The organism is Pseudomonas sp. R5-89-07 (assembly GCF_003851685.1).
Classification (GTDB): Bacteria; Pseudomonadota; Gammaproteobacteria; order Pseudomonadales; family Pseudomonadaceae; genus Aquipseudomonas.
This window is the reverse complement of sequence record NZ_CP027727.1, coordinates 57,011-113,121: the sequence shown is the minus strand read 5'-3', so window position 1 is coordinate 113,121 and position 56,111 is coordinate 57,011. Positions and strand designations below refer to the sequence as shown.

At 61.1% G+C, this 56,111-nt stretch carries 54 protein-coding genes and 1 pseudogene (1 of these 55 cut by a window edge); 28 read left to right on the top strand and 27 right to left on the bottom strand.

What is annotated here, in order from left to right; genetic code table 11:
• Positions 1-304 precede the first annotated feature (304 nt).
• The 14 genes from C4J94_RS00535 (at position 305) to C4J94_RS00470 (ending at position 14,404) form a co-directional block, all read left to right on the top strand.
• Positions 305-520, top strand: a complete 216-nt coding sequence (locus C4J94_RS00535; protein ID WP_003187413.1) for a DUF1127 domain-containing protein — start codon at positions 305-307, stop codon at positions 518-520.
• 332 nt (positions 521-852) lie between these two features.
• Entirely contained in the window at positions 853-1,173 is a 321-nt protein-coding gene (locus C4J94_RS00530) for a DUF2388 domain-containing protein (RefSeq protein ID WP_124384523.1), read from the top strand.
• Positions 1,174-1,265: 92 nt separating this feature from the next.
• Positions 1,266-1,574 carry a DUF2388 domain-containing protein gene (locus C4J94_RS00525; protein ID WP_124384522.1) on the top strand — a complete coding sequence of 103 codons (309 nt, stop codon included), beginning with the start codon at positions 1,266-1,268 and terminating at the stop codon, positions 1,572-1,574.
• A 38-nt stretch (positions 1,575-1,612) separates the two neighbouring features.
• Positions 1,613-1,933 (top strand): DUF2388 domain-containing protein, encoded by a 321-nt coding sequence (locus C4J94_RS00520; protein WP_057701772.1) that lies wholly within the window; start codon positions 1,613-1,615, stop codon positions 1,931-1,933.
• Entirely contained in the window at positions 1,930-3,891 is a 1,962-nt protein-coding gene (locus C4J94_RS00515; protein WP_124384521.1) for a DUF4105 domain-containing protein, read from the top strand. Before C4J94_RS00520 ends, C4J94_RS00515 begins: the two co-directional genes overlap by 4 nt.
• A 367-nt stretch (positions 3,892-4,258) precedes the next feature.
• Entirely contained in the window at positions 4,259-5,566 is a 1,308-nt protein-coding gene (locus C4J94_RS00510; protein WP_124384520.1) for a CitMHS family transporter, read from the top strand.
• 68 nt (positions 5,567-5,634) lie between these two features.
• Positions 5,635-6,402: a TerC family protein gene (locus C4J94_RS00505; RefSeq protein ID WP_124384519.1), complete on the top strand. Its 768-nt coding sequence runs from the start codon at positions 5,635-5,637 to the stop codon at positions 6,400-6,402.
• A gap of 249 nt (positions 6,403-6,651) precedes the next feature.
• Entirely contained in the window at positions 6,652-8,310 is a 1,659-nt protein-coding gene (locus C4J94_RS00500; protein ID WP_124384518.1) for a Na/Pi cotransporter family protein, read from the top strand.
• Between the two features lie 58 nt (positions 8,311-8,368).
• Positions 8,369-9,751, top strand: a complete 1,383-nt coding sequence (locus C4J94_RS00495; protein WP_124384517.1) for a pitrilysin family protein — start codon at positions 8,369-8,371, stop codon at positions 9,749-9,751.
• Positions 9,752-9,821: 70 nt separating this feature from the next.
• Positions 9,822-10,853, top strand: coding sequence for a DUF5924 family protein (locus tag C4J94_RS00490; protein WP_124384516.1), 1,032 nt, complete (start codon positions 9,822-9,824; stop codon positions 10,851-10,853).
• A 54-nt stretch (positions 10,854-10,907) separates the two neighbouring features.
• Positions 10,908-12,056 carry an ABC transporter permease gene (locus C4J94_RS00485; RefSeq protein WP_124384515.1) on the top strand — a complete coding sequence of 383 codons (1,149 nt, stop codon included), beginning with the start codon at positions 10,908-10,910 and terminating at the stop codon, positions 12,054-12,056.
• The gene (locus C4J94_RS00480) at positions 12,053-12,856 is read left to right on the top strand and encodes an ABC transporter ATP-binding protein (RefSeq protein WP_124384514.1); all 804 of its coding nucleotides are present in this window, start codon (positions 12,053-12,055) and stop codon (positions 12,854-12,856) included. The genes C4J94_RS00485 and C4J94_RS00480 overlap by 4 nt, the downstream gene beginning before the upstream one ends.
• Before the next feature lies 1 nt (position 12,857).
• On the top strand, positions 12,858-13,796 hold the full coding sequence (locus C4J94_RS00475) for an MlaD family protein (RefSeq protein WP_124384513.1): 939 nt from the start codon (positions 12,858-12,860) through the stop codon (positions 13,794-13,796).
• A complete protein-coding gene (locus C4J94_RS00470; protein WP_124384512.1) occupies positions 13,793-14,404 on the top strand; it encodes an ABC-type transport auxiliary lipoprotein family protein in 612 nt (203 codons plus the stop codon). The genes C4J94_RS00475 and C4J94_RS00470 overlap by 4 nt, the downstream gene beginning before the upstream one ends.
• A gap of 40 nt (positions 14,405-14,444) precedes the next feature.
• Here C4J94_RS00470 and C4J94_RS00465 read toward each other — a convergent pair whose 3' ends face one another.
• From C4J94_RS00465 to C4J94_RS00445, 5 genes are all read right to left on the bottom strand, one after another.
• The gene (locus C4J94_RS00465) at positions 14,445-15,674 is read right to left on the bottom strand and encodes a nucleoside recognition domain-containing protein (protein WP_005783476.1); all 1,230 of its coding nucleotides are present in this window, start codon (positions 15,672-15,674) and stop codon (positions 14,445-14,447) included.
• Between the two features lie 98 nt (positions 15,675-15,772).
• Positions 15,773-17,104, bottom strand: coding sequence for a glutamate/aspartate:proton symporter GltP (gltP, locus tag C4J94_RS00460; RefSeq protein ID WP_124384511.1), 1,332 nt, complete (start codon positions 17,102-17,104; stop codon positions 15,773-15,775).
• A 715-nt stretch (positions 17,105-17,819) separates the two neighbouring features.
• Positions 17,820-18,287 carry an inhibitor of vertebrate lysozyme family protein gene (locus tag C4J94_RS00455; protein WP_124384510.1) on the bottom strand — a complete coding sequence of 156 codons (468 nt, stop codon included), beginning with the start codon at positions 18,285-18,287 and terminating at the stop codon, positions 17,820-17,822.
• Positions 18,288-18,289: 2 nt separating this feature from the next.
• Positions 18,290-18,454: a DUF1328 domain-containing protein gene (locus C4J94_RS00450; protein ID WP_003170804.1), complete on the bottom strand. Its 165-nt coding sequence runs from the start codon at positions 18,452-18,454 to the stop codon at positions 18,290-18,292.
• Between the two features lie 78 nt (positions 18,455-18,532).
• Positions 18,533-18,817: a hypothetical protein gene (locus C4J94_RS00445; RefSeq protein ID WP_124384509.1), complete on the bottom strand. Its 285-nt coding sequence runs from the start codon at positions 18,815-18,817 to the stop codon at positions 18,533-18,535.
• Positions 18,818-19,218: 401 nt separating this feature from the next.
• On the opposite strand from C4J94_RS00445, the gene algB reads away from it, so the two are divergent.
• Positions 19,219-20,565 (top strand): sigma-54-dependent response regulator transcription factor AlgB, encoded by a 1,347-nt coding sequence (gene algB, locus C4J94_RS00440; protein ID WP_124384508.1) that lies wholly within the window; start codon positions 19,219-19,221, stop codon positions 20,563-20,565.
• Positions 20,566-20,575: 10 nt separating this feature from the next.
• Complete coding sequence (locus C4J94_RS00435; protein ID WP_124384507.1) at positions 20,576-22,363, top strand: KinB sensor domain-containing domain; 1,788 nt, start codon at positions 20,576-20,578, stop codon at positions 22,361-22,363.
• Positions 22,364-22,480: 117 nt separating this feature from the next.
• Here the strand turns inward: C4J94_RS00435 and C4J94_RS00430 are convergent, their stop codons facing one another.
• From C4J94_RS00430 to C4J94_RS27705, 6 genes and pseudogenes are all read right to left on the bottom strand, one after another.
• Complete coding sequence (locus C4J94_RS00430) at positions 22,481-23,257, bottom strand: N-acetylmuramoyl-L-alanine amidase (RefSeq protein ID WP_124384506.1); 777 nt, start codon at positions 23,255-23,257, stop codon at positions 22,481-22,483.
• Between the two features lie 88 nt (positions 23,258-23,345).
• The gene (locus C4J94_RS00425; RefSeq protein ID WP_124384505.1) at positions 23,346-25,400 is read right to left on the bottom strand and encodes a diguanylate cyclase; all 2,055 of its coding nucleotides are present in this window, start codon (positions 25,398-25,400) and stop codon (positions 23,346-23,348) included.
• Positions 25,397-26,275 carry an endonuclease/exonuclease/phosphatase family protein gene (locus C4J94_RS00420; RefSeq protein WP_124384504.1) on the bottom strand — a complete coding sequence of 293 codons (879 nt, stop codon included), beginning with the start codon at positions 26,273-26,275 and terminating at the stop codon, positions 25,397-25,399. The genes C4J94_RS00425 and C4J94_RS00420 overlap by 4 nt, the downstream gene beginning before the upstream one ends.
• 10 nt (positions 26,276-26,285) lie before the next feature.
• On the bottom strand, positions 26,286-26,921 hold the full coding sequence (gene dsbA / locus C4J94_RS00415) for a thiol:disulfide interchange protein DsbA (RefSeq protein WP_124360647.1): 636 nt from the start codon (positions 26,919-26,921) through the stop codon (positions 26,286-26,288).
• A 168-nt stretch (positions 26,922-27,089) separates the two neighbouring features.
• Complete coding sequence (locus tag C4J94_RS00410; protein WP_124384503.1) at positions 27,090-27,701, bottom strand: cytochrome c4; 612 nt, start codon at positions 27,699-27,701, stop codon at positions 27,090-27,092.
• A gap of 33 nt (positions 27,702-27,734) precedes the next feature.
• Positions 27,735-27,911: pseudogene (locus C4J94_RS27705) on the bottom strand (cytochrome); the annotation flags it as partial.
• 236 nt (positions 27,912-28,147) lie between these two features.
• On the opposite strand from C4J94_RS27705, the gene yihA reads away from it, so the two are divergent.
• Entirely contained in the window at positions 28,148-28,789 is a 642-nt protein-coding gene (gene yihA, locus C4J94_RS00400; RefSeq protein ID WP_124384501.1) for a ribosome biogenesis GTP-binding protein YihA/YsxC, read from the top strand.
• A gap of 269 nt (positions 28,790-29,058) precedes the next feature.
• Here the strand turns inward: yihA and polA are convergent, their stop codons facing one another.
• The gene (gene polA / locus C4J94_RS00395) at positions 29,059-31,854 is read right to left on the bottom strand and encodes a DNA polymerase I (RefSeq protein WP_124384500.1); all 2,796 of its coding nucleotides are present in this window, start codon (positions 31,852-31,854) and stop codon (positions 29,059-29,061) included.
• Positions 31,855-31,928: 74 nt separating this feature from the next.
• On the opposite strand from polA, the gene C4J94_RS00390 reads away from it, so the two are divergent.
• Together C4J94_RS00390 and C4J94_RS00385 are read left to right on the top strand one after the other, a co-directional pair.
• The gene (locus tag C4J94_RS00390; protein ID WP_124360643.1) at positions 31,929-32,219 is read left to right on the top strand and encodes a DUF2782 domain-containing protein; all 291 of its coding nucleotides are present in this window, start codon (positions 31,929-31,931) and stop codon (positions 32,217-32,219) included.
• 56 nt (positions 32,220-32,275) lie between these two features.
• Complete coding sequence (locus C4J94_RS00385; protein ID WP_124384499.1) at positions 32,276-33,229, top strand: homoserine kinase; 954 nt, start codon at positions 32,276-32,278, stop codon at positions 33,227-33,229.
• A 111-nt stretch (positions 33,230-33,340) separates the two neighbouring features.
• Here C4J94_RS00385 and C4J94_RS00380 read toward each other — a convergent pair whose 3' ends face one another.
• A complete protein-coding gene (locus tag C4J94_RS00380; RefSeq protein ID WP_124384498.1) occupies positions 33,341-34,270 on the bottom strand; it encodes a zinc ABC transporter substrate-binding protein in 930 nt (309 codons plus the stop codon).
• 58 nt (positions 34,271-34,328) lie between these two features.
• Here C4J94_RS00380 and zur point away from each other — a divergent pair, with 58 nt between their 5' ends.
• The 4 genes from zur to C4J94_RS00360 are packed head-to-tail and all read left to right on the top strand — an operon-like array spanning position 34,329 to position 37,134.
• Complete coding sequence (gene zur, locus C4J94_RS00375) at positions 34,329-34,811, top strand: zinc uptake transcriptional repressor Zur (protein ID WP_124384497.1); 483 nt, start codon at positions 34,329-34,331, stop codon at positions 34,809-34,811.
• On the top strand, positions 34,811-35,596 hold the full coding sequence (gene znuC, locus C4J94_RS00370) for a zinc ABC transporter ATP-binding protein ZnuC (protein ID WP_124384496.1): 786 nt from the start codon (positions 34,811-34,813) through the stop codon (positions 35,594-35,596). Before zur ends, znuC begins: the two co-directional genes overlap by 1 nt.
• Complete coding sequence (znuB, locus tag C4J94_RS00365) at positions 35,589-36,377, top strand: zinc ABC transporter permease subunit ZnuB (protein WP_124384495.1); 789 nt, start codon at positions 35,589-35,591, stop codon at positions 36,375-36,377. The genes znuC and znuB overlap by 8 nt, the downstream gene beginning before the upstream one ends.
• A gap of 37 nt (positions 36,378-36,414) precedes the next feature.
• Positions 36,415-37,134, top strand: a complete 720-nt coding sequence (locus C4J94_RS00360; RefSeq protein ID WP_124384494.1) for a PA5502 family lipoprotein — start codon at positions 36,415-36,417, stop codon at positions 37,132-37,134.
• Between the two features lie 100 nt (positions 37,135-37,234).
• Here the strand turns inward: C4J94_RS00360 and katE are convergent, their stop codons facing one another.
• Positions 37,235-39,373 (bottom strand): catalase HPII, encoded by a 2,139-nt coding sequence (katE, locus tag C4J94_RS00355; RefSeq protein WP_124384493.1) that lies wholly within the window; start codon positions 39,371-39,373, stop codon positions 37,235-37,237.
• Positions 39,374-39,637: 264 nt separating this feature from the next.
• Here katE and C4J94_RS00350 point away from each other — a divergent pair, with 264 nt between their 5' ends.
• From C4J94_RS00350 to C4J94_RS00340, 3 genes are read left to right on the top strand one after another with little or no spacing between them, the layout of a single operon-like run.
• Positions 39,638-40,645 (top strand): methionine ABC transporter ATP-binding protein, encoded by a 1,008-nt coding sequence (locus C4J94_RS00350; protein WP_124384492.1) that lies wholly within the window; start codon positions 39,638-39,640, stop codon positions 40,643-40,645.
• Positions 40,645-41,319, top strand: a complete 675-nt coding sequence (locus C4J94_RS00345) for a methionine ABC transporter permease (protein WP_124384491.1) — start codon at positions 40,645-40,647, stop codon at positions 41,317-41,319. Before C4J94_RS00350 ends, C4J94_RS00345 begins: the two co-directional genes overlap by 1 nt.
• Positions 41,320-41,370: 51 nt before the next feature.
• Positions 41,371-42,141, top strand: coding sequence for a MetQ/NlpA family ABC transporter substrate-binding protein (locus tag C4J94_RS00340; RefSeq protein ID WP_124384490.1), 771 nt, complete (start codon positions 41,371-41,373; stop codon positions 42,139-42,141).
• Positions 42,142-42,285: 144 nt separating this feature from the next.
• On the opposite strand, the gene C4J94_RS00335 is transcribed toward C4J94_RS00340, so the two are convergent.
• Genes C4J94_RS00335 through C4J94_RS00315 form a run of 5 tightly spaced genes read right to left on the bottom strand, consistent with a single transcriptional unit; the run spans position 42,286 to position 46,209 of the window.
• On the bottom strand, positions 42,286-42,921 hold the full coding sequence (locus C4J94_RS00335; protein WP_124384489.1) for an SCO family protein: 636 nt from the start codon (positions 42,919-42,921) through the stop codon (positions 42,286-42,288).
• Positions 42,918-43,817: a heme o synthase gene (gene cyoE / locus C4J94_RS00330; RefSeq protein ID WP_124384488.1), complete on the bottom strand. Its 900-nt coding sequence runs from the start codon at positions 43,815-43,817 to the stop codon at positions 42,918-42,920. Before cyoE ends, C4J94_RS00335 begins: the two co-directional genes overlap by 4 nt.
• Positions 43,805-44,884, bottom strand: coding sequence for a heme A synthase (locus C4J94_RS00325; protein WP_124384487.1), 1,080 nt, complete (start codon positions 44,882-44,884; stop codon positions 43,805-43,807). Before C4J94_RS00325 ends, cyoE begins: the two co-directional genes overlap by 13 nt.
• A gap of 10 nt (positions 44,885-44,894) precedes the next feature.
• Complete coding sequence (locus tag C4J94_RS00320) at positions 44,895-45,479, bottom strand: hypothetical protein (RefSeq protein WP_124384486.1); 585 nt, start codon at positions 45,477-45,479, stop codon at positions 44,895-44,897.
• On the bottom strand, positions 45,445-46,209 hold the full coding sequence (locus tag C4J94_RS00315) for an SURF1 family protein (RefSeq protein WP_124384485.1): 765 nt from the start codon (positions 46,207-46,209) through the stop codon (positions 45,445-45,447). Before C4J94_RS00315 ends, C4J94_RS00320 begins: the two co-directional genes overlap by 35 nt.
• A 32-nt stretch (positions 46,210-46,241) precedes the next feature.
• Between C4J94_RS00315 and C4J94_RS00310 the strand changes: the two genes are divergently transcribed.
• Positions 46,242-46,445, top strand: coding sequence for a twin transmembrane helix small protein (locus tag C4J94_RS00310; protein ID WP_124384484.1), 204 nt, complete (start codon positions 46,242-46,244; stop codon positions 46,443-46,445).
• A gap of 6 nt (positions 46,446-46,451) precedes the next feature.
• Here C4J94_RS00310 and C4J94_RS00305 read toward each other — a convergent pair whose 3' ends face one another.
• The 4 genes from C4J94_RS00305 to coxB form a co-directional block, all read right to left on the bottom strand.
• A complete protein-coding gene (locus tag C4J94_RS00305) occupies positions 46,452-47,339 on the bottom strand; it encodes a cytochrome c oxidase subunit 3 (protein ID WP_124384483.1) in 888 nt (295 codons plus the stop codon).
• Between the two features lie 35 nt (positions 47,340-47,374).
• The gene (locus C4J94_RS00300) at positions 47,375-47,926 is read right to left on the bottom strand and encodes a cytochrome c oxidase assembly protein (RefSeq protein ID WP_124384482.1); all 552 of its coding nucleotides are present in this window, start codon (positions 47,924-47,926) and stop codon (positions 47,375-47,377) included.
• Between the two features lie 138 nt (positions 47,927-48,064).
• The gene (gene ctaD / locus C4J94_RS00295) at positions 48,065-49,651 is read right to left on the bottom strand and encodes a cytochrome c oxidase subunit I (RefSeq protein ID WP_124384481.1); all 1,587 of its coding nucleotides are present in this window, start codon (positions 49,649-49,651) and stop codon (positions 48,065-48,067) included.
• 58 nt (positions 49,652-49,709) lie between these two features.
• A complete protein-coding gene (gene coxB / locus C4J94_RS00290) occupies positions 49,710-50,837 on the bottom strand; it encodes a cytochrome c oxidase subunit II (RefSeq protein WP_124384480.1) in 1,128 nt (375 codons plus the stop codon).
• Positions 50,838-51,206: 369 nt separating this feature from the next.
• Between coxB and C4J94_RS00285 the strand changes: the two genes are divergently transcribed.
• Positions 51,207-51,854 (top strand): hypothetical protein, encoded by a 648-nt coding sequence (locus tag C4J94_RS00285; RefSeq protein ID WP_124384479.1) that lies wholly within the window; start codon positions 51,207-51,209, stop codon positions 51,852-51,854.
• A 68-nt stretch (positions 51,855-51,922) separates the two neighbouring features.
• Here the strand turns inward: C4J94_RS00285 and C4J94_RS00280 are convergent, their stop codons facing one another.
• The 4 genes from C4J94_RS00280 to C4J94_RS00265 all read right to left on the bottom strand — a co-directional run.
• Positions 51,923-53,470 (bottom strand): SulP family inorganic anion transporter, encoded by a 1,548-nt coding sequence (locus C4J94_RS00280; RefSeq protein WP_124384478.1) that lies wholly within the window; start codon positions 53,468-53,470, stop codon positions 51,923-51,925.
• An 86-nt stretch (positions 53,471-53,556) separates the two neighbouring features.
• Entirely contained in the window at positions 53,557-54,288 is a 732-nt protein-coding gene (locus tag C4J94_RS00275; RefSeq protein ID WP_124384477.1) for a carbonic anhydrase, read from the bottom strand.
• A gap of 228 nt (positions 54,289-54,516) precedes the next feature.
• Positions 54,517-55,575 (bottom strand): PA0069 family radical SAM protein, encoded by a 1,059-nt coding sequence (locus C4J94_RS00270; RefSeq protein ID WP_124384476.1) that lies wholly within the window; start codon positions 55,573-55,575, stop codon positions 54,517-54,519.
• Positions 55,576-55,645: 70 nt separating this feature from the next.
• Positions 55,646-56,111, bottom strand: partial view of a cytochrome c gene (locus tag C4J94_RS00265; protein ID WP_124384475.1) — the 3' end only. It continues 833 nt past the right edge of the window; 466 of the gene's 1,299 nt are visible here — the last part of the coding sequence; its start codon lies off the right edge, out of view; its stop codon occupies positions 55,646-55,648.

Below are 56,111 nucleotides of genomic sequence, written 5' to 3'. Positions count from 1 at the left end.
GGCTGAGGCAAATACAGTTTTATCAGCCCGGCTGTCTCACCGGCATCTTTAGCAAAAACTGTACTGCTGTACCGGTAATTTCCTACCGAAATATCCCACTGCTCGCCTCAAAATCCCCAATTTCGCACTATTTAAGTGCAGACAGGTACAGTTGCACCAATTCCGTACCGTACAGCCTCTATAAACAGTTAACTGGCCCCTCACAATACAGGTGAACTGTATCTAGAGAGTCTTGCGTGGGAGGAGGATCATTGGCATCAGTTAAACCACTACCTAATCCCGCCACAAGCGGAAGGATGTCATCATGGAACGTACACTCAGTTCCGAACTGTTCTTCGAAGAAAAAGCTGTCAACACCCAGGCTTCCCTGCCTCTGCGCGTTCTTGCCAACCTGATGTTGTGGCAGCGCCGCATCTCCAGCCGCCACCAATTGGCTCGCCTGGATTCGCGTCTGCTGGCTGACGCCGGTATCAGCGAAGCTCAACGCTACGAAGAGCTGAGCAAGCCGTTCTGGCGCTGATTGGCGCTCGCTGGCCCTGACCCGTCGGGTCCACTGCCAGCACTCTGTTTTGTCAAAGCAAAGCCCGCCCCGAGTAACCGGAGGCGGGCTTTGCTGTTTCTGGAGAACCGCAACTACAAGAACGTCGCGCTATTGGACTGGTACAGTTTAAGTATTATTGAATTTGACCATTACAGTTGTACGCCAGGCTTCCGAATGGACAAGCAGTGGCCTAATATCCCGTCACCACGTGGCGAACCTTGTAGATCGGGCGTCAGATGCCCAGTTGCCCAACGTCCGTTTCACTGTGGCCGTTCTGTGCCACCTTATTGCCCATCTACAGGAGTTACCCCATGTCCCGTCTTCGCCTGCTGTGCACTGCCGCCCTGTTGGCCGTTGCTGCCAACGCCAACGCGAGCAGCCTGATCGTGACCACCGACTCGATCGTTGGCGCACTGAAAGCCACTTCCGATGCCACTTCCGATGCCACGTCGTCCTTGCGCGACAACAAAGTGGTGCAAGCTGCCCGTGACGACGCGGCCAGCTTTGTAGCCAGCGAAGGCGCCATCCGCGGCGTGAAGCTGGAAAGCGCCCTGGCACAGATCCGTCAACAAGCGCCGCAATTGAACACCGCCACCGACGCTCAATTGGCCCAGGCCATCCTGGCGATCTAACACCAGGCGCAAGCAGGGAGAGCCAGTCACTGCACTGGCTCTCGCCCGGCCATTGCGCTAGCCTTGGCGCTCGTTTTCAGTTGTCGAGTCCCATGGCTTTTTCAAACCGTCTGTTGATCGTTCCTGTGATGTTCTGCGCCTGCTCGGCACCATTGGCTTGGGCCTTTGATGTTTCAGTTCAGAGCACCGTTGTCAGCGTGTACGCCACCAGCAAGGTGACCTCTGCGCCGTTCGACAACAAGATGGTACGGCTCGCCAAGGATGATGCTGCCGCTTTCATTGCCACTGACGGCCAATGGCGGGGCGCACGCTTGGAGTCCGCGCTGGATTACCTGCGCCACACCCAGCCAAAACTTCATGCAAGCGACCTTGAACTGGCGCAGGCAATTCTCGTCCAATAATCATCTTTGTATGTCCCTCTTTGTATTGGAGTCACCCCATGCGTAGCCCGTTGATCGTCGCCGCCCTCGGCCTGCTGTTTTTGGCTGATGTGGCACAGGCGCAAACCCTGAAGGCCACCAGTAACATCATCGTGCGTGCTTCGGCGCGCACCATTGATTTCACCTCGGACACCACCACCTCCATCCGCGACTCCAAGATCGTGCGTGAAGCCCACGATGATGCCGCCAGCTTCGTCGCCACCAACGGCGAGATCCGTGGTGCGCAGCTCGAAGCGGCCTTCGACACTTTGCGCACCCGCGTCCCAGAAGCCCGTGATGCCAGTGACCAGACGCTCGCCGAAGCTATTCTCGCTCTGTGAGGCGCATCAACGCCTGGCTCCTGGCCGGAGCGGTGCTACTGTGCGCCGATGCCGCCCAGGCCAGCCTGCAACTGAGGCTCAACACCGATGGCTTGAGCCCGGCCGAACAGCAGGCCAGCCAGGCATTGCTCGATGAAGCGATGAGCGCCTTGCCGCCGCGCTTCATCGAGCAACTGGACCGCCGCATTGACGTCGGCTGGACCGACAAGATGCCTGAAAACGCTTATGGCCAGGCCTCCCTGGTGTCCGAACTGGACCTCAACCGAAACCTGCTCGTCAGCCTGACCGACGGCAGCGCCGCCACGCAGAAAACCAATCGCCCCCACGGCACCGTGCGCCGCGAAATGCTCGCCACCGTGCTGCATGAACTGACCCACATCTATGACCGTGCGCGCCTGTGGTCCAAGGACGAGCGGGCGCTGATCCAGCGCTGCAGCCGCCAGAACAACATCACCGGTTTGATTGGCTTGCCCGATCAGTGTCGCGGCCAGAATGACCGTCGCTTCACGCTCAGTGACGATCCACGCCTGCTGGACCTCGCCGGCTGGCCGCAATACGTCGGCCGTCGCGGCGAACGTGAACAGCACAACAACCAGGTGGTTCGCAGCCCGGACATCTACGAAACCACCAGCCCGCTGGAATTCGTCGCGGTCAACATGGAGTACTTCCTCCTCGACCCCAGCTACGCCTGCCGCCGTCCCGCGCTGGCGCGCTATTACAAGGAACACTTCGGCTGGGCGCCGCCTGGGCAGGATACATGTGGCAATACCTACGCTTTCTTGAACGCCGGCAATGATTTTGCCAAGACACCGCTGGGCCAGATCGACCCGGAACGCGTATACGAAATCGACTATCTGCTCGCCGAAGCCAATCAGAATCTGGTGAGTCGCTGGGGCCATAGCATGCTGCGTCTGGTGATCTGTGCCCCCGGCCGCCCTCGCGGGCCGGACTGCCGGCTGGACCTGGATCAGCACCTGGTCTTGTCCTACCGCGCCTTCGTCGGCGACGTACAGCTGTCGAGCTGGGACGGCCTGGTGGGCAAATACCCGTCACGGCTGTTCGTATTGCCGCTGGCCCAAGTCATCGACGAATACACCAAGACCGAACTGCGTGGCCTGGCGTCAGTGCCTCTGAAGCTCAACCGCCAGGAAATCAACGACACCGTCGAACATGCCGCTGAGATGCACTGGAGCTACGACGGCAACTACTTCTTTATTTCCAACAACTGCGCGGTAGAAAGCTTGAAGCTGTTGCGCAGTGGCAGCGCCAACCCGCAACTGACCGGCCTGGACAACATTACCCCCAACGGCTTGCTGGAAGTGCTCAGCGCACGTGGGCTGGCCGACACCAGCGTACTCGATGACAAGCGCGAGGCGCTGCGCCTGGGTTATCACTTCGACTCGTTCCGCGAGCGCTACCAGGCGATGTTCGATGTACTGCGCAAGCGGCTGCCGATCAAGCAGACCCAGGTCGAAGACTGGCTGTCGCTGAACGCACAGGAACGCCGCCAATGGTTCGGCCAGGCCGATTTGCGTACCAGCGCCGCGTTGCTGTTGCTGGAGCAAGCCAGCTACCGCAAACAGTTGATGCTCGCCCAGGACGAAGTCAAACAGCGTTACCTCAATGCCCGGGAGCTGAAAAACGGCGGCATGGAGAAGGCCAACAACACCTTGCAGCAAATCCTCGCCAACAGCGGCTTCCTCAGCCGCCCGGCCGAGCTGCTCGACAGTGGCGGCTACGGCTTGCCGCAACCGTCAGAGGCCAAGCGGTTGGAATCGGAAAGTGCCGAGCGCCAGAAGCAACTGCAATCGCTGACCGGCGACCTGGATAAAGAGGTGAGGGCGCTGCTCGATCCTTCCCGCGCGGCCGAGATTGCCGCTTGCGAAGGCAACCTCAAGCAAATGGGTGAACACCTGCGGGCGCTGCACAAAGCGGCCGGCGGCCTCGAACTGCCCTGAAAATTCGGTGATACGCATAACAAAGTGTGGGAGGGGGCTTGCCCCCGATAGCGGTGGGTCAGCCAGCACATATATCAGCTGACCCAATGCCATCGGGAGCAAGCCCCCTCCCACATGTGTATCGGCATCAGCCTAATGACCGAGTGTCACCTGTTTGCTCAGCGAAAGCTGGCTGAAAGCTTACCCGTCTAGGATCACCCCCACTGTCGGCAATAGACCGACTGTTAACAACAACAATGGTGATCCCCGATGTCCGCCCGTACCCGCCTGTTTGCCCCAACTCCACCCGTACGCCTCGTGCCTTTCGTTCTGCGCTGAACCCACCCGGTTCGCCATTCCCTAGCCGCGCTACGCCTGGAGTATTCCTATGTTGACTTTCCTTGGCTTTGCCATGGTCATCACGTTCATGTTCCTGATCATGACCAAGCGCCTGTCTGCGCTGATCGCCTTGATCATTGTGCCTATCCTGTTCGCGCTGTTCGGCGGCTTCGCGCCTAAGATCGGCCCGATGATGCTCGAAGGCATCACCAAGCTCGCGCCGACCGGCGTGATGCTGATGTTCGCCATCCTCTACTTTGCCTTGATGATCGATTCCGGCCTGTTCGACCCGGCCGTGCGCAAGATCCTCAAGATGGTCAAGGGCGACCCGCTGAAAGTCTCGGTCGGCACCGCCGTGCTGGCCTTGGTGGTATCTCTGGACGGTGACGGCGCCACCACCTACATGATCTGCGTCGCCGCCATGCTGCCGCTGTACCAGCGCATCGGCATGAGCCCGCGGATCATGGCCGGCTTGATCATTCTTGCCGGTGGCGTGATGAACATGACGCCGTGGGGTGGCCCGACCGCCCGCGCCGCGAGTGCGCTGCATGTCGACCCATCGGACATTTTCGTACCCATGATCCCGGCGATGGCTGCCGGCGTGGTGGCGATCCTGGCGATTGCCTATATGTACGGCAAGCGCGAGCGTGCACGCCTGGGTGAACTGCACCTGCAGGGCGACGAGATCGACCACAGCGACATCAGCGTGTCGCAATTCCCCGACGCCCGCCGTCCCAAGCTGATCTGGTTCAACGGCGCGCTCACGCTGGCCCTGATGTGCACGCTGATCGCCGGCCTGTTGCCGCTGCCGGTGCTGTTCATGGTGGCGTTCAGTATCGCGATGATCGTCAACTACCCGTGCCTGCAACAACAGAAAGACCGCGTCGCGGCCCACGCCGGCAGCGTGCTGGCGGTCGTCGGGCTGATCTTCGCCGCCGGTATCTTCACCGGCATTCTGTCGGGCACTGGCATGGTCGACGCCATGTCCAAGAGCCTGCTGGCGGTCATCCCGCAAGCCCTGGGCCCGTACCTGGCGGTGATCACGGCGCTGGTGAGCATGCCATTTACCTTCTTCATGTCCAACGATGCGTTCTACTATGGCGTACTGCCGGTGTTGGCCGAAGCGGCCAGCCACTACGGCATCACCGCGGTGGAAATGGCGCGCGCGTCGATCGTCGGCCAGCCGGTGCATCTGCTTAGCCCACTGGTACCCTCGACCTACTTGCTGGTTGCCCTGGCGGGTATCGAGTTTGGCGATCACCAGCGCTTCACCCTCAAGTGGGCAGTGCTGGTATGCCTGTGCATAATGTTCGCCGCGTTGCTGATGGGGATTTTTCCGCTGTTCAGCACTCTATAATCGTACCGACTCACTCACCGCGCGGCGCTACAGCTTGCGCGGTCTAACATTTGCACAAAGGAATACACATGGAATGGCTGACCAATCCGGAAATCTGGATTGCCTTCTTCACCCTGACGGCCCTCGAGATCGTCCTGGGCATCGATAACATCATCATGATTTCGATCCTGGTCAGCCGCATGCCCAAGCATATGCAGGCGCGCACTCGGATCTTCGGCCTCGCCCTGGCGATGGTCACGCGTATCCTGTTGCTGCTGTCGATCACCTGGGTCATGCAACTGACCGCCGACCTGTTCGTGGTCTTCGGCCAGGGCATCTCCGGGCGCGATCTGATCCTGTTCTTCGGTGGCCTGTTCCTGCTGTGGAAAAGCTCCCAGGAGATGTACCACGCCCTGGAAGGTGAAGAAGAAAGCCAGGACGAGCCCAAAGGCGCCGGCGGCAAGTTCATCTACACCATCATCCAGATTGCGATCATCGACATCGTGTTCTCCCTGGACTCGGTGATCACCGCTGTCGGCATGGTTTCCCACGTGCCGGTGATGGTCGCCGCCATCGTGGTCGCCGTACTGGTGATGATGCTGGCCGCTGGCAAGATCAGCGAGTTCATCGACAAGCACCCGTCGCTGAAGATGCTGGCGCTGTCGTTCCTGCTGGTGGTAGGTACCGTGCTGATCGCCGAAGCCTTCGACGTGCACGTGCCAAAAGGCTACGTCTACTTCGCCATGGCGTTCTCGCTGGCGGTGGAAGCGGTGAACATCAAGATGCGCACCGCCATCGCGAAAAAGAAGAAACAGCAGGATCCGGTGAAACTGCGCAAGGACGTTCCGGGTCAATAAACTGTAGGAGCGAGCTTGCTCGCGAAGAACGTCAACGATAACGCGCACTGCCTGGTTTAACGCGTTGTCCTTGGGTTCTTCGCGAGCAAGCTCGCCCCTAAAGATGACAGTTTTGTTTCAATCCCGAGTTTAGCTATGCGATGCTGGCGCGCAGCCCATTCGCCAACTACAGCTTAAGTACAAGACGTAGAGCGGCACGCGGCAACTTTCCTTCGCTCCTTTGGAGCGCACCCACACGGGGGGCCGAGCATGCTGACCTTGCTCAATCTGCTTTCCGCCGTGACCCTGCTTATCTGGGGCACGCACATCGTCCGTACCGGCATCCTGCGGGTCTACGGTTCCAACTTGCGCCAAGTCATCGGGCAGAACATGTCCAAGCGCTGGCTGGCATTTGTCGCCGGTATCCTGGTGACAGCCATGGTGCAGAGCAGCAACGCCACGGCGATGCTGGTGACCTCCTTTGTCGGCCAAGGGCTGATGAGCCTTACCCCTGCCTTGGCCACCATGCTCGGCGCTGACGTCGGCACCGCGTTGATGGCGAGGGTGCTGACCCTTGACTTGTCCTGGCTGTCGCCGCTGCTGATCTTCCTCGGGGTGATTTTTTTCCTGTCGCGCAAACAGACGCGGGCGGGGCAGCTCGGCCGGGTCGGGATCGGCCTCGGGCTGATCATCCTGGCACTGCAACTGATCGTCGAAGCCGCCGGGCCGATTACCCATGCCCAAGGCGTCAAAGTCATCTTCGCTTCGCTGACCGGCGACATTTTGCTCGACGCCCTGGTCGGCGCGCTGTTCGCGATGATTTCCTACTCCAGCCTCGCCGCCGTGCTGCTGACGGCCACCCTGGCCGGTGCCGGCGTGATCGGTTTGCACGTGGCCATCGGCCTGGTAATCGGCGCCAACATCGGCAGCGGCATCCTGGCCTTTCTCAGCACCAGCATGCAGAACACGGCCGGGCGGCAGGTCGCCTTGGGCAGCCTGTTGTACAAATTGATCGGCCTGCTGTTGATCATTCCGGTACTCGACCCACTCGTACGCTGGATGGACGGCCTGGACTACAGCACTCAAGGCATGGTCATCAGCTTTCACCTGCTCTACAACGTCAGCCGTTGCCTGATCCTGCTACCCACCATTGGCCCGATGGCGCGGCTGTGCGAATGGCTGCTGCCGGAGCACCCGGAGACCAATGGCAAAGCCAAGCCGCGCCATCTGGACCTGGCCGCGCTGGATACGCCAAGCCTGGCGCTGGCCAACGCCGCCCGTGAAACCCTGCGGCTCGGCGATCTGATCGACAACATGCTCACCTCGATGCAGGAAGTGCTGCGTGGCAAACAAACCGCCATCACCCAGGAAATGCGCAGCCTCAGCGATGACGTCGAGGCGCTCTATAGCGCGATCAAACTTTACCTGGCGCAAATGCCCCGCGAAGACCTGAGCGAACAGGACAATCGACGCTGGGCAGAGATCATTGAGCTGTCGATCAACCTGAAGCTGGCGGGCGACTTGATCGAGCGCATGCTACGCAAAGTCCAGCAGCAGAAGACCTCGCAACGTCGGCAATTTTCCGAAGTCGGCCTGGAAGAACTCAGCGACCTGCACAGCCAGTTGATCTCCAACTTGCGCCTGGGCCTGTCGGTATTTCTCAGCGGCGATCCGGAAAGCGCCCGCCAGTTACTGCGCGAGAAACGCCGCTTTCGCGCTCAGGAACGTCGCCTGGCCCACGCCCACGTCAGCCGCTTGCAGCGTAAAATCGTGCAGAGCCTGGAAACCAGCTCCCTGCACCTGGAGCTGATCGCCGACATGAAGCGCTTGAACTCGCTGTTTTGCAGCAGCGCCTATGTGGTGTTGGAAACGTCCGACACCGGCGCACTGTCTGCTGAAGATATCGCCGACATCACCCATTCGCCCTGAACGTAAGCCAGCCAGCGAAGTCAGTTAGCAATGGACCTCGTTCGCCAGGAAGCTTGTTATGCGTCGCCTGATACTCGCCTGCCTGCTGATGGGCTCGGCACACACCTTTGCCTTTGACCGCCTGCAAGTCGAAGGCTACACCTTACCCAACGGCCTGCAACTGCTGCTCAAACCGGGCACAGAGCGCGGGCACGTGGCCATCCGGCTGGTGGTTGGCGTGGGCCTGGACGATTTCGGCTGCGACCAGAAGGAACTGCCGCACTTGTTCGAGCACCTGCTGTTCAGCGGAATAGACGGCGGTGGCGAAGGCGAGCTCGAAGACCGTATGCAAGCGTTGGGCGGCGAATGGAACGCCTACACCAGCAACGCCGACACCACATTCGTGATCGAGGCGCCTGCGCAAAACCAGCGCAAGGTGTTGGACCTGTTGCTGGCAATCATCACCCGCACGCAACTGACCGATGCCAATATCAACGCCGCCAAGCAGGTGGTCGAGCGCGAGGACGGCGGCCATTACTCACACTTGCAACGCCTGCTGGACCGCCAGGACCTCGGCCACAATGCCAGTAACCAGCTAGCTGTCGAATTGGGCCTCAAGTGCGCCGAACGCGCCGAGGTCAACCACCTGACCCGCGAGCAGTTGGAGGCGCTGCGCAAAAATTGGTACGCGCCGAACAATATGACCCTGATCGTCGTCGGCGATCTGGACAAACTGCTGCCGGCCTACCTGGAGCGCACCTATGGCCAACTCGACCCGGTAGAGCCGAGCGAACACCGGCCATTGCCGCAAATCCAGAATGCCGCGGATAGCCATCGCGACCTGATCCACGGTTGGGTCGGCAACAATGCCAAGCTGCATTGGCTGCTCCCGGAGCCCGTGCTGGACGACCAGCATGACGAAACCTACGACCTGCTCAAGGATTACCTCGACTGGGCGTTATACCGCCAACTGCGCCTCAAGCACGGCTTGTCCTACGGCCCGTGGAGCGAGCGCGAAGTGCTTGGCGGCGTCGGGTTCCTGAGCTTGAACGCTGACCTCGAGCGGGACAACCTCGAGCAAGCCGAACACGTACTCAAAGATCTCAAGGCACAGTTGCTCAAGGATGGCCTCGACCCGGCGGTATTCGCTCGGCTGCAGCAAGCCGCCATCGCACGTCAGGCCTGGGCGGTACAGGGCAACAGCGCGTTGGCCGACTATTACTGGAGCGCTGCCGGCGAATATGCCGATGGCCGCTTCGGCGACCCGGCCAAACGCATCAAGGCCGGGAGCCTGGCGCAGACCAATCAAGCCATGCGCCAGGTGCTGGCGCAGCCGGGCTACTGGCGCATCGAAAAACCGCTGTTGAGCTATAACGCGCTGAGCGGGTTGGGTGCGGGTGTGCTGGGGCTGATCGTCTTTGTATTGGTGGCCCTGCGGTTTTATCGCAAACGCAACGCGTAATGAGGCACCGAACAGCGACCTAAGACGCTATCCTGTCTAGGATTTTTCCCACAGCCAGTGTGAACCGCCCATGCCGAACTTGCCGCCCCTTATCCTGCGCGTTATAGAACTGATCAAGCGCTACCCAGGGGTGATCGCACTCGGCGGTTTCATATCGGGCGTGGGCAGTTTCATCCTGGTGGATCGCCAGCAGGGCATGGCCAGCTGGATCGCCGTGATCATGCTGGTGAGCTGGTTGTGGCTGATGCTGGAAAACAGCTTCACGCAGCTGTTTACCAAGCTCTTCAATCGCGAAATACCGGAACCGCTACTGCGCTATGCCACGCAGATGATTCACCAGGAAAGCCTGTTTTTCGTGCTGCCGTTCTTTTTCGTCACCACGGCCTGGAACAGCGGCCAATCGGTGTTCACCGGCCTGCTCGGTGCGGCGGCGCTGGTCTCGATCATCGACCCGCTGTACTACAAATGGCTGGCGCCCAAGCGGTCACTGTTCCTCGCCCTGCACACGCTGACGTTATTCGCCGCATTGCTGACCGCACTGCCGATCATCCTGCACCTGACCACCGCCGAGAGTTACAAGCTGGCCCTGGGCGTCGCCATGGCCCTGTCGATTCCGAGCCTGGCCGTCAGCCTCCCGCTGCGCAGCGTCAAAGGCTGGGCGATGCTGCTGGGGGTCACCGCCGCGATTGGCTGCGCCGGCTGGCTGCTGCGCAGCTGGGTGCCACCTGCCACCCTGTGGATGACCGAAGTGGCCATCAGCACCCAGCTACAAGACCGCACGCCGGGCGACGACCTCAAGCAGGTCAGCGCCGCCCAACTGCGCAGCGGCGGGCTGTACGCCTACACCGCCATCAACGCCCCGCGCGGCCTGGATGAGCGGATTTACCATGTGTGGAAATTCAACGGCCAGGAAGTCGACCGCATTGCCCTGGATATCCATGGCGGCCGCAAGGAAGGTTACCGCGCCTGGACCCACAAGCAGAACTTCCCGCCGGATTCGGTAGGGCGCTGGCAGGTGCGGGTGCTGACCGAAGACGGGCAAGTTATCGGCGTGCTGCGCTTTAACGTCACCGACTCAGCACAAACGGACAACCCCAAGTAAGCCCGATCGTGCTATTACGTAGCAATTGTGGATAGCCAAACAAGCTCGGAGCTTATGACCACTCGCACGACAGCCGGCGCAGCCCAACTCGATACGTCCAGCACACCGCCGTTGCTCCGGATCACCGGTGACTGGACGCTTGCCCACTACGCCAACCTGAAGAAGCTGTCGAATACCCTCGACGGCCAGTACGACGCCGGTGCGCGCATCGACCTCAACGGCCTTGGCGCTTTGGATACCGCCGGCGCTTCACTGCTGGTGGAGCTACTGGGGCCCGAACGTATAGAACACTCCGCCGAGCAGACCGATTGCAGCCTGTCCGCCGCCGACCGGGCATTGCTCAAGACGGTCTACCGCTCGCTCAATGATTTTTGCGTACCGCTCAAAGAAGCGGAAGAAGGCGCGGGCATCCAACTGTTGGCGCGCATCGGCCGTGCCGTGGACACCGTCTGGCAAGACGGGATGAAGCTGCTGGGCTTCATCGGCCTGATCCTTGAAACCTTCGCGCGCGGCATCTTTCGGCCCAAGCGCTGGCGCCTCACGCCAATGGTTGCGCATATCGAACAGACCGGCCTCGACGCCGCGCCTATCGTTGCGCTGCTGACCTTTCTGGTGGGCGCCGTGGTGGCCTTCCTTGGCGCCACGGTGCTCAAGAGCTTCGGCGCGACGATATTCACCGTGGACCTGGTGGCGTTCTCATTCCTGCGCGAATTTGGCGTGTTGCTTACCGCCATCCTGATCGCCGGTCGCACGGCCAGTGCGTTTACCGCACAAATCGGCTCGATGAAGGCCAATGAGGAAATCGACGCGATCCGCACGCTGGGCCTGGACCCGATGGAGCTGCTGGTGCTGCCGCGGGTCTTGGCGCTGCTGGTGGCCCTGCCGATGCTGACGTTCCTGGCGATGCTCTCGGGGATTATTGGCGGCGGCGTGGTGTGTGCGGTGGCCCTGGATATTTCGCCGGCGATGTTCCTGTCGCTGCTGCAATCGGACATTGGCGTGCAGCATTTCCTGGTGGGCATGGTGAAAGCGCCGATCTTCGCGTTTCTGATCGCCGCGATTGGCTGCCTGGAAGGGTTCAAGGTCAGCGGCAGTGCCGAGTCAGTCGGCGCACACACCACCTCCAGCGTGGTGCAATCGATTTTCGTGGTGATCGTGCTGGACGCGGTCGCGGCCATGTTTTTCATGGAGATGGGCTGGTGAGTCGTCTACATCGAGCGCCCACTGAGGCGGTGATCGAGGTGCGCGGCCTGTGCAACCGCTTTGGCAGCCAGAGCGTGCACGAAAACCTCGACCTGGATTTGTACAAGGGCGAAATCCTCGCGGTGGTCGGGGGCTCCGGCAGCGGCAAATCGGTGTTGCTGCGCAGCATCGTCGGCCTGCGCCGCCCCAGCGAGGGGGAAGTGCGGGTGTTCGGCAAGAACCTGCCGAGTTTGGCCGAGCATGAACGTTCGCTGGTGGAACGCCGCTTCGGCGTACTGTTCCAGAAGGGCGCGCTGTTTTCCTCGCTGACCGTCACCGAGAACGTCGCGTTGCCGTTGATCGAGCACGCCGGGCTCAGCCGCGCCGATGCCGAGCATTTGGCGGCAGTCAAACTGGCCCTGGCCGGGCTGCCGCTGTCGGCGGCCGACAAGTACCCGGCGTCGCTGTCCGGCGGCATGATCAAGCGCGCCGCCCTGGCCCGCGCGCTGGCCCTGGACCCGGACATCCTGTTTCTCGACGAACCCACCGCCGGCCTCGACCCGATTGGCGCGGCGCAATTCGACCAACTGATCCTGACCCTGCGCGACGCGCTGGGCTTGAGCGTGTTTCTGGTCACCCACGACCTCGACACGCTGTACACCATCACCGACCGCGTGGCGGTGCTGGCGCAAAAGAAAGTGCTGGTGGCCGATGCCATTGATGTCGTCTCGGAAACCGACGACGCCTGGATTCACGAATATTTCCACGGCCCCCGAGGCCGCGCGGCATTGGATGCCGCTCAATCGCTCAACGAGGTATGACATGGAAACCCGAGCCCATCATGTGATGATCGGATTGTTCAGCGTAATTGTGGTGGTCGGCGCGATGCTGTTCGGCCTGTGGCTGGCCAAATCCAGCGTCGACAGCGCCTTTCGCGATTACGAGGTGGTGTTCAACGAAGCGGTCAGCGGCCTGTCCCAGGGCAGTTCGGTGCAATACAGCGGGATCAAGGTGGGCGATGTCACCAGCCTGCGCCTGGACCCCAAGGACCCACGCCGCGTGCTGGCGCGCATCCGCCTGGCCGGGCAAACACCGATCAAGGAAGACACCCAGGCCAAGCTGGCACTGACCGGCATCACCGGCACCTCGATCATCCAGCTCAGCGGCGGCACCCCGCAAAGCCCGGAACTCAAGGGCAAGGATGGCAACCTGCCGGAAATCATCGCATCGCCATCGCCCATCGCGCGCCTGCTCAACAACAGCAATGACCTGATGACCAGCATCAACCTGCTGCTGCATAACGCCAACCAGCTGTTCTCCCGGGAAAACGTCGAACGCTTGAGCACCACCCTGGAAAACTTGCAGCAGACTACCGGCGCCATCGCGGAACAGCGCAGCGAAATCAAAGTGGTGATGCAGCAATTGATGCAGGTGAGCAAACAGGCCGGCGGGGCGTTGGAGCAGACCACCGTGCTGATGCGCAACGCCAATGGTTTGCTCAACGATCAGGGAAAGCAGGCATTTGGCAGTGCGGAACAGGCGATGAAATCCCTGGAGCAAAGCACCGCGACCATCAACACCTTGCTGACCAACAACCAGGACTCCGTGAACAGCGGCATGCAGGGCCTCAACGAGCTGGCGCCGGCCGTGCGCGAACTGCGCGAAACCCTCGGTTCGCTGCGCGCCATCTCACGCCGCCTGGAAGCCAACCCCAGCGGTTACCTGCTGGGCAGTGACAAGAACAAGGAGTTCACGCCATGAAGCGTGCTTACCGAATGATCGCCCCCGTGGCCTTGGCACTGCTGAGCGCCTGCTCGATCCTGCCCAAGCCGGACCCGTCCGACGTGTACCGCCTGGGGTCGGCCCAGCCCGTCAGCCAAGGCGCGCCGGTGAGCTGGTCGCTGCGCGTGACCAAGCCACAGACCAGCGAGTTTCTCGACAGCCCACGCATCGCGGTGGTGCCCAATGGCGACTTGATCAGCAGCTATGCGAACTCGCGCTGGAGCGATCCGGCGCCGGTGCTGTTGCGTAACCGTCTGCTGGATGGTTTCCAGCGTGATGGCCGGGTGACGTTGCTGAGTACCGACGAGACCAATCTGCAGGCGGACTATGAGCTGGGCGGGCAGTTGCAGGCGTTTCAGAGCGAGTACCACGGCACGGCAGTGGAGGTGGTGATTCGCCTGGATGCTCGGCTGGTGCGCGGCAGCGATCAGCGCATCATCGCCAGCCGCCGGTTTGAAGTACGCCAGCCGGTGAGCGATACCCAGGTGCCAGGCGTGGTGGCTGGGTTTGGGCAGGCCGGGGATGCGTTGAACAGGCAGGTGGTGGATTGGGTGGTGGCACAAGGCAATGCTGCTGCTAAACACTGATGGCCTCATCGGGGGCAAGCCCCCGATAGCGATCCCAGCTTCAACCAAAGAACCAGTAGCACACCGCAATGGCCGCCACCACACCGGCGAATTCCGCCAGTAACGCACAGCCAACGGCATGCCTTGCGCGCTGGATGCCCACCGAACCAAAGTACACCGCCAACACATAGAAGGTGGTCTCGGTACTGCCCTGGATCGTCGCCGCCACCAACGCCGGGAAACTGTCCACACCCTGGGTCTGCATGGTCTCGATCAGCATTGCCCGCGCTGCACTGCCGGAGAACGGCTTGACCATCGCGGTCGGCAGCGCGTCGACAAAACGCGTGTCCATGCCGGTCCAGGCCACCACATGGCGAATCCCTTCCAGGCCGAAGTCCAGCGCGCCGGAGGCACGCAACACGCCCACCGCACAGAGCATCGCCACCAGATAGGGCAACAGGTTCTTGGCAACGTCAAAGCCTTCCTTGGCGCCTTCGACAAAGGCCTCATACACCTTGACCTTGCGCAACGCGCCGATCACCAGGAACAGCATGATCAAGCCAAACAGCGTGAGATTGCCCAAGATCGAAGACAGCCCGGCCAGCGCCGTGGCGGACAGGGTCGCCAGCAATGCCATGAAGCCACCCAGCACCAACGCACCGGGAATCAGGTAGGCCAGCACCACTGGGTCCCACAAGCGCAGGCGCTGCATGACCGCCACTGACAGCAGGCCCACCAGGGTCGACGCGCTGGTGGCCAGCAGGATCGGCAGGAACACCAGCGTCGGGTCGGCGGCGCCTTGCTGGGCGCGGTACATGAAGATGGTCACGGGCAACAGCGTCAGCGACGAAGCATTGAGCACCAGGAACAGGATCTGTGCGTTGCTGGCGGTGTTAGGAATCGGGTTGAGCTCCTGCAACGCCTTCATGGCTTTCAGGCCGATGGGCGTGGCGGCGTTGTCCAGACCCAGGCCGTTGGCGGCAAAGTTGAGGGTGATCAAACCGATGGCCGGGTGGCCGGCGGGCACTTCCGGCATCAGGCGGCGAAACAGCGGGCCCAGGGCCTTGGCCAGCCAGTCGACGATCCCGGCCTTTTCGGCGATACGCAAAAAGCCCAGCCACAGGGTCAAGGTGCCGAACAGCAGCACCATGACTTCCACCGACAATTTGGCCATGGCGAAAATACTTTCCACCATCGCCGCAAAAATCCCCGCGTTACCGCCCACCAGCCATTGCGCCAGTGCTGACACCATTGCCACGACAAAGAAGCCAAGCCACAGGCCATTGAGCATCAGTTAAATCCCCCGAAAGATGGGGCGAATGATAACGGGGCTGGCAGAAACGACAAACCCCGGAATCATCCGGGGTTTGTGTCAGCGCAATCGAGTGATCAGCCGCGAGTGGTCTCGCCGGCCGGCAGCGCCTCTTTGCTGCGCCAGTGCGGCAGGGAATTCCAGTAGCGCTCGCCCTTGGCGTCGTCGTACATGCCTTCCCAGCGGGAGATGACCAGCACGGCCAAGGCGTTGCCGATTACGTTCAGTGCGGTACGCGCCATGTCCATCACACGGTCGACACCCGCGATGAATGCCAGGCCTTCCAATGGGATGCCGACGCTGCCCAGGGTGGCCAGCAGCACGACGAACGACACACCCGGCACGCCGGCGATGCCTTTGGAGGTCACCATCAGGGTCAGGACCAGCATCAGCTGCTGGCCGATCGACAGGTCGATGCCGTACAGCTGGGCAATGAAGATCGCCGCAATGCTCTGGTACAGGGTCGAACCGTCGAGGTTGAACGAGTAACCCGTCGGCACCACGAAGCTGCAGATCGCCTTCGGTGCGCCGTAGGCTTCCATCTTCTCGATCACGCGCGGCAGCACGGTTTCGGAGCTGGCGGTGGAGTAGGCCAGCACCAGCTCATCCTTGAAGATGCGCATCAGTTTGAGGATCGAGAAACCAAACAGGCGGGCGATCAAGCCCAGCACTGCAAACGCGAAGAACAGGATCGCGACGTAAACCAGGATCACCAGCTTGGCCAACGGCAGCAGCGAGGCGAAGCCGAAGTTGGCGACGGTCACCGCGATCAGGGCAAATACACCGATAGGGGCGTACTTCATGATCATGTGGGTGACTTTGAACATGCTCTCGGACACGCCTTGGAACATGGTCACCAAGGGCTCGCGCAGCTCCGGCTTGAGGCTGGACAAGCCCAGGCCGAACAGTACGGAGAAGAAGATGATCGGCAGCATCTCGCCCCGAGCGACGGCAGCGAAGATGTTCGACGGGATCAGATTGAGGATGGTCTCGATGAACGCATGCTCATGCTGCACTTCGGCGGCGGTCGCCTGGTATTTGGAGATGTCGACCGTACCCAGGGTGCTCATGTCGATGCCCGCGCCTGGATGGAACAGGTTGGCCAGCAACAGGCCGACCACAATGGCGATGGTGGTGACGACTTCGAAGTAGAGGATGGTTTTGACGCCGATGCGACCCAGCTTTTTCGCGTCGCCAACACCGGCAATGCCAACGATCAGCGAGGAAATCACGATTGGGATGACGATCATCTTGATCAGGCGAATAAAGATATCGCCTGCCGGCTGCAGCACGTTGCTGATCCACCAGGCCTTTTCAGCACTGAAATGGTTGAGCACTGCACCGATCGCGATCCCCAGCACCAAACCGATGAGGATCTGCCAGGCGAGGCTTAGCTTTGCCTTCTTCATGTCATTACCCTTACTTCAAGTGAACTCAAGGCAAATGCGCCAGCTGGACCGCTCGAAAGCGAAAAAGTGTGTGCATCTGCCTCCATGAAAGGTCACCGCAGCTTGGCCGAAATGGCTTACTGGTAGGCGAAAAAAGGCGCAACTATTCCCATGCGAGGGAGCGACGTCTAATGCCGTAAACGCCTACCCTATGCCGAATCGGCATGGCTTTTTTTGAAAATAATTGTCTGAACGGTCAGTTCGAATGTGCCATTCAAGGGGGTGAACCTGCCGTGAAGCTGCCAATTCAGGCCTGCTCAGAGCGACTTGATGACTTCATATGTTTGGCAGAAATGCCTGTAAAATCCGCGGTCTGGCGTCGGAAACAGCCTGTAGCGTAAGGAAAATTTTCTCGATGGATGGTCGCGCCGACACACCAAGTAATGGTTAGCGGCAGGCAAAACGAAAAATTCAGGCTATGGGCGGCATGACGCCCGGGCCATGAGAGTCATAAGCCCGCCGCAAGTTCAGCAAGCTTGAGGACTTGTGAACTTGCGTCGCAGCTTTTCACCTGACCCGGCCCTTGCGCAGGCACTCCCTGTACCCGTAGGTCGCGCCGATCCTGATCGATCAGAGCAACCCGGCCCCCTGGTCATGCATCGCGCTTGGCGAGCGATGCAAACAGAAAGAAGCGAACGGGCTTCTTTCTATGGACGCCGGCTCCGTGAGACGGAACCTAGTACCAATTCGGATCTTTCTTGAGCTGCTCCATCAGCAGCTTCTTCATGCCTTCGTCCGGCTTACCGAGAAAACGGTAATCGGCGTGGCGCGTCGGGGACTTGTCCGCTGGCAGACCGGCCGGGACTTCCACCAACATCGCGTAGGCATCTTCCTTGTCGAGGCTGAAAGCAACGATCAGGCGCTTGTTCAGGCAAGTGTCTGCCGTCTCGCACAGCGGCCCTACCAGATACTTGTCGCCATCCTCTTCAACAGCGTTCATCTGCTCAGCCGTACCCGACAGGTTCATCACCCATTCCGGCAGGCGTTCTTCTTTCTTCACCACGCCTTGCCAGGTTTCACGGTACTGCGCATCCGTACTGAGCAATTCGTTGGCGCGGGACTGGCCGTCATTGGCGGCCATCACCAGACCGCTGCCGCCCAGGAGCACGGCGGCGGCAATGGCTTTGAGGGACAGAGTGGTCATATTCAGCCTCGGCCGCGACGACCAAAGAAGAACGAAGCGATGAACATCACCAGGAAAACCACGAACAGGATCTTGGCGATACCCGTGGCAGTACCCGCGATACCACCGAAGCCCAAGACTGCAGCCACAATGGCGATGATCAGAAATGTGATTGCCCAACTCAACATGGTGATTCTCCTTAAGCTTTCATAGGGGTAACAGCGGTGATGCCGTACAGCCGCTCGGCATGAGCGACGTTTTGTTGCCTAGAACACCCAGCGCTCTTGAACCGGCAGTTCGCTCAGGGTGGATTCCTGGTCTGCCACTCTCAGTTGCGGGGTGGTTACATCGGCAGCCGTGCTGGCGACGGAACGGAAATGGGTCTGAGTCATGGCCGGACGTTCGAACTGCGGGGTTTGTTGCTGACTCTGCTGCCAATGCTGCATCTGTTGGCCGGCGATCAGGGTGACCATCAACGCGAGACTGGCAAACAGGCCTTGCTGCAGGTGCAGCGGCGATAGACGCAATTGGCTGAAGCTTTGGCGAGTCATACTGCTTTCTCCCGCATTCTGATTATTCGTTCATGACGCTCTATGCAGTACCTATTGCAGAGCGCATGCCAGGTTTATTACAAAATAAAACCCTTTAAAATCATTCGCTTACAAATGATCCTCACCCTCACGACACAGCATCCTGCACGATGACCTGCCTTGGGCCGTGCGAAATGCACGATGGTCATTGGTCGGGCAGAGGGATCGAAAGCGGCAGTACCTTTGCCGAAGCGGCCAGAAGATATGAAAACGCCACTAGTACGGCGCTTTTACTGGGGCGTGTAGGAAGATGTGCAGATAGCTGCGCGACGTTGCCTTTTATCAATCAGAATGAACCATGCAACTTGCCCGATTATTCTGGGACTAAACACCAACATTCATAGTTAAGGAGCGCGGGACAGATGGAATCAGCCAAGGAACTTCAAGGCCGCATTCTTTTAGTGGATGACGAGTCCGCGATCCTCCGCACCTTCCGGTATTGCCTGGAAGATGAAGGCTACACCGTTGCCACTGCCAACAGCGCGGCCCAAGCCGACGCCTTGATGCAACGCCAAGTGTTCGACTTGTGCTTCCTTGACTTGCGCCTGGGGGAAGATAACGGGCTGGATGTATTGGCCCAGATGCGCATTCAAGCGCCATGGATGCGCGTCGTGATCGTTACAGCCCACTCCGCCGTGGACACCGCCGTGGACGCGATCCAGGCCGGCGCTGCCGATTATCTGGTCAAACCCTGCAGCCCGGATCAGTTGCGCCTGGCCACCGCCAAGCAACTGGAAGTGCGCCAGTTGTCGGCACGACTGGAAGCGTTGGAAGGTGCGGTGCGCCAGCCCAAGGACGGTCTCGACTCCCACAGCCCGGCCATGATGGTGGTGCTGGAAACCGCACGGCAGGTCGCCGGCACCGATGCCAATATTCTGATCCTCGGCGAGTCGGGCACCGGCAAGGGCGAGTTGGCGCGGGCTATTCACGGCTGGAGCAAACGCTCGAAGAAATCCTGCGTGACCATCAACTGCCCATCGTTGACCGCAGAACTGATGGAGAGCGAATTGTTCGGCCACAGCCGCGGCGCCTTTACCGGTGCCAGCGAAAGCACGTTGGGCCGGGTTAACCAGGCGGACGGCGGCACGTTGTTTCTCGACGAGATCGGTGATTTTCCGCTCACGCTGCAGCCAAAGTTGCTGCGATTCATTCAGGACAAGGAATATGAGCGCGTGGGCGACCCGGTTACCCGCCGCGCTGATGTACGCATCCTCGCCGCTACCAACCTGAACCTTGAAGACATGGTGCGCGACGGCCGCTTCCGTGAAGACCTGCTGTATCGCCTCAATGTCATCACCCTGCACCTGCCGCCGCTACGCGAACGCAGTGAAGACATCCTGACCCTGGCCGACCGGTTCCTCGCGCGCTTCGTCAAGGAGTACGCCCGCCCGGCGCGCGGTTTCAGCGATCAGGCGCGCGAAGCGCTGCTCAACTATCGTTGGCCCGGCAATATCCGTGAGCTGCGTAACGTGGTCGAACGCGCCAGCATCATCTGCCCGCAGGAAAAGGTCGAAATCAGCCACCTCGGCATGGCCGAACAACCGACCAACAATGCACCGCGCATCGGTGCGGCACTGAGCCTGGACGAACTGGAAAAAGCGCACATCGGCGCGGTACTTGCCACCAGCGATACGCTGGACCAGGCCGCTCGCACCCTTGGCATCGACGCGTCGACCCTGTATCGCAAACGTAAACAGTACAACCTATGAGCTGTACCTCATGAAGCTCGCGATGAAACTGCGCACCCGGTTATTCCTGAGCATCTCAGCGCTGATCACCGTGGCCCTGCTGGGCTTGATCCTGGGCCTGGTCAGCGTCATGCAGATGGCCAAGACCCAGGAATCGTTGATTCGCAGCAACTTCGTTACCCTGGATCTGGGCCTCAAGTTGCGCCAGAGCCTGGGCGACCAACTGATCATGATGCTCGAAAAGCGCCCGGATCCAGCCGCTTTGCAAGCTTCCAAGCAGCACTACTTCGATCTGCTGGACCAGGGCGTCGCCCATGAACAACGCGATGGGCTTACCCACGGTTTCAGTCAGGCACGCGAGGATTACCAGAATCTGTTGGAGGCTTTTGACCAGTCTCAGCAGGACCCACCTGCGCCGGGCAGCAAGGAGAAACTCACTGAAACCTTCAATACCCTGCGCAATGGGCTGATCGTCCACCACAAGCAGGCGTTGGAAAACATCAGTACGAGCGAGCATCAATCCCGCGAACGTGCGTTGTTGATCGCCGGCTTGCTGGGGTTGGTAGGCCTCGCGGTGCTGATCATCGGCTTCGTGACCGCGCATGGCATCGCCCGGCGCTTCGGCGGGCCAATCGAAGCGCTGGCCAAGGCTGCCGACAAAATCGGGCAAGGCGATTTCGAAGTGACGCTACCGATATCATCGGCGGCGGAAATGAACCAACTGACTCGGCGCTTCGGCATCATGGCCGAGGCGTTGCGCCAACATCAGGCCACCAATGTCGATGAGTTGCTCGCTGGTCAGCAGCGGCTGCAAGCCGTGCTCGACAGCATTGACGACGGCCTGCTGATGATTGACCGCCAAGGTCATCTTGAACACCTTAATCCGGTCGCGCAGCGCCAACTGGGCTGGGACGAAGAACGCCTCGGCCAGGGCCTGGGCGAAGCACTGGGCCGCCCGGAAATGGATGAACAACTGCACCTGGTGTTGCGCGGCGGCAGCCTGGAGCGGGCCCCGGAAGACCTGGAGGTGGAAGTCGAAGGCGAGCTGCGCCTGCTGACGTACAGCCTGACTCCGGTCAGCCATACTGAGGGGCACATTCTGGGCGCGGTGATGGTGTTGCATGACGTCACCGAGCAGCGCGCCTTTGAGCGGGTGCGCAGTGAGTTCGTGTTGCGCGCCTCCCATGAGCTACGAACTCCCGTGACCGGTATGCACATGGCCTTCGGCCTGTTCCGCGAGCGGGCCAAGTTCCCGGCGGAATCACGCGAAGCAGACCTGCTGGACACGGTCAATGAAGAAATGCAGCGGTTAATGCAGCTGATCAACGATTTGCTCAATTTCTCGCGCTATCAGAACGGCCTGCAGAAACTCACCCTCGGGCCGTGCGATGTCACCGACCTGCTGGAGCATGCCCGGGCCCGATTCGCCGAGCCGGCGAACGCACAAAGCATCGAACTGCTGGTGGAGGCCCAATCTGACCTGCCACGCCTGTATGCCGACCGAGCACAACTGGAACGCGTACTCGACAACCTGCTGGGTAACGCCCTGCGACACACCGCCGAGGGCGGGCAGATTCGCTTACAGGCTCGACGTCATGGCGAACGGGTGATCGTCAGCGTCGAGGACAACGGAGAAGGTATTGCGTACGGCCAGCAAGGGCGCATTTTCGAGCCCTTCGTGCAGGTGGGCCGCAAGAAAGGCGGCGCCGGCCTGGGGCTGGCCTTGTGCAAGGAAATCGTGCAATTGCACGGCGGTCGCATGGGTGTGTACTCACGGCCGGGGCAGGGCACCCAGTTCTATATGGCCCTGCCTCTGTAGGCGTGTGCTCTGTGGCGAGGCAGCTTGCTCCCGCTGGGCCGCGCAGCGGCCCCGAAACTCACGGCGCTGCGCACCCGAGCGGGAGCAAGCTGCCTCGCCACAACGACGTGCCGGCATTCAGCGCTGGTTCAAGACGCGCAGGATCGCCGCACTTTGCGCATCCGGCGTTCCATCGAACAGCGATGGACGGAAACGCATCTGGAACGCGGCGATTACATGACGCGTGGCCACATCCAACTCACCGGTTTGCGGCGTCTGGTAGCCCAGACGAGCCAGTTCTTGCTGGAACCAGAGGATGCTCGGCAGTTGCGCGGCGTACTGCACCTGGAATCGAGCGACCGCCTGGGCATCCGGCCAAATCCCGACGCCTTCGTCAGCCAGGCGCTTCCAGGGGAACAGCGGGCCCGGATCCAGCTTGCGCTGCGGTGCGATGTCGCTGTGCCCAATGATGTTCTTGGGGTCGATCCCGTTACGCTTGCTGATGTCCTTGAGCAACACCACCAATGATTTCACCTGAGCTTCGGAATACGGGTACCACACCCGCCCAGTCGGGGTATCGCTGTAGCCTGGGTTGACGATCTCGATACCGATGGAGCTGGAATTGAGCCAGGTGCGCCCCATCCATTCGCTTTCACCTGCATGCCAGGCGCGTTGGCTTTCATCCACCAGCTTGTAAATGGTGCCGGAGGCGTCATCGCCGACCAGGTAATGGCTACTGACCTGCCCCTTGGTCAACAGCGCCAAGGAGCGCTCAAGGTTGGTCGAGGTGTAATGGACCACGACGAACTGCACGCGGTTATCGTGGTTCATCGAAGGGTGACTGGTGTTCAAACACGGGCCGCTGGAGCAACCGGCGAGCAAAAGAGCTGCAAAGGCGATGTATAGGGATTTCATAAGAGAAGGCATTACGCAGAGGACGATAATGCAACAGTGTAACGTAACGTCAAATCCCAGGCTGCCAAATCACAAAATGGAACATCTTTTATGCCGCCTGCACCTGGTTACGCCCGGCGGCCTTAGCTCTGTAAAGCGCTTCGTCAGCGCGCTTGAGCGCAAGGTCACTGCGCTCGCCCGGCTGGAACTGAGCAACGCCCATGGACACTGTGATGGTCACCGGCTCGCCCTTGAAGTGGAACGGGCAGGCCTCGATGGCGGCTCGCAACGCATCACCCACCGCCAAGGCATCGGCCAGGGCTGAGTTGGGCATCAACAACACGAACTCTTCGCCGCCAAAGCGCGCGATGAAGTCGCTCGGCCGCAGGCGCTTGCTTAGCACATTGGCGATGATCTTCAATACTTTGTCGCCGGCCAGGTGGCCGTAGCCATCATTGATCCGCTTGAAATGGTCCAGGTCCAGCATGGCCAGTGACAGGCTGTTGCCACGCTGGTGCCAGGCATTGACCTCATGATCCAGGCGCTCACTCCAGGCTGCACGGTTGGGCAGCCCGGTGAGCGGATCGACCAGCGCTTTCTGGCGCTGTATCTCCAAATGCTCGCGGTAACCTTGAGCTTCCTGCTCCATGTTCGCCACCCGCTCTGCCAAACCCTGGAGGCGCGCGGCCACTTCCTGTTCGCGCTGATCACGTTGCTGCTGGTGCTCGTCCATGGTCCCGAGCAGGCCTTCAAGGTGGCTTTCCAGCACCTGCTTGAGGCTGTCCAGATCCGCAGCTTCCTGCACGCTGCTTTGCAGGCCGTCCACCTGTTCGCGGATCTGCGTGTCCAACTCCCGCGCGGCGGAGCGGCTGTCGGCGTGACCCTCGCTGGCCACCTGCAGATGACCCTGGAATGCCTCAAGGCGCTCGTTGAGCTGCTTGAGGTAAGCCTCGAACTCATGCTGGCCGCTGTCGGTGACGGCCAGCATCAGCACCGCCAAGTCATCGAGGATCGGCAACAGTTCGTACCAGTTCAAGCCATGGGCAAGGCGCTCGCGCATGGCTTCGGCCTGGGGCCGGTGGCGTTCGGGCAGGGACAGGTCTTCCAGCAGGCCGAGCAAGGTGTCTTCAATATGCTGGGCAACCGAGCTGTAGGAAGGCTCGGGCGAATCGGGCAGGGCGTAGAGACCGTCCGACTGCAATGCATCGGGGTCAGGCTCCGCGGCATCCAATACCGGCGGGAGAGAGAGGCTGCCGATGAGCGTTTCTTCAGGCGTGTCGCCTGGATCTAACGGCGCTTCGATAAAGGCAGCAAGCGCGCTTTCGGGAGCAGTTTCCTCGACCGGCGCTTCAGGCGCCGCAGGTTCGGGGGTTGCGTCAGGTTTCGGCGCAGGCGGCCTTTGAGCAGGCGCTTCATACTCAAACGTTGCGCTGGCTGACCCCGGCTCTTCAACAGGCACAACGGGGTCAGGCTCGGAGGCGGCTGCTGTTTGCGGCAACGGTGCAAAAGCCCGCAAGGCTTGCGTCAGCTCCTCGGACTGAGCGGGTTCCAGCGGCTCCGGTGCAGCTCTGGGCGCAACGGGTTTTGCCGCAGGCAGAACGTCGGGCTCAGGCGCGGGGGTTTCGGTGGAGACCTCTTTCGTACCAAACAGGCGTTGCAATAATCCAGGCCCGGAGCGCGGGGTTTCGCCATCTGGCTCCAGGTTATGCAGTGCCTGCTCTTGCAGGCTGCTCAGCTCGCTGAGCAGCAGCGGTATTTCTCGCGCCTGCCCAACCCGACTGTCGAGCTGCTTGGCGAAGGTTTTCAGCGGGCGCGCCACTTCTCGAGGCAGCGGAAGTTTCTGCAACTGCGCGACCAGGGCGGTAAGAGCAGTACTGATCTGGTCAACCCGTGTTTCACGGCGCTGCTCGGAATCCAGCACAGCCTTTTCCAGGCGCGGCAGCAGGGCGGCGAGGGCAGCGTCCATGTCGTCTGTACGCACGACATCGCGCATTTCCTTCATGCATTGATCGACCGCGCGGTCAGTACCTTCAGCCGCCAGCGTGCTGCGCACCAGCCCTCGGCGTAGCAGGTCCAGACGTGCGGCCCAGCGGCGTTCGAGTTTGTCTTGCTGCTCGACGCTTTTAAGGTATTTTTCTTTCCAGCGCTGGGCGTCGTCGCTCATGCAAGAGGTCCGCCGGTGCCTGGACTCAACGCGGGTAATGCATCCGCCGTGAGCGAACCCGGCAGACGAATCTCTACCGCGACCGGCAGGTGATCGGAAATGGGCTGCGCCAGCACCTGCACACTTTCCAGTGTGAGGCTCGGACTGAGCAGGATATGGTCAAGACAGCGCTGCGGACGCCAGCTGGGAAACGTGGCTTCGACTTGCGGCGCCAGTAAGCCGAGGTCGCGCAGTGGGGAATTCTGCAGCAGGTCAGTGGCGTGGGTGTTCATGTCACCCATCAGTACCTGATGCTTGTAGTTGCCAATCAAGTCGCGCACGTAGGCCAACTGGAGGTTGCGCGTACGCCCGCCGAGGGCCAGGTGCATCATCACCACCACCAGCGCTTCCGGACCTTCTCCAAAGCGCACGAGGATAGCGCCACGCCCCTTGGGGCCCGGCAAAGGGTGATCCTCGATGACGGTCGGCTTCAAGCGACTGAGCACACCATTGCTGTGCTGCGCCAGGCGCCCGAGGTTGCGATTGAGTTGCTGGTACCAGTAGGGAAAGGCGCCGAGCTGGGCCAGGTGCTCCACCTGGTTGATGTAGCCCGAGCGCAGGCTGCCGCCGTCGGCCTCCTGCAGAGCGACCAAATCGAAGTCGCTGAGCAGGTCGCCGATTTTCTGCAGGTTCGTGGTGCGCCCTTTGTGCGGCAGCACGTGCTGCCAGCCACGCGTGAGGTAGTGCCGATATTTCTCGGTACTGTTACCCACCTGGATATTGAAGCTGAGCAGGCGCAAGCGGCTGTCCGCCGGCAGGCCTGTGGATTCCAGGTGATGTTCGTTGACCTGCGGGTCATGCAGGCCTACGACGCGTTCGGTACCCCAGCGGCGCATGGCGAGCCCCTTACTTGGCTGCGCGCTCTTTGGCGATCAGCTGGTCGGCAACATTCAGAGTCTCTTCAGGGCCGCCGGTGCTACCCAGGTCGAAACGGTACTTGCCGTTGACAATCAGGGTCGGCACGCCTTGTACGCCATACTTCTGCGCGAGTTCCTTGGCCTGTTTGATCTGGCCCTGGATGGCGAAGGAGTTGAAGGTGGCCAGGAACTTGTCCTTGTCGACGCCTTGGGTGGCAACGAAGTCAGCCATTTCGTCTGGCTTGGTGAGGCGCTTGCCTTCTTTCTGGATCGCGTTGAACACCGCGTTGTGGACCTTATGCTCCACACCCATGGCTTCCAGGGTCAGGAACAGTTGGCCGTGGGCATCCCATGGGCCGCCGAACATGGCTGGAATGCGTTTGAAGTTCACGTCCTTGGGCAGCTTTTCGGCCCAGGGGTTGATGGTCGGCTCAAAGGCGTAGCAATGCGGGCAGCCGTACCAGAACAGCTCCACCACTTCGATCTTGCCGGGTACCGAAACAGGCACCGGGTTAGCCAATTCGACGTAGGTTTTACCGGCTTCAAGCGGCACGTCGGCAGCTTGTGCGGTCATGCCGAAGAGACTGGCAGTGACGAGAGCGGCGCTGAGGATCAGATTACGCATGCTTTACTCCTGGACAAATAAAGTCGCCTCACGCGACCTTTAGTTGTGACAGGTCTACGCGGACATGAGTTCGTTAGTGTAACGGCAGCAGCCACAAAAAAGGGCGGCCTGAGCCACCCTTTTTATGCTTGCATCGATGGATTAATCGAGCGTTAACGTTGCAGGCTGTCAGTGCAAGCCCTGGATGTAACTGGAGATTGCCGCAATGTCCTCGTCGCTCAATTTGCGGGCGATGGTGCGCATGGTCATTGCGTCGCCATCGTTTGCCCGGCCGGCTTCTTCCTTGCGGAAGTCGGTCAGCTGTTTGGCGATGTAGGTAGCGTGCTGGCCGCTTAGGTGCGGGAAGCCTGCCGCGGCGTTGCCTGCGCCATTGGGCGAATGGCAGCCGGTACAGGCGGGCAGGCCCTTGTCGAGGTCGCCACCACGAAACAGCTTCTCGCCACGGGCGACCAGTTTCGGATCGGCAGCTCCCACGCTGCCTTTCTGGCTGGCAAAATACGCCGCAATGTCAGCCATGTCCTGATCGCTGGAATTGGCCAGCAAGCCGGTCATTTCCAGCACCACGCGCTTGCCATCCTTGATGTCGTGCATCTGCTTGGTCAGGTAGCGTTCACCCTGGCCGGCCAGTTTGGGGAAGTTCGGCGCCGGGCTGTTACCGTCCGGTCCATGGCAAGCACCACACACGGCGGCTTTCGCCTGCCCCGCGGTAGCGTCGCCTGCAGCATGGGCAACACCGGTGATGCCCAAGGTCAACAGCAGACTCACGATCAGTTTGTTCATCAGCTAATCCAACTACGGCTAAGGGTTTAAGAGTTATCTACCGGGTTTACTCACCATCAATTCACTGATGGCCTGGTAATCCTCAGTACTGCAGTCCATGCACAAACCACGCGGCGGCATTGCCTTGAAACCCCGGGTCACGCGTTGCGCCAGCGTGACCATGCAAACTCGGTTGTACAGCGCTTCCGGTTCCTGTGTAGCCTTGTCGCCCTAACGTGCGCCCAGGACACCGAAGCGAGTCACCATCCGGCCATACATCGACCTTTTCAGGGTTTGAGAGCGTTTTGCGTTCTAATGCGCAATGAAGGTCTTTCGCTCCCGTGAACTTCATCCTTCGCTGGGACAAAGCACACACAAAATCTGCGGCATTATATACTGGCGCTACTGAAACGGAAACGACACCGCTTGCCGCACCCTTTTTCGGCACCGCCCACATCGGAAATCTCATGCAACTCAAGAATCCCATCCTCGGCCTGTGCCAACAGTCCACCTTCATGCTCAGCGCCGCCAAAGTGGACCAATGCCCCGATGACGAAGGCTTTGAAGTTGCCTTTGCCGGCCGTTCCAACGCCGGCAAGTCCAGCGCACTGAACACCCTGACCCATGCCAGCCTTGCACGCACCTCGAAAACCCCAGGTCGCACGCAACTGCTCAATTTCTTCAAGCTAGACGATGATCGGCGTCTGGTCGACCTGCCGGGCTACGGTTATGCAAAAGTTCCTATCCCGCTGAAGCTGCACTGGCAGCGTCACCTGGAGGCTTACCTGGGTGGCCGGGAGAGTTTGAAGGGCTTGATCCTGATGATGGACATCCGTCATCCAATGACCGATTTCGATCTGTTGATGCTCGATTGGGCAGTCGCCAGCGGCATGCCGATGCATATTCTGCTGACCAAGGCCGACAAGCTCACCTACGGCGCAGCCAAGAACACCCTGCTCAAAGTGCAGTCCGAAATCCGCAAGGGCTGGGGCGATGCAATCACCATCCAACTGTTCTCGGCGCCAAAGCGCCTGGGCCTGGAAGACGCCTACACTGTACTGGCGGGCTGGATGGAATTGGCCGACAAGGGCGCGGAAGTCGCCGAGTAACTTTTGCGCAGGCAAAAAAAACCCCGGACTTCGTATGGGGAGGGGAAGTTCGGGGTCCAAGTTCCGGACCGCTAGGGCGGGGTCCAGATATCTGCCAACACTTAACACAACATAGGAGCATTGAAGGGCTTCACCACCCATTCAGTAACTCTGAGTGGCGGTTCACAGGTTAAGTTCCGAAAGGTTGAAAAAACACTTGGAAATAACTGACAGCGGTTTCCATTCTAAAGCGCTTCGCCATCACCCAAGGTAATGGCGAAGCCGCATAATCAGTGAGCCTCGTCCCAGTTATCGCCAACGCCCACGTCCACCACCAGGGGCACGTCCAACTGCGCCGCGCCGCTCATGTGCTCGCGGATCCTCTCGCTGACCTCTGCGATCAGGTCTTCGCGGACCTCCAGTACCAGTTCATCGTGCACCTGCAGGATCACCCTGGCGTCCAGGCCCGACTCGGTCAGCCAGTTGTCCACCTTCACCATGGCTTTCTTGATGATGTCCGCTGCCGTGCCCTGCATGGGTGCGTTGATCGCGGTGCGTTCGGCCGCCGCGCGGTCCTGAGGCTTGTTGGAGTTGATATCCGGCAAGTACAAGCGGCGCCCGAAGAAGGTTTCCACATAGCCCTGGTCCGCCGCCTGGGCACGGGTGCGCTCCATGTACTCACGCACGCCGGGGTAGCGGGCAAAGTACACATCGATATAGGCCTTGGCGGTCTTGGTGTCGACGCCGATGTCCTTGCCGAGCTTCTGCGCGCCCATGCCGTAGATCAGGCCGAAGTTGATCGCCTTGGCACTGCGGCGCTGGTTGGACGTGACCTCTGTCAATTCAACCTTGAACACCTCGGCAGCCGTGGCGGTGTGCACGTCCAGATCGTTGCGAAAGGCATTCATCAGCCCTTCGTCCTTGGACAGGTGCGCCATGATCCGCAGTTCGATCTGCGAATAGTCCGCGGCCAGTAGCTTATAGCCCTTGGGCGCGACAAACGCCTGGCGAATGCGTCGCCCTTCGGCGGTGCGCACCGGGATGTTCTGCAGGTTCGGATCGCTGGATGACAAACGCCCGGTCGCCGCCACCGCCTGGTGGTAAGAGGTATGAATACGCCCGGTGCGTGGGTTGATCTGTTCCGGCAGGCGGTCGGTGTAGGTGCTTTTCAGCTTGCTCATGCTGCGGTACTGCATCAGTACCTTGGGTAACGGGAAATCATCTTCGGCCAGTTTGGCCAGCACTTCTTCAGCGGTGGAGGCCTGCCCCTTGCCGGTTTTTTTCAACACTGGCATGCCGAGTTTCTCGTAGAGAATCGCCCCAAGCTGCTTGGGCGAACCCAGGTTGAATTCCTCACCCGCGATCTCGAATGCCTGGCGCTCCAGCTCGACCATCTTGTTGCCCAGCTCGATGCTCTGGATGCCAAGCAGGTCCTTGTCGACCAAGGCGCCCTGGCGCTCGATACGCGCCAGCACCGGCACCAGCGGGATTTCGATGTCCGTCAGCACACTGGCCAGGCTCGGGATCGCCGCCAGCTGCGCGTGCAGCTTCTGGTGCAGGCGCAACGTCACATCGGCATCTTCGGCCGCGTAGGGGCCGGCCTGTTCGAGGGCGATCTGGTCGAATGTCAGCTGTTTGGCGCCCTTGCCGGCGATGTCCTGGAAACTCACAGTGTCGTGGTCCAGGTATTTCTTCGCCAGGCTGTCCATGTCATGGCGCGTCGCGGTGGAGTTCAGCACGTAGGATTCGAGCATGGTATCGAACGCGATGCCGCGCACGGTGATGCCCTCTGCAGGGTCGCCACCGATGGCGCAATTGGCCAGGATATTCATGTCGAACTTGGCGTGCTGGCCGACCTTGAGCTTGGTCGGGTCTTCCAGTAATGGCTTCAAGGCCAGCAGCACCGTGTCACGGTCCAATTGCTCCGGCGCGCCGGGATAGGCATGCGCCAGCGGGATATATGCGGCTTCATGCGGCTGCACCGCGAACGAAACCCCTACCAACTGCGCCCGGTGCGCATCAATCCCGGTGGTTTCGGTATCGAAGGCAAACAACGGCGCATCGTGGAGTTTCTTCAGCCAGAGATCGAACGTGGCCTGGTCAAGGATGGTGGTGTAGACCGTCTCCACCGGCACCGATATCACCGCCTCGACGGGCGCCTCGGCAACCGGCGCAACCTCGCTTGCCGCCTTGAGTTCGACCCGCTTGGTATCGCGCTGGATCTCTTCGTACCAGCTCTTGAATTCAAGCAGCGTGTACAACTCAAGCAGCTTTTCGCGATCCGGCTCGATCAGGTGCAAGTCGTCCAGGCCGATATCCAGGGGCACGTCGATCTTGATCGTCGCCAGCCGATAAGACAGGAATGCCATTTCCTTGTGTTCTTCCAACTTGGCCGGCAGCGTCTTGGCACCACGAATCGGCAGGCTCGGCACAATGTCCAGCTGCTCATACAGCTCTTTCAGGCCGCCATTCACACCCACCAGCAAACCGGAGGCGGTCTTCGGGCCGATGCCCGGAACGCCAGGGATGTTGTCGGACGAGTCGCCCATCAACGCCAGATAATCGATGATCTGCTCCGGAGCGACGCCGAATTTCTCCTTTACGCCCTCGATGTCCATCGAACTACCGGTCATGGTGTTGACCAAGGTAATGTGCCCGTCCACCAGTTGCGCCATGTCCTTGTCGCCAGTGGAAATCACCACCGGACGGTCAGCGGCGGCGCTGCTGCGGGCCAGGGTGCCGATCACGTCATCGGCCTCCACGCCTTCGACGCACAGCAACGGGAAGCCCAGGGCGATCACGCTCTGGTGCAGCGGCTCGATCTGCAGGCGCATGTCATCAGGCATGCTTGGGCGATTGGCCTTGTATTCGGCGAACATTTCATCGCGAAAGGTCCCGCCCTTGGCGTCGAACACCACGGCGAACGGGCTGTTTGGATATTGCTTGCGCAGGCTCTTGAGCATGTTCAGCACGCCCTTGACCGCACCGGTCGGCAGGCCTTTGGAGGTGGTCAGCGGTGGCAGCGCGTGAAAGGCGCGGTACAGATAAGAAGAACCGTCCACCAGGACGAGGGGCGCTTGGCTCATGAGCAGGATCAACCTTTTCGGCGGGTCAGGCGCTAGAATAGCCGGACCAATGAAAACAAAGGGACAAGGTTATCATGCGTACATTCAATCGCCTGCTGTTCACTGGCTTGATTGCACTCGCTCCGATGGCTGCCATGGCGGCAGACGATGCCCCCTCGGCCGATCCGGAAGTGACCATTCGCACGGAAGGCGACAAGACGATCCAGGAGTACCGCCAGAACGGCTTCCTGTACGCCATCAAGGTCACGCCCAAAGGTGCACCACCGTATTTCCTGGTGCGTGCGGACGGGACCGACGCGAACTTCATCCGTTCTGACCAGCCCGATATGCTGATCCCGTCATGGAAGATCTTCGAATGGAAATGATTCCCTAACTTCAACCGGCGCCGCCCTGAGCGGCGCCCGTAACGGCAGTTTTAACCATGTCTGTGTTCACCCCCCTGGCTCGGCCCGAGCTGGAAACCTTTCTTGCCCCTTACGGGCTCGGCCGCCTGCTTGATTTCCAGGGGATTGCCGCCGGTAGCGAAAACACCAACTTCTTCATCAGCCTGGAACAGGGCGAGTTCGTCCTGACCCTGGTTGAACGTGGCCCCGTCGCTGAGATGCCGTTCTTCATCGAACTGCTCGACGTGCTCCACGACGCCGACCTGCCCGTGCCCTACGCCCTGCGCACCACCGACGGCGTCGCCCTGCGCACGCTGGCCGGCAAACCGGCGCTGTTGCAGCCACGCCTGGCCGGCAAGCACATCAAGGAGGCCAACGCCCAGCATTGCGCCCAGGTCGGCGACTTGCTCGGTCACCTGCATCTGGCGACTCAGGGCGACAAGGTGCTGGAACGCAAGACCGATCGCGGGCTGGATTGGATGCTCAGCGAAGGCGCGCAGCTGCTTTCACACTTGAACGACGCGCAACAGCGCCTTCTGCAGGATGCCTTGGGCGAGATCGAAGCCCACAAGGCGCAGATCCTTGCCCTGCCACGCGCCAACGTGCACGCCGACCTGTTCCGCGATAACGCGATGTTCGAAGGCACGCACCTGACGGGTCTGATCGATTTCTACAACGCCTGCTCGGGGCCGATGCTGTACGACGTGGCCATCGCTCTGAACGACTGGTGTTCGGATGCCGACGGCGTGATTGACGGTCAGCGCGCCCGTGCGTTGCTGGGCGCTTACGCGGGGCTGCGGCCGTTTACCGCGAAGGAAGCCGAGCTGTGGCCGACCCTGCTGCGAGTGGCCTGTGTGCGGTTCTGGCTGTCGCGCCTGATCGCCGCGCAGGCGTTTGCCGGACAGGATGTGCTGATCCATGACCCGGCAGAGTTCGAGCATCGGCTGATGCAGCGTCAGCAGGTAAGCGTCCACCTGCCGTTCGCGCTCTAAAGATACACGAGGTTAAAAAATGTGGGAGGGGGCTTGCCCCCGATGGCTTTGGATCAGCTGATACATCTGCTGGCTGACCCACCGCTATCGGGGGCAAGCCCCCTCCCACATTTAGAGCGATTCCAGGCAGCCGGCCAGGTCATTGCCCAGCTTTTCCAACACCAGCTCATAACCTTGAGCAGTCGCCGGGGTATAGCCACCCAGCGCGTCCAGTTCCGCCAGCTTCACCGGCAAGCCAGCCACCAGCGTTTCAGCCAAGCGCGGTCGCAACGGCGGCTCGCTGAATACACAGGTCTTGCCCACTTCCTGCAAACGCGTACGCATCGCGGCCACATGCTGCGCGCCCGGCTGCACTTCGGCCGCAACGGCGAACACGCCGGCGTGCTTCAAGCCGTAAGCGTCTTCGAAGTAATCAAAGGCTTCGTGAAATACAAAGTAAGGTTTGTTCTCAACGCCCGCCAGACGTTTCTTCAGGCGCGCATCCAGCGCATCCAGGCGACCCTCGAAGGCCTTCGCGTTGCTCTGATAACGCTCGGCGTTGGCCGGGTCGGCCGCACTGAGGTCAGCGGCCATACGCGCCGCGATCACCCGCGCATTCACCGTCGACAACCACAAGTGAGCGTCCACACTGCCTGGGCGATGATCGTGGTCATGTTCGTCCGCTTCGTCGGCATGCGAGTGGCTATCTTCGCCGAAACGGCGCAGTTTCATGCCTGGCAGGTCCTGCACGGCCACCGTTGTCGTCGTACGACCTTTGAGCACGCGCGGCAGGAATGTTTCCATGTCCGGCCCGATCCAGTAGAGCAGGTCTACCGATTGCACCCGCCGTACGTCGGATGGGCGCAACGCGAAGTTATGCGGCGACGCACCCGGCGGCAGCAACACTTCCGGAACCGCCACACCATCCTGCACAGCAGCGGCAATCAACTGCAGCGGCTTGATGCTGGTCAGCACCTTCACCTCGGCCTGAGCGGCGCCAGCCAAGAACAAACTGGTGACAAATACGACAAAAACGGGAAAAAGTCGGGACACGATGACCACTCAATGGCGTAGGAACGGGTAACATAATAACGTCTCTATCAAATATCTGTCGCCGCTCATGCCTATAACACCGCTTGCCAGTCGTCCCCACGATCACTCTCACTGCGTTCACACCGCGCTGTCGGAGGCCGACACCCTGTGTGCACAGAAGGGTTTGCGCCTGACCGCGCTGCGTCGACGCGTGCTGGAGTTGGTGTGGCAAAGCCACAAGCCGCTGGGCGCGTACGACATCCTCGGCGTACTCAGCGAACAGGACGGCCGCCGCGCCGCGCCGCCCACGGTTTACCGAGCGCTGGACTTCCTGCTGGAAAACGGCCTGGTGCATCGCATCGCATCGCTCAATGCGTTTGTGGGCTGCAACCACCCGGAACATGCGCATCAGGGCCAGTTCCTGATTTGCCGCCAGTGCCACGCCGCCATCGAGCTTGAGCAAAAAAGCATCAGCGACGCGATCATTAAAAGCGCCGTCGAGGTGGGTTTCAGCGTCGAAGGGCAAACGGTCGAAGTGGTCGGCCTGTGCTCGGGCTGTCAGGGGGCTTGATGAGCAACGCGTTAATCCGCCTGGAACAGGTCGGGGTCACGTTCGCCGGGCAAAACGTGCTGGATAACATCGCGTTGAGCGTGGAGCCGGGGCAGATCGTTACCCTGATCGGCCCCAATGGCGCCGGCAAGACCACTCTGGTGCGCGCCGTGCTGGGCCTGCTCAAGCCTGACCGCGGCAGCGTATGGCGCAAGCCCAAACTGCGCGTGGGCTATATGCCGCAGAAGCTGCATGTGGACCCCACTCTTCCGCTTTCAGTCTTGCGCTTCCTGCGCCTGGTGCCTGGGGTCGACCGTGCGCGTGCGCAGGCGGCTCTCAAGGAAGTCGGCGCCGAACAGGTGATCGACAGCCCGGTGCAAAGCATTTCCGGCGGCGAAATGCAGCGCGTGCTGCTGGCCCGCGCCCTGTTGCGCGAACCGGAGCTGCTGGTGCTCGATGAACCCGTGCAAGGCGTCGACGTCGCCGGCCAAGCCGAGCTGTACAGCCTGATCACCCGTCTGCGCGACCGTCACGGTTGCGGTGTGTTGATGGTCTCCCACGACCTGCACCTGGTAATGAGCACCACCGACCAGGTGGTCTGCCTCAACCGTCACGTGTGCTGTTCCGGCCACCCGGAACAGGTCAGCGGCGACCCGGCGTTCGTCGAACTGTTCGGTAAGAACGCGCAAAGCCTGGCGATCTACCATCACCACCACGACCACGCCCATGATCTGCATGGCGCCGTGGTTGACGACCCCGCCGCCCCCCACCCTCATGTTCATGGAGATAGCTGCAAGCATGGCTGATTTTCTGCTCTACGCCCTGCTGGCAGGCTTGGCTCTGGCGTTGGTGGCCGGCCCGTTGGGCTCGTTCGTGGTCTGGCGGCGCATGGCGTACTTTGGCGATACCTTGTCCCATGCCGCGCTGCTCGGCGTGGCCATGGGCTTTCTGCTGGACGTGAGCCCGACCATCGCCGTCACCGTCGGCTGCCTGCTGCTGGCGGTGTTACTGGTAACGCTGCAACAGCGCCAGCCGCTGGCCTCCGACACGCTGCTGGGCATCCTCGCGCCGAGCACCTTGTCCCTGGGCCTGGTGGTGCTGAGTTTCATGCATGAAGTGCGCATCGACCTGATGGCCTACCTGTTTGGCGACCTGCTGGCGATCAGTCCTAGCGATCTGGCCTGGATTCTCGGCGGCAGCGCGGCCGTGCTGGTGCTGCTGGTGAGCCTGTGGCGCCCGCTGCTGGCAATCACCGTGCACGAGGAACTTGCCACGGTGGAAGGGCTGCCCGTGCCAGCCCTGCGCCTGGCGCTGATGTTGTTGATCGCAGTGGTGATCGCTGTTGCGATGAAGATTGTCGGCGTATTGTTGATCACATCGCTGTTAATCATTCCGGCAGCCGCCGCTCAGCGCCATGCTCGTTCGCCGGAACAAATGGCAATCGGCGCCAGCCTGTTGGGCATGCTGGCAGTGTGTGGAGGCCTGGCGTTGTCGTGGTTCAAGGACACGCCGGCCGGGCCGTCGATTGTGGTGTCGGCGGCCGCCCTGTTTCTGCTGAGTTTTGTCCTGCCCCGTCGAGGGGTGTAGACTTGCTCGCTTTTTGCGCAAATAGAGAGTCGCAGGAATGAAGCCGTTCACCTTCCGTTATCTGCTCCTTGCCGCATTTTCCCTGCTGCTGGGCGCTTGTCAAAGCACACCGCCCGCCGCTCCCCAAGCGTCGGACCCGCGCGCTGCGGCCATCGCACAGCTGGAACAAAACCTGGCCAGCAGCGAATTGGCCACGGCCGAAGACCAGCTCGCCTCGCTGCAGGCCCAATCGCCCAACGATCCGGCGCTTGAGGCTTACCAGCGGCAATTGACCGAAGCCTACCTGCAGCGCAGCCAGATCGTGCTGCAAAAGGGTGATGTCAACGCCGCCGCCACAGCCTTGAGCCGTGCCCGCGCCCTGATGCCCAAGGCCCCGGCCCTGACTGGCGGCGTCAACAGCGCCATCAGCCATGCGCGCAAAGCCGAGCTGGATCAGGCCGAAGCCGCCCTGAAAGCTGCCGAAGCCAAGCCGGCAGCCAAAGTCATCGACCCGGCAGCGCCGAGCACCACCGTGGCGTTGAACCTGGCGGATGTCGAAGCCATGCGCCATCAGCTGGACGCCATCGCCACCGACGTGGTGAATTACCAGTGCGACGTGAGCATCCAGGTGCCACGCACCCAGGATTACCCGTGGCTGGCCACGTTGCTGACCAAACGGGTGAAGCGCATCGATGCGGGATATGAACTGAAGATCCACCGGCAGATCTTGAAACACATTCCGGCGCAGGTTGTGCTCATTCCGCGCAAGGCAGACTAAAAGCATCGGGGGCAAGCCCCCTCCCACACTTGAATGCATTCACAATTCAAATGTGGGAGGGGGCTTGCCCCCGATGGCGATCTAACAAACAACCAAAAAACTAAGCCGGAATCGCCTTGGCCTTAGGCTCCCGATCCCAGACCCGATGCTGGGCAATCGCCGCAAAGAACGCCTTGAACGCCTTGGCATCCGCCCCCACGATCAACCCCGCATCCGCCTCCAGCTTCAGCAGATCCAACAAAGGCTTCACGTCACTGGCAACCGCAATCGCCTTGAGGTGCTTGTACGCTTCCAGCACGTAATGCAATGCCACGCCGTCGCCGCTCAGCGCCTTCACCGAGTCCTTGCCGCCCGGGATAAACACCGCGTCAAACGCGATGGACGGCATGCCCTCCATCGACGCATCCACTGGCAGGGTCTTGCCATCGGCCGTGTTCACAGGCGCCGAAGTCGGCCCCAGCAGCTTGGCATGCGCGCCTTCAGCCTCAAGCGCAGCCTTGAGCGCATCGATCGCCGCACCGTCCACGCCGTTAGCCGCCAGAATCGCGACTTTGCGGGTCTTGATATCGCCGGACAGCAGATTCACCTGGCTCAATGCCGGCGACGCCTTCAGCGATGTTTCTCGCGCAGGCACGGTGCCTTTGGTCGGCGCCGGCAGGCCCAGGTTCTGCGCCACGCGCTTGGCCAGTTCGAGGTCGATGTTAGCCAGGATCTCGTTGACCTGGCGCGCACGGATAAACTCACGCTCCACCTTGCCCAGCTCAAAGCTGTAGGCCGCGATGATGTGCTCTTTCTCGTGGTGGCTCATGCTGTTGAAAAACAGCGTGGCCTGGGAAAAATGGTCGCCGAACGATTCACTGCGTTCGCGCACCTTGTTGGCATCGACGCGCTCATAGTAGGTCTCAAAGCCACCATCCGTCGGGCCCGCAGGGGTTTCCTTCGGCCAGCCGCCATCAATGGAGTTGGGCTCGTAGGCCGCGCGCCCCTTGTCGATAATGGTGCGATGCTGCGCGTCGCGCTGGCCGTTGTGGAATGGCACCACCGGACGGTTGATCGGGATTTCATGAAAGTTCGGCCCGCCCAGTCGGCTGATCTGGGTATCCGTGTAGGAAAACAGACGGCCTTGCAGCAGCGGGTCATTGGTGAAGTCGATACCCGGCACAATATGGCCTGGGCAGAACGCGACCTGCTCCACTTCGGCGAAGAAGTTGTCCGGGTTGCGGTTGAGCACCATCTTGCCCAGCGGGGTGATCGGCACCAGCTCTTCGGGGATGATTTTGGTCGGGTCGAGCAGGTCGAAGTCAAACTTGTGTTCGTCTTCTTCGGCGACGATCTGCACGCCCAGCTCCCACTCGGGGTAGTCGCCGCTTTCGATCGATTCCCATAGGTCGCGACGGTGGTAGTCGGTATCTTTACCGGCAAGCTTCTGCGCTTCGTCCCACACCAGGGAGCAAGTGCCGACCTTCGGCCGCCAGTGGAATTTGACGAAGCTCGACTTACCCTCGGTATTGATCAGGCGGAAGGTGTGCACGCCAAAACCCTGCATCGCCCGCAGGCTTTTTGGAATCGCGCGGTCAGACATGGCCCAGATCACCATGTGTGCCGACTCCGGCTGCAACGAAACAAAATCCCAGAACGTATCGTGCGCCGAGCCGCCGGTAGGAATCTCATTGTGTGGCTCAGGTTTTACCGCGTGTACAAAGTCAGGAAACTTGATCGCATCCTGGATGAAGAACACCGGCATGTTGTTGCCCACCAGGTCGAAGTTGCCTTCGTCGGTGAAAAACTTCACGGCAAAGCCGCGCACGTCGCGCACGGTGTCACCGGAACCGCGCGGGCCCTGCACCGTGGAAAAACGCGCGAACACCGGAGTTTTATGCTCCGGCGTACGTAGGAAACCAGCCTTGGTCAGCGCCGAATGGTCGCCGTAGCTCTGGAAATAACCATGGGCGCCGGTACCGCGAGCATGCACGATGCGCTCCGGGATGCGCTCATGGTCAAAGTGCGTGATCTTTTCACGCATGATGAAGTCTTCCAGCAGGGAAGGGCCACGGGCGCCGACTTTCAGGGTGTTCTGGTTGTCAGAGATCTTCACGCCCTGGTTGGTGCGCAGGGCCTGGCCGGTCGCATCGGAACGGAATTCTTCCAACGCCTGCAATTTGACGTTGGTATTGCCTCGGTCCAGGGTATCGGTACCCGCGAGTTCACTCTTCGGGGTGCCTGGCTTCTTGGTACTCATCAGTCAAAACTCCTTAGTCAAAGTGGCCAGGCGGTCCCCGGCTCGTTTGAATGAAGCCCCGGGCACGGCACCCGAGACATCGTATTGCTCAAGTAGTGACTGACAGGGTTATGAGCCGTTCCCTTTTTATGACCTTCGGTCTCGTTATTGCCAAATCGCTGGACGGATACGAAATAAATGCTAAGAAACGTTGGTTGGACAGGCTAAAATGCGCGCCCGGCTAACCGCTGATCCCTTTTCCATGCGCCCCACAAGGTTCGCTACGTGATCGAGTTTCAAAACGTCCATAAAACCTACCGCGTCGCCGGTAAGGATATTCCCGCCCTGCACCCCACCAGCCTGCGCGTCGAGAACGGCCAGGTGTTTGGCCTGATTGGCCACTCGGGTGCGGGAAAAAGTACCCTGCTGCGCCTGATCAATCGCCTTGAAGAGCCGAGCGGCGGGCAGATCAGCGTCGACGGCGAAGAAGTCACCGCGCTGGATGCCAACGGCCTGCGCCGTTTCCGTCAGCAGGTCGGCATGATCTTCCAGCACTTCAACCTGCTGGCGTCCAAGACCGTTGCAGACAACGTGGCGCTGCCGCTGACATTGGCCGGCGAACTGTCACGCAAGGAAATCGACCTGCGTGTGGCCGAGCTGCTCGCCCGCGTCGGCCTGTCGGACCACGCCAGGAAGTACCCGGCGCAATTGTCCGGCGGCCAGAAGCAGCGCGTCGGCATCGCCCGCGCCCTGGCAACCAAACCAAAGATTCTGCTGTGCGACGAGGCCACCAGCGCCCTCGACCCGCAAACCACCGCCTCGGTGCTGCAACTGCTGGCCGAAATCAACCGCGAGCTGAAGCTGACCATCGTGCTGATCACCCACGAGATGGATGTGATTCGCCGCGTATGCGACCAGGTCGCCGTGATGGATGCCGGCGTGATCGTCGAGCAAGGCTCGGTGGCTGACGTGTTCCTGCACCCCAAGCATCCGACCACCAAGCGCTTCGTCCAGGAAGCCGAACAGGTCGATGAAGGCGAGCAGCGCGATGACTTCGCCCATGTACCGGGCCGTATCGTGCGCCTGACATTCCAGGGTGACGCGACCTACGCGCCATTGCTGGGTACCGTCGCCCGTGAAACGGGGGTGGACTACAGCATCCTGGCCGGTCGTATCGACCGCATCAAAGACATCCCCTACGGGCAATTGACCCTCGCCGTCACCGGCGGTGACATGGACGCCGCCTTTGCGCGCTTCACCGCCGCAGACGTTCATATGGAGGTGCTGCGCTAATGGACCTGTTCCTGAATTTCTTCGCCAACATCGACTGGTCCGAAATCTGGCTCGCCACTGGCGATACCATGATCATGCTGTTCGGCTCGCTGTTCTTCACGGTCGTGCTGGGCCTGCCCCTGGGCGTGCTGCTATTCCTGACCAGCCCACGTCAGCTGTTCGAGCAAAAAGGCTTGTACGCCTTGCTGTCGCTGATCGTGAACATTTTGCGCTCGCTGCCGTTCATCATCCTGCTGATCGTGATGATTCCGTTCACCGTGCTCATCACTGGCACCTCGCTGGGTGTAGCCGGTGCGATTCCGCCGCTGGTCGTCGGCGCCACGCCATTCTTTGCGCGCCTGGTGGAAACCGCCCTGCGTGAAGTGGACCGCGGCATCATCGAGGCCACTCAGTCGATGGGCGCAACGACGCGCCAGATCATCACCAACGCCCTGCTGCCCGAAGCACGCCCCGGCATCTTCGCGGCAATTACCGTAACGGCGATTACACTGGTTTCCTACACGGCGATGGCCGGCGTGGTCGGTGCCGGTGGCCTGGGCGACTTGGCGATCCGTTTCGGTTACCAGCGCTTCCAGACCGATGTGATGGTGGTCACCGTGGTGATGCTGTTGATCCTGGTGCAAATTCTGCAAACCGTCGGCGACCGGCTGGTGGTGCATTTTTCTCGAAAATAACGGCCATGGCCGGCCTGGTGCCGGCAGATGTCCGAACAAGGAGCTTGCTGGATGAAAAAACTACTGGTTGCTTTCGCCGCCGTTGCCGCGTTTTCCGCCCACGCCGAGACCATTACGGTCGCTGCTTCGCCAGTGCCGCATGCGGAAATTCTGGAATTCGTGAAACCTGCGCTGGCCAAAGAAGGCGTGGACTTGCAGGTCAAAGTTTTCACCGACTATGTGCAGCCCAACGTACAAGTGGCTGAAAAGCGCCTGGACGCCAACTTCTTCCAGCACCAGCCGTACCTGGATGAATTCAACAAGGCCAAGGGCACTCACCTGGTGAGCGTTGGCGCCGTGCACCTGGAACCCCTGGGCGCATATTCGAGCAAGTACAAGAAGCTGGACGAGCTGCCAGACGGCGCCAACGTAGTGATCCCGAACGACGCCACCAACGGCGGCCGCGCCCTGTTGCTGCTGGCCAAGAACGGCCTGATTACCCTGAAGGACCCGACCAACATCCTGTCGACCATCAAGGACATCACCGGTAACAGCAAGCACTTGAAGTTCCGCGAACTCGAAGCCGCCACCCTGCCGCGCGTGCTGACCCAGGTCGACCTGGCGCTGATCAACACCAACTACGCGCTGGAAGCCAAGCTGGACCCATCCAAGGACGCCCTGGTGATCGAAGGCAGCGACTCGCCTTACGTGAACATCCTGGTGACCCGTGAAGACAACAAGGATTCGGACGCGGTGAAGAAGCTGGTAGCGGCCCTGCACACACCTGAAGTGAAGCAATTTATCGAAGAGAAGTACAAAGGCGCGATCAAGCCGGCGTTCTGATCCAACTCAATCTCCAGCCGATTGGAGATCAAACAATGTGGGAGGGGGCTTGCCCCCGATAGCGCCAGTTCAGTCAACCTCTTCATCGACTGACACTCAGCTATCGGGGGCAAGCCCCTCCCACTTTTTGTTTAATGATGACCGCTATTTACGCTGCAACAGCCCCGGCAACTGCGCCACCAGCTTCTGGTTGTTCAACGGCGCGCGGATGAAACCGCGCTGCGTACCGTCCGGCCCGATCAGCGCCAGGTTGCCGCTGTGATCGACGGTGTAGTTGGGCTTGCTGGTATCGGCCGGAATGAACGGAATGCTCACGGCATTCGAGACCTTCTGCACGTCCTGCACGTTGGCGCCGGTCAAACCCTGGAACTGCGGATCGAAATAGCCCAGGTACTGCTTGAGCTGGGTCGGGGTGTCGCGGTTCGGGTCGACGCTGACCAGGATCACCTGCAACTTGTCCACCGCCTCCTTGGGCAGTTCGCTCTTGATCTGGCGCAGTTGGGCGAGGGTGGTCGGGCAGATATCCGGGCAGAAGGTGTAGCCGAAGAACAGCAGGCTCCACTTGTCCTTCAGCTCATTGACCAACACCGGCTGGCCGTCCTGGTTGGTCATGCTCACCGCTGGCAACTGGCGACTTTGCGGCAGCAGGATAATCCCGGCGTCGATCAGCGCGGTCGGGTCGCCCTGGCCTTTGCCTGAAAGCACCTTGTTGACGGTCAGGCCCATGATCAACGCCACCAGGGCCACGAGGATGAAGACGGTTTTTTGAGTTCGAGTCATAGGTTCAACAGTAGGTAGTGGTCTACGAGCAGGGCGACAAACAGCAGCAGCAGGTACCAGATAGAGTACTTGAAGGTGTTGATCGCCGCGTGCGGCTTGCTGCCACGGTACAGCACCCAGGCCCATTGCAGAAAGCGCCCACCCAATACCAGCGCACCGCCCAGGTACAGCAGCCCGCTCATGTGGATGACATAGGGCATCAGGCTCACCGCCAGCAGGGCGAAGGTGTAGAGCAGAATATGCACCTTGGTGTAGTGCTCGCCGTGGGTGACCGGCAGCATCGGGATATCGGCCTTGGCGTACTCCTCCTTGCGGTGGATGGCCAGCGCCCAGAAGTGCGGCGGCGTCCAGGCGAAGATGATCAGCACCAGCAGCAGCGGCTCGGCGCTTACATGCCCGGTTACGGCCACCCAACCCAACAGCGGCGGCGCGGCCCCGGCCAGGCCGCCGATGACGATGTTCTGCGGTGTCGCGCGCTTGAGGAAACCGGTGTAGATCACCGCATAGCCAAGCAACGAAGCCAGCGTCAGCCATGCCGCCAGCGGGTTGGTGAAGGCCAGCAACAGCGCCAGGCCCGCCACCGCCAGGACCAACGCAAACGCCAGTGCCGCAGCCGGCGAGACACGCCCCTCGGCCAACGGCCGTTTGTGCGTGCGCGCCATCAGCGCATCGATGCGCCGATCCACCACATGGTTGACCGCTGCCGCCGCGCCCGCACACAAGGCGATGCCCAGGTTGCCGAACACCAGCACCACCCACGGCACACCCGCGCGGGTGGCGAGGAACATCCCCACCAGCGAGGTGATCAGCATCAGCACCACCACTTTCGGCTTGGTCAGTTCCAGATAGTCACGCCAGATGGCCTGGCCGTGGCGTGCGCCGATCAAGGACGCCATGGCATCTCTCCTTTAAGGGTGATCAGGCCAGCTGCCGGCTTGCGCGGAATAAAACGCCAGGCGATTGGCCGCAGGTAGCGCACCCGAACCAGGCTGGTGCGCGCGTGATAATTGACCAGCACCAGGGTCAACAACAGCGTTGCGCCCCCGGCGTTGTGAGCCACCGCCACCGGCAACGGCAAGCCGAAGGCCACATTGCTCAGGCCCAGGCTGATTTGCGCCGCTAGGGCGATCAGCAGCAAGCCCGCCAGGCGCGTCATGCCCACGGTGCGCAACTGCCAGGCCAGGCCCAGCAGCACCAGCGTGACCAGCACCGCGCCCACCCGATGGGTGAGGTGAATGGCCGTACGCGCATCGCTGTCCAACTGGCCGCCCAGGTAGTTAGGGCCGATATGCTGGGTCAGGTGGAAGCCATTGGCAAAGTCCGCTGCCGGCCACCACTGGCCGTGACACGTCGGCAGATCGACACAGGCCACCGCCGCATAGTTGGAGCTGACCCAACCGCCCAGCGCAATCTGCCCGATCACCAACACCAACCCCGCCGTTGCCCAGTACTGCAGGCGCTTGGGCACCACCAGCGCGGGCAGCACGCCGGACAGGCGCAGGGTCAATAGAAACAGCAGGCTCAAGGTGGCAAAGCCGCCCAACAGGTGCCCGGTCACGACTTGTGGCCAAAGCTTGAGCGTCACCGTCCACATGCCAAACGCGGCCTGGGCGCACACCACCGCCAGCACAAACAGCGGCAATTTCACCGGCTGGCCGGGATCACGCCGGTGGCTCCACGCACGCGCTGCCAACAGCGTGATCAGCAGGGCGAGGGTGCCGGCAAAGTAGCGGTGAGTCATCTCGGCCCAGCCCTTGTCGGCTTCCACCGGGGTATCCGGAAAATGCAGCTCGGCATGGGCCAACTGGGCGGCGCTTTGCGGCACGCTGATAAAGCCGTAGCAACCCGGCCAGTCCGGGCACCCCAGGCCAGCATGGGTCAGGCGGGTGTAGGCGCCGAGCAACACGACGATCAGCGCCAGCAAGGTGGCAAACAACGCGAGGCGAAATCCAGGCTTGGCCATGACGATGCCCTTATCCGATGTTCGACAGTTTCAACAGCAAACGCAGGTCGTTGAGCAAATCCTTGCCGTTGGTCTTGGCGTCGTAGCGCAGCACCAGGTTGCCGTGGGGGTCGACGATCCACAGGTGCGCATCGCCAGGCGCGGCGGCATTGCGGTTGAAGGTCGACAGGTCCAGTGAGTAGCGCTGCAATTGCGGGTACTCGGCCTTGAGCTTGGCGTCGTAGTCGGCGCCGACCGGCTGCGCACTGGCCAGCGCGTGGCTGGCGCGGGAGGCATCGCGGCCGAGGCCGATCTGCAGCTGGCGCGCCAGATACACCAGTTGCTGGCACTCGGCGGCGCAGGCGCCGGGCGCGGTGACCAGCAGTTGCCAACGGTCCTCCTCGGCCTGCACGCCGATATCGGCGCGGGTCTGGCCGTTACCGATCATTTCACCGTGATAACTGCGGCTGTCCGGCACCCAGAACTGCAGCTTGTACATAAAGGTCGCCAGCACCATCGGGCCGACCACCATCAGCAGGATCAGGATCAACTGCCAGCGGCCTTTACGCCGGTCTGGTGCCTCAGACATGTTGAGTGGATTCATGGCGGCTCCCATGCGGCTTCTCCTTTGCGTTGTGCCATCCGAGGTAGAGGTAAAGCGCCAGCAGCGCCAATGACATGGCAAACCACTGCACTGCATACCCCAGGTGTTTTTCCGGCCCCATGGCGACCACAGGCCAGGTGGTGTCGTACGTGCCGGGGCCCGCTTCGGCACGCAGTTCGTAGGCGAACCCGCTGCGGCCCAATTCCGTCCACAGAACGGCGGGATGCAGCGCGGTCAGCAGGCGTGGCCACTGGGCGGTGGCCGGGTCGACATGCAACTGGAAGGTTTCGCCGGGGGCGACGTACACCCAGGCAACCAGATTCACCGGCTGATCCGGGGTGGTGAAGGCCGGGGGCGTGCGGCGGTCAGGCCAGGGCAGCCAACCGCGATTGAGCAACAACCATAGGCCGCTGATCTGGTCATGGAAGGGCTGCAGCAACTCGACACCGGCCCTGCCGTCGCGCATGCGGTTGTCGAGCAATACGCTGTGTTCGGCATCGAAGTTGCCGCGCAGGTGCACCCGGCGAAAGGCGGGATCGGCACTCGCCTCAAGCTGCCCGCTGCCGATGGGCTCGGCAGCGCGCCGCTCGGCGTAGGTGTCGACCAGTTGCTGTTTTTCATGGCCCCGCGACAGTTGCCAGAACCCCAGCCCGATCATCAACGGCAGCAGCAGCATCACCACCAACGTGGGCGCGATGCCGGGCCGGAAGCGCCGCCAGGCAGTGGCTATACTGGATTTCATTGCCCCCTCCCCCTAAAGCCCGGAGCCAGACCATGCTCAAAGCCGCCATTGCCCTGATGCTGATCGCGACCGTCGCGAGCCTGTTCAGTGGCTTGTTCTTTTTGGTCAAGGACGAGGGCCACTCCAACCGCCTCGTCACCGCCCTGACCGTGCGTGTCGTACTGGCCGTCATCACCGTGGGGCTGATCGCCTGGGGCTTTTTCAGTGGCCAACTGGTCTCGCACGTGCCGTGGTAGAGCGGCTCACAGCACATACACAAAGAAAAACAGCCCGATCCACACCACATCCACGAAGTGCCAATACCAGCTGGCCGCCTCGAAACCGAACTGGTGCTCGGCATTGAAATGCCCCTTCAAGATGCGCATCAGCATCACAAACAGGATGATCGTGCCGATGGTCACGTGGGCGCCGTGAAACCCGGTGAGCATGAAGAATGTCGCGCCGTACACGCCCGAACCCAGCGTCAGGCCCAGCTCTTTATAGGCGTGGATGTACTCCTCGGCCTGGAAGCCAAGAAACGCCAGGCCCAGCAGCACGGTGATCGCCAGCCAGATCTTCAGCGCGCCGCGATGGCCTTTGCGCAGGGCATGGTGAGCAAGGGTGATGGTCACACTGGAGCTCACCAGCAAGATGGTGTTCACCAACGGCAGCCCCCAGGGGCTGATGGTGCCTTTGGGCGCCGGGTACAGTTTGGGGTCCGGGTTGTTCAGCAAGGGCCAGGCGAACTCGAAATTGGGCCACAACATGTGCGCGACGCCCTTGGGCCCCTCACCCGCCAACCATGGCCCCGCCCAGGTGCGCACATAAAACAGCGCGCCGAAGAACGCGATGAAGAACATCACTTCGGAAAAGATGAACCAGGTCATGCCCCAGCGGAACGAGCGGTCCATCTGCGCACTGTACAAACCGGCGCGACTTTCCTTGATCACCGCACCGAACCAGCCGAACAGCATGTAGGCCAGCAACAGGCCGCCGACGAAAAAGATCCACGGGCCGTGGGATTCCGGGCGCAAAGCCTTGAGGTCATTGAACCAGACAGCCAGTCCATACACCGTGACCAACAGGCCAATGGTGGCAATTATCGGCCATTTGCTTTGCGCTGGTACGTAATACGTATCATGAGTCGACATGTATTCGCTCTCCTGATTGAGCGGGCAAACAGTAGCTAGCCGCCGCTGCGGGCCGCGCCGGGCGGCTGGCGTGCGGTGATATCAAACAGCGTGTACGCCAGGGTCAAATGCTTCACATCCTTGGGCATGGCGCGATCGACGATGAAGCGCACCGGCATTTCGATACGTTCGCCTGGCTGCAGCACTTGCTGGGTGAAGCAAAAGCACTCGGTCTTGTGGAAATACATCGCCGCTTCAGCCGGGGAAATGCTCGGCACCGCCTGGGCAGTCATCGGTTTGTCGGTGGGGTTGTAAGCGACAAACAACATCTCGGTCACCGCGCCCGGGTTGACCACCACCTCGTCGGCCTTGGCATAGAAATCCCAGACCATATCGATGGCATTGGTGGACAGGAACTGCACCCGCACCTGGCGCGACGGGTCGACGACCTGCTCGCCCTCGTACTGCCCGGCCGTCTTGCCGTTGATGCCGAAGGCCTTGCACATCACGTCGTAGATCGGCACCAGGGCGAAGCCGAAGGCGAACATCGCCAGCACCAGGATCAGCAGGCGAGTGACCAGGCGCTTGAGGGGCACGGAGTCAGCCATGACGCCCACCCCAGGTGAATGAAATCAATGTGGGAGGGGGCTTGCCCCCGATGGCGGTTTTACAACCCATGATGGGGGTGGCTGACACACCGCTATCGGGGGCAAGCCCCCTCCCACAGGGGATCGCGGATAACTTATTCATTTCACCTCCGGCGGCGTGGTGAAGGTGTGGTACGGCGCGGGCGAGGGCACGCTCCACTCCAGGCCTTCGGCGCCATCCCACGGTTTGGCCGGCGCCGGCGGGCCGCCACGGATGCACTTGATCACGATGAACAGGAAGAAGATCTGCGTGGCGCCAAACATGAACGCACCAATGGACGAGACCATGTTGAAATCGGCGAACTGAAGGTTGTAGTCCGGCACCCGGCGCGGCATGCCGGCCAGGCCCACGAAGTGCATCGGGAAGAACGCCATGTTCATGCCCACGAAGGATAGCCAGAAGTGCAGCTTGCCCAGGGTTTCGTCGTACATGTGGCCGGTCCATTTCGGCAGCCAGTAGTAGGCCGAGGCGAAGATGCCGAAGATCGCGCCGGGCACCAGTACGTAATGGAAATGCGCCACCACGAAATAGGTGTCGTGGTACTGGAAGTCCGCTGGCGCGATGGCCAGCATCAGCCCCGAGAAACCGCCAATGGTGAACAGAATCACGAAGGCCACCGCAAACAGCATCGGCGTCTCGAAGGTCAGCGAGCCTTGCCACATGGTGCTGACCCAGTTGAACACCTTGACCCCGGTAGGCACCGCAATCAGCAGGGTGGCGTACATGAAGAACAGTTCGCCCACCAGCGGAATGCCGACCACGAACATATGGTGCGCCCACACGATGAACGACAGGAACGCAATGCTCGCCGTGGCGTAGACCATCGAGGTGTAGCCGAACAACGGCTTGCGCGAAAAGGTCGGGATGATCGAGCTGACCGCGCCGAACGCCGGCAGGATCATGATGTACACCTCAGGGTGGCCAAAGAACCAGAATACGTGCTGGAACAACACCGGATCGCCCCCGCCCGACGCGCTGAAAAAGCTGGTGCCGAAGTGGATATCCATCAGCATCATGGTCACGCAACCGGCCAGCACCGGCATCACCGCGATCAGCAGGAACGCGGTGATCAGCCAGGTCCACACGAACAGCGGCATTTTCATCAGGGTCATGCCCGGTGCGCGCAAGTTGAGGATGGTCGCGACCACGTTGATTGCGCCCATGATCGAACTGATACCCATCAGGTGGATGGCAAAGATGAAGAAGGTCACGCTTTCCGGCGCATAGGTGGTGGAGAGCGGGGCATAGAACGTCCAGCCGAAATTCGGCCCGCCACCCGGCGTGAACAGGGTCGAGACCAGCAGCAGGAACGCCGCCGGCAGCAGCCAGAAACTGAAGTTGTTCATACGCGGCAGAGCCATGTCCGGCGCGCCGATCATCAGCGGGATCATCCAGTTGGCCAGGCCGACAAAGGCCGGCATCACCGCACCGAACACCATGATCAGGCCATGCATGGTGGTCATCTGGTTGAAGAATGCCGGCTGCACGATCTGCAGGCCGGGCTGGAACAGTTCGGCGCGAATCACCATGGCGAACGAACCGCCCAGCAGAAACATGGTGAAGGCAAACCACAGGTACATCGTGCCGATGTCTTTATGGTTGGTGGTCAACACCCAGCGCATCAAGCCTTTCGCGGGGCCGTGGGCGTGGTCGGCGTGGCCATGGTCATCGATCACAGTGCTCATGACCGTTCTCCTACAAACGAGTGGGCGGGGCGGGTCTGGACGCAGGCAAGGATGGCTGTCATTTGCTTTCTGCCTGTTTGATGGCCAGCACGTCTTTGGGCGTGACCATGTCGCCTTTGTTGTTGCCCCAGGCATTGCGTTCGTAGGTCACGACAGCGGCGATATCGACCTCCGAGAGTTGTTTGCCGAACGCGGCCATCGCGGTACCCGGCTTGCCGTGATACACCAGGCTCAGGTGGTCGGCGGCAGGGCCGGTGGCGATCTTCGAGCCCTTGAGCGCCGGGAACATCGGCGGCAGGCCCTGGCCTTCCGCCTGGTGACAGGCCACACAGGTGGTGTGATAGACCTTGTCGCCGCGGGCCACCAGTTCGTCCAGCGTCCATTCCTTGGAGGTCAGCTCCTTGAGCTTGGCCGCCTCTTGCTTGCGCTCGCCGAGCCAGGTGTCGTAGTCGGCCCTGGACTTGACCTCGACCACGATGGGCATGAAACCGTGGTCCTTGCCGCACAGCTCGGCGCACTGGCCGCGATAGAGGCCGGGTTTCTCGATACGGGTCCAGGCCTCGTTGACGAAACCGGGAATGGCGTCGCGCTTGACCGCGAAGGCCGGCACCCACCAGGAGTGGATCACGTCAGCGGCGGTCACCAGGAAGCGCACCTTCGCGCCCACCGGCAGCACCAGCGGCTGGTCGACCTCCAGCAGATAGTGCTCGCCCTTGGTGGCCTGGTTATGGATTTGCTCGGCGGGGGTGGCCAGGTTGCTGAAGAACTCCACGTCCTGGCCCAGGTATTTGTAGTGCCACTTCCACTGATAGCCGGTGACCTGGATATCGATATCCGACTCACTGCTGTCGTAGATGTTGATCAGCGTCTTGGTCGCCGGGATGGCCATGGCCACCAGGATCAGCAATGGCACGACGGTCCAGAGAATTTCCACCGTGGTGCTTTCATGGAACTTGGCCGCCACCTGGCCGGTGGATCGGCGGTGCAGGATCATCGACCAGAACATCGCGCCAAACACGACGATGCCGATCACCACACAGATCCAGAAAATGGTCATGTGCAGGTCAAACACGGCGTGGCTGACTTCAGTAGCCCCTGGCGCCATATTCGTTGTCCAGGCCGCGTGGGCCTGGCCGAATACTGACCACAACAGTAAGCCCATCCAAACGTGTGGATGTCGCGTCATTGCGGGTTCCCCTTTATGTTTCTTGTTATCCCGCCGGTTTGCACCTGCGGCGAAGGGAGCGGCTTCCATACTGCTTACAACCGCCAAGCCTTGCCTGCGTCATGCAGTTGGGCGTCATCAGCTAATTGCGTACAAATCCGAGTATAGACAGCCGTAGCGCCCCCGCAATGTGTAGGGGCAAATGAGTGGAAACAGACGGACGGAGCCAATAAAATGGGCAGCGTAAACGTTTATCCGATGAACGATGGCAATCCGATATAACGTGTCCGCATAACCATGAAATAATTATGACAAATGCGTCTTAGGCGCTCGTATAAACGAGCTACCTTATCTTCTCCCTTTTCCTACGCCTGCATGACTGGAGCCTTCATGAACACCGCCGCATTGCGCGAGCAGATTTCCCGTGCCCATCAACACGAAGCCACGACGGGCCAGCTTGCCCAGCAACTGGAAAAACAATTGCCGCACCTGCATTCGGCCATCTCCCTGGCTGACGGTGATCGCAACATTGTCATGACCCGCTTTGTCACCGCCTACATTGACCTCGTCCCGGATTTGCTCGAAGCCGCCAACGACGTGGCTCGCGAAGCCGGGATCGAAAGCCAGATCAAGCCAGTGCTGAAGATTGCCGAACATTTCTTCCTGCAGCCGCCAGCGATTCTGGCAGGCCATGAAGGCCTGGATGGCCTGCTGGACGAGGCCTACCTGGCTCATCGTCTGGTTGAGGAGGTCAACGATCTGTACATCAAGCATTTCGGCCAGCCGCTGATTCCGGCGGATACCACCGTCGCCAACCTGATCGCCCATCAACTGATCGGTGAGGATTTCGCCAACCAGTTGGACGAAGCGGTGCATCTGGCGGTGGATGAGATGCTTAACGAGGAGAGCTTTGCGCTGGAGTCGGTCGAGACCTATCGCGAACAGCTCAAAAGCCCGGAGACGGAAGCCGCGTGGAAGCGCTGGCCGTGCCTGTCGCGCCAGCTCGGGGTTGAACTGGCGCTGGATCAGCCCGTTTAAATCTCGAATCAAACGTAGAACCAATGTGGGAGGGGGCTTGCCCCCTCCCACATTTTTATCCGGTTCCGTCAGCCAACCGAGGGAGCCGAACCGATCCCCACCGTCGTTCGCACCCGACCTTCCAACCGCCGCTTCAACCCACGCGCCTCAATCACCAGGCTCGATCCCTTGGCCGCGTTGGCCCGCCCCCATTCCTCCAGCAACTCCAGGCAGGAATGGTCGATATAGCTGAGGTTGTTGAGCGGCACATGCACGGTGGTTCCCGCCGGTACCGACGACAGCACCTGGGTCAACGCCGGCACCTTCAGGAACGTCGCCGCACCGATCAGCCGCAACTCCATCTCGCCGTCCTGAGGCAAATCGATCAGGCTCACTTTCAGCCGTGATGCCTTGAAGGCCAGCTTGACCAGAGTCAACCCGAAGCCCACCAGCACACCGGTCAGCAGGTCGGTAAAGATGATCGCCAGCGCGGTGGCCGCGTAAGTGAACATCGGCATCCGGCCATAACGTCCCAAGGCCTTGAACGCCTTCACGTCCACCAGCTTGATCCCGGTATACACCAGCACGCCCGCCAAACTCGCCACCGGAATGCTCTGCAGCACACTCGACAGCAGCAGCACGAAGCCCAGCAGCCACAGGCCATGGAACATCGCTGACAAGCGCGTGGTAGCGCCTGCCTGGACGTTGGCCGAACTGCGCACAATCACGCCGGTCATCGGCAACGCACCCACCAACCCGCACAGCATGTTGCCCACGCCTTGAGCGGACAGTTCCTTGTCGAAATCCGAACGCTGCCCGCTGTGCATGCGGTCAACCGCTGCGGCGGACAGCAGCGTTTCAGCGCTGGCGATGAACGCGACGGCGAATGCGGCGATCAGCAGCTGTGGGTCAGCCAGGTTGAGCAGGTCGCTGGGGCGCAGCCAATCGATGGCATCGGAGAGGTTTTCCGGCACTTCCACACGTTTGACCTGCAACGCCAGCACCAGGCTGGTCACTGTCGCCAGGCCTACGCCCAGCAGAGCGCCAGGCACGAAGCGTAGTTTTTGCGGGCGCAATTTATCCCACAGGTACATCACCAACATCGTCGACAAGCCAAGCAAACCCGCCTGCCAGCCGAGCCCGTCGCCCAGGGTGGGAATCGCTTCGATCAAGGCCGCCGGGAAGCCCGCGAGGTTATCCAGCCCCGAAGGTTTGGGCGCACCGTCGAGCATCACATGCACCTGCGACAACACAATCAATACGCCGATACCCGCCAGCATGCCGTATACCACCGCCGGCGCCGTCACACGGAACCAGCAGCCCAGGCGCAGGCGCCCGGCCACCAATTGCAGGAAACCCGCCAACAACAGGATAGGCCCCAGCATCAGCATGCCGTGCTGGCGCACCAGCTCGAACACCAACACCGCCAACCCCGCGGCAGGGCCACTGACTTGCAGCGGAGAACCCGCCAACCAGCCCACCACCAGCCCCCCGATGATGCCGGTGATCAAGCCCTTGGCCGGCGGCATGCCGGACGCAATCGCGATGCCCATGCACAAGGGCAGGGCCACCAGAAATACCACCACGGAGGCGAGCAGCTCCCGCGGCAAAACAGCTTTCAATTGAGCAGCACGCATAATGACTCTCCCGAGGCATTCGCCGGGCGCGGTAAAGCCTGGCTGCGTCCATGGCAGCCACCGCTTTACCCGGCAGGGAAGTGTGTTTAGAAGCGCGCTTTAGGCGTCGCGGATGGAATCGGACCTTCACCGCCCAACGGTCGGAACGCCGACTGGTCCGCGTCGTAGGCGCGGATCTCGCTGGTTTCGATGTTGTAGATCCAGCCGTGGATAAACAATTGGCCGTTGGCCATGCGCGAAGCCACGGAAGGGTGGGTGCGCAAATGCTGCAACTGGGCGATGACGTTTTCTTCGGTCAGCACCTTCATGCTCTCGCCTTCAGTGGCGCAGTCGCAGTTGTCGTGGACCATGGTCTTGGCCACCTCGGCATGACGCAACCAGGCCTTGACCGTTGGCATCTTCTCGAGGCTGTCGGGATTGAGGACCGCACGCATGGCGCCGCAGTCGGAATGCCCGCACACGATGATGTGCTGCACGCCCAGCGCCAGTACCGCGTACTCGATTGCCGTGGACACACCGCCGTTCATCTGGCCATAGGGCGGTACCACGTTCCCCACGTTACGGGTCACGAACAGATCCCCGGGCGAACTTTGGGTGATCAGCTCAGGCACGATGCGCGAGTCGGCGCAGGTGATGAACATCGCACGCGGGCTCTGGGCCGTGGCCAGTTTCTTGAAAAGCTCTTCCTGCTGGGGGAAGACGTCGTGATGGAAATGCAAAAAGCCGTCTACGATGTGCTGCAGCGCTGCATCGGCGGTTTCCGCCACCTGAGGGGCTGAAGCCGACGCAGCCAACGGCTGTTTATCCTTGTCACTCATGATTCATCCTCTTGATCAATGCAGGGGAAGTGTTCAGGTCAGTTCGACGCCTGGGTAGTGCAATAGTTGGAAATCTCCACCGGCCAGGGCGCCGACTCATCAGTCACTCGTGGAACAAGGTACCCATCGAAACTTAACTCAAACTGAATGAACCGCTCTAGATCGCGGGTTTCAGTGATGTCAAAACGCGACCATTCCTACAGGGATTTCGCATTTATCCTCTGTAGTCTACAACAATGCCATCTGCCTGCCCGGTGGACAAAACGCCGTGCAATCCAGATCGAAGCCTTCACGGCGGTTGAGCCCCAGACGCTTGATCGCCTTGCTGAACCGTTGCGCCAGCAAATCGGCAAACGGCCCTTCGCCGCGCATGCGTACGCCGAAACGGCTGTCGTACACCGCACCACCGCGCACCTGACGCACCAGGCTCATCACATGCGCCGCGCGCTGCGGGTAATGCGCCGCCAGCCACTCCTCGAACAGTGGCGCCACCTCGAGCGGCAGGCGCAGCATCATGTAGGCGGCACTCTGCGCACCTGCGGCATGAGCCTCGGCGAGCAGGCTTTCCAGTTCGCTGTCGTTAATCATCGGGATCATCGGCGAGCACAGCACGCCGACCGGGATGCCCGCTTCGCGCATCACGCGGATCGCCCGCAACCGCGCCTTGGGCGCTGCCGTGCGCGGCTCCAGGATGCGCTTGAGCTCATCGTCCAGGCTGGTGAGGCTGATCATCACGGCCACGAGGCGCTGGCTGGCCAGCTCGGCGAGCAGGTCCAGGTCGCGCAGAATCAAGGAACCCTTGGTGATGATGGTCACCGGGTGCCGATAGCGCAGCAGCACTTCAAGGGTTTGCCGGGTGATCCTGTATTCACGCTCGATGGGCTGGTACGGGTCGGTGTTGGAGCCCAGGTTGATCGGCGCGCACACGTACCCTGGCTTGGACAGCTGTTGCTCCAGCACGTCGGCGGCGTTGCTCTTGGCGATCAGCCTGGTTTCGAAATCCAGCCCCGGCGACATGTCCCAATAGGCGTGGCTGGGCCGCGCATAGCAGTAGATGCAGCCATGCTCGCAGCCACGATACGGGTTGATCGAGCGATCAAAGGGCAAGTCCGGCGAGTTATTGCGGGTGATGATGGTCTTGGCCGTTTCGATACGCACTTCGGTGCCCTGGGTGGGCGGTACTTCCTGAAACCAGCCGTCGTCTTCAGCCACGCTGACGGTAGGCGCGAAACGGTTATGCAGGTTGGTGGCCGTGCCCCGGCCACGGGGTGGCAGTGCGGTGGTCATGAAAACGCCTCGATACTGTTTTTATATACAGTATCGAGGCGCGAGGTTTATGACCAGTGCCGTTTGGCAGTCAGCGCTTTTGCGTGACCTGCCCCAAATCGTCACCCGAGGTGGTGCGCATGTCACTCTTGCGCAGCTCGGCCACATCACTGGCACTCACGGGCGCGCCCTGGTTGCCCCAGCTGCCGCGGATGAAGCTGACCACGTCCGCCACCTCCTGGTCCGACAAGCGCCAGGCAAATGCCGGCATGGTGAAGGTCGACGGAGCGGCGTGGGTTGCCGGCAAGGTGCCACCGTTCAACACGATGTTGATCATCGACGTGGCATCCGCCGTCTGCAGCACCGGGTTGCCCGCCAGTGCCGGGAACACGCGGGTGTAGCCGTGCCCATCGGTGCGGTGGCAGGCCGCGCAGTTGTCGATGTACACCGAGGCGCCCGGCTTGCTGTCATCACCCTTCCACAGCGCCTGGGCCACTTGCTTGTCGTACTGGTGCGGCTGGTCCTTGGGGTCCACCGCCGGCAGGCTTTTGAGGTAG

Bases quoted from the DNA above. Each gene is read 5' to 3' on its own strand.
- C4J94_RS00535 (WP_003187413.1), top strand. From the start codon at position 305: ATGGAACGTACACTCAGTTCCGAACTGTTCTTCGAAGAAAAAGCTGTC.
- C4J94_RS00530 (WP_124384523.1), top strand. From the start codon at position 853: ATGTCCCGTCTTCGCCTGCTGTGCACTGCCGCCCTGTTGGCCGTTGCT.
- C4J94_RS00525 (WP_124384522.1), top strand. From the start codon at position 1,266: ATGGCTTTTTCAAACCGTCTGTTGATCGTTCCTGTGATGTTCTGCGCC.
- C4J94_RS00520 (WP_057701772.1), top strand. From the start codon at position 1,613: ATGCGTAGCCCGTTGATCGTCGCCGCCCTCGGCCTGCTGTTTTTGGCT.
- C4J94_RS00510 (WP_124384520.1), top strand. From the start codon at position 4,259: ATGTTGACTTTCCTTGGCTTTGCCATGGTCATCACGTTCATGTTCCTG.
- C4J94_RS00505 (WP_124384519.1), top strand. From the start codon at position 5,635: ATGGAATGGCTGACCAATCCGGAAATCTGGATTGCCTTCTTCACCCTG.
- C4J94_RS00500 (WP_124384518.1), top strand. From the start codon at position 6,652: ATGCTGACCTTGCTCAATCTGCTTTCCGCCGTGACCCTGCTTATCTGG.
- C4J94_RS00495 (WP_124384517.1), top strand. From the start codon at position 8,369: ATGCGTCGCCTGATACTCGCCTGCCTGCTGATGGGCTCGGCACACACC.
- C4J94_RS00490 (WP_124384516.1), top strand. From the start codon at position 9,822: ATGCCGAACTTGCCGCCCCTTATCCTGCGCGTTATAGAACTGATCAAG.
- C4J94_RS00485 (WP_124384515.1), top strand. From the start codon at position 10,908: ATGACCACTCGCACGACAGCCGGCGCAGCCCAACTCGATACGTCCAGC.
- C4J94_RS00475 (WP_124384513.1), top strand. From the start codon at position 12,858: ATGGAAACCCGAGCCCATCATGTGATGATCGGATTGTTCAGCGTAATT.
- C4J94_RS00470 (WP_124384512.1), top strand. From the start codon at position 13,793: ATGAAGCGTGCTTACCGAATGATCGCCCCCGTGGCCTTGGCACTGCTG.
- C4J94_RS00465 (WP_005783476.1), bottom strand. From the start codon at position 15,674: ATGCTCAATGGCCTGTGGCTTGGCTTCTTTGTCGTGGCAATGGTGTCA.
- gltP (WP_124384511.1), bottom strand. From the start codon at position 17,104: ATGAAGAAGGCAAAGCTAAGCCTCGCCTGGCAGATCCTCATCGGTTTG.
- C4J94_RS00455 (WP_124384510.1), bottom strand. From the start codon at position 18,287: ATGACCACTCTGTCCCTCAAAGCCATTGCCGCCGCCGTGCTCCTGGGC.
- C4J94_RS00450 (WP_003170804.1), bottom strand. From the start codon at position 18,454: ATGTTGAGTTGGGCAATCACATTTCTGATCATCGCCATTGTGGCTGCA.
- C4J94_RS00445 (WP_124384509.1), bottom strand. From the start codon at position 18,817: ATGACTCGCCAAAGCTTCAGCCAATTGCGTCTATCGCCGCTGCACCTG.
- algB (WP_124384508.1), top strand. From the start codon at position 19,219: ATGGAATCAGCCAAGGAACTTCAAGGCCGCATTCTTTTAGTGGATGAC.
- C4J94_RS00435 (WP_124384507.1), top strand. From the start codon at position 20,576: ATGAAGCTCGCGATGAAACTGCGCACCCGGTTATTCCTGAGCATCTCA.
- C4J94_RS00430 (WP_124384506.1), bottom strand. From the start codon at position 23,257: ATGAAATCCCTATACATCGCCTTTGCAGCTCTTTTGCTCGCCGGTTGC.
- C4J94_RS00425 (WP_124384505.1), bottom strand. From the start codon at position 25,400: ATGAGCGACGACGCCCAGCGCTGGAAAGAAAAATACCTTAAAAGCGTC.
- C4J94_RS00420 (WP_124384504.1), bottom strand. From the start codon at position 26,275: ATGCGCCGCTGGGGTACCGAACGCGTCGTAGGCCTGCATGACCCGCAG.
- dsbA (WP_124360647.1), bottom strand. From the start codon at position 26,921: ATGCGTAATCTGATCCTCAGCGCCGCTCTCGTCACTGCCAGTCTCTTC.
- C4J94_RS00410 (WP_124384503.1), bottom strand. From the start codon at position 27,701: ATGAACAAACTGATCGTGAGTCTGCTGTTGACCTTGGGCATCACCGGT.
- yihA (WP_124384501.1), top strand. From the start codon at position 28,148: ATGCAACTCAAGAATCCCATCCTCGGCCTGTGCCAACAGTCCACCTTC.
- polA (WP_124384500.1), bottom strand. From the start codon at position 31,854: ATGAGCCAAGCGCCCCTCGTCCTGGTGGACGGTTCTTCTTATCTGTAC.
- C4J94_RS00390 (WP_124360643.1), top strand. From the start codon at position 31,929: ATGCGTACATTCAATCGCCTGCTGTTCACTGGCTTGATTGCACTCGCT.
- C4J94_RS00385 (WP_124384499.1), top strand. From the start codon at position 32,276: ATGTCTGTGTTCACCCCCCTGGCTCGGCCCGAGCTGGAAACCTTTCTT.
- zur (WP_124384497.1), top strand. From the start codon at position 34,329: ATGCCTATAACACCGCTTGCCAGTCGTCCCCACGATCACTCTCACTGC.
- znuC (WP_124384496.1), top strand. From the start codon at position 34,811: ATGAGCAACGCGTTAATCCGCCTGGAACAGGTCGGGGTCACGTTCGCC.
- znuB (WP_124384495.1), top strand. From the start codon at position 35,589: ATGGCTGATTTTCTGCTCTACGCCCTGCTGGCAGGCTTGGCTCTGGCG.
- C4J94_RS00360 (WP_124384494.1), top strand. From the start codon at position 36,415: ATGAAGCCGTTCACCTTCCGTTATCTGCTCCTTGCCGCATTTTCCCTG.
- katE (WP_124384493.1), bottom strand. From the start codon at position 39,373: ATGAGTACCAAGAAGCCAGGCACCCCGAAGAGTGAACTCGCGGGTACC.
- C4J94_RS00345 (WP_124384491.1), top strand. From the start codon at position 40,645: ATGGACCTGTTCCTGAATTTCTTCGCCAACATCGACTGGTCCGAAATC.
- C4J94_RS00340 (WP_124384490.1), top strand. From the start codon at position 41,371: ATGAAAAAACTACTGGTTGCTTTCGCCGCCGTTGCCGCGTTTTCCGCC.
- C4J94_RS00335 (WP_124384489.1), bottom strand. From the start codon at position 42,921: ATGACTCGAACTCAAAAAACCGTCTTCATCCTCGTGGCCCTGGTGGCG.
- cyoE (WP_124384488.1), bottom strand. From the start codon at position 43,817: ATGGCGTCCTTGATCGGCGCACGCCACGGCCAGGCCATCTGGCGTGAC.
- C4J94_RS00325 (WP_124384487.1), bottom strand. From the start codon at position 44,884: ATGGCCAAGCCTGGATTTCGCCTCGCGTTGTTTGCCACCTTGCTGGCG.
- C4J94_RS00320 (WP_124384486.1), bottom strand. From the start codon at position 45,479: ATGGGAGCCGCCATGAATCCACTCAACATGTCTGAGGCACCAGACCGG.
- C4J94_RS00315 (WP_124384485.1), bottom strand. From the start codon at position 46,209: ATGAAATCCAGTATAGCCACTGCCTGGCGGCGCTTCCGGCCCGGCATC.
- C4J94_RS00310 (WP_124384484.1), top strand. From the start codon at position 46,242: ATGCTCAAAGCCGCCATTGCCCTGATGCTGATCGCGACCGTCGCGAGC.
- C4J94_RS00305 (WP_124384483.1), bottom strand. From the start codon at position 47,339: ATGTCGACTCATGATACGTATTACGTACCAGCGCAAAGCAAATGGCCG.
- C4J94_RS00300 (WP_124384482.1), bottom strand. From the start codon at position 47,926: ATGGCTGACTCCGTGCCCCTCAAGCGCCTGGTCACTCGCCTGCTGATC.
- ctaD (WP_124384481.1), bottom strand. From the start codon at position 49,651: ATGAGCACTGTGATCGATGACCATGGCCACGCCGACCACGCCCACGGC.
- coxB (WP_124384480.1), bottom strand. From the start codon at position 50,837: ATGACGCGACATCCACACGTTTGGATGGGCTTACTGTTGTGGTCAGTA.
- C4J94_RS00285 (WP_124384479.1), top strand. From the start codon at position 51,207: ATGAACACCGCCGCATTGCGCGAGCAGATTTCCCGTGCCCATCAACAC.
- C4J94_RS00280 (WP_124384478.1), bottom strand. From the start codon at position 53,470: ATGCGTGCTGCTCAATTGAAAGCTGTTTTGCCGCGGGAGCTGCTCGCC.
- C4J94_RS00275 (WP_124384477.1), bottom strand. From the start codon at position 54,288: ATGAGTGACAAGGATAAACAGCCGTTGGCTGCGTCGGCTTCAGCCCCT.
- C4J94_RS00270 (WP_124384476.1), bottom strand. From the start codon at position 55,575: ATGACCACCGCACTGCCACCCCGTGGCCGGGGCACGGCCACCAACCTG.